Consider the following 57671-nt stretch of genomic DNA (forward strand, 5'->3'; position numbering starts at 1 on the left):
TCTCTATTGGCAGTTTCCCTGCCTTGATTGCTTTCATAAAATCCTCGTAATCTTTTTCGGTTTGATCGGCGTAGGCGACGGCAAATTTGCCGATGGCTTCGTCCATCACATCGGCTTTACCGAGGTAGCCGCTGATCAGGGCGCCCGGACCGGTTTTAGCGTGTGCCCGTGCCAGTACTTTTCCGCACAGGCCGGCGTAAGCGGCCAGTATTTCTTTATCGAAATGTTCTACATCAGGCGCTATTTTACGGTCTCTCAGCTGGCGGATATAGTAATGATGTCCTTCGTCATCGGCGCTCCAGCCGAGGAAAATATCGCTGGCGGCCTGTACAAGGCGCTGGCCCTGCACCACCCGTTCTCCGTTATGTTTGTATTTACATTTATTGGTATAAGCTTCCAGCACACTTGCGCGGGCTTCCTTTATCTGGAGGAATAGCGGATTGTTTTTGTCATTCATGAACAACGCCACCATACAACGGGTACCCACACTGCCCACGCCCACTACTTTCAGGGCAATATCCACCAAATGGTATTGGTGCATGAGAAATTTCCGGTCGTCCTGCAGGGTTTTGATATAGTCGTTCAGGAAGTTCTGCATCAAATCCTTTCGTTTGGTAAGCTCGCTGGTATGATATACCAGCGGCGGCTGATCGGTGATCTCGTAGGTGCCGAGTACCTTTTGAGTGGTTTTATAGAACTCTTTTTGCAGGGTGCTTTTCTCTGCTTTGTCCATGGCGGCTCTGAGCATCTCCCTAACCTTTTCGCTGCGGGCCTTGTTAAGCAGGTCGTGCATCTCGAACTTCATATACCACAGGTCGAGCGTATTCATTTGTGAATATTCCGTGATGGCATTCCGGTAGGAGGTGGCAACATCTATAGCCATTTGCCTGGCATCGGCTTCCTTCATCTTGTTATTCCGGGCAGCCAGCACGAAGCTGGTGGCCAGTCGCTTTACATCCCATTCCCAGGGAGCGGGGAGCGTTTCATCGAAGTCGTTTGCATCGAATATCAGGTTGCGTTCCGGGGTAGCAAAGCCACCGAAATTCATGAGGTGGCAGTCGCCCATCGCCTGCACCTTTGTCTCTGTATGAGGCATAAGCGCCAGGTCGCGTGCCATGATATCTGCCGTGCCCCGATAAAAAGTAAAGGGAGAAACGCTCATTCTTGCAACACGGATGGGGATCAGTTCTTTCACCCGGCCGCTATTGGAAGCTTTGATCGCCTCGAGTATGGAGGGGCGATTGTCTGACAGCTTAAAATTGCCCTGTGATGTACGGGGTACGGAATCGCGGATCTTTTTGCCCGGATTCTCGGGAATAGAAACAGTGGTCATATGTTGGATATTGATTAGTGTAACGCCGGAAGGGGCTAATTGTTTTCCGGCTGTTAAAAAACTAATCGTTTTCCAATGTCGGAAACGGCAGGGCCACCTCATTATTGAGGCGGCCTTCTTCTTGTAGTGTGATAGGAGCTTGGGGTTAATGATACTTAATGTGATGAAGGTTGTTGTAACTTATCCAGCTTGTCGCGGGTTTCCTTGTTATACTGTATCGATAATGCTTTTTTCCAGTAAGATGCCGCCTGCGCGGGATCTTTCGTCGCCATGTAATAATCCCCCATACTATCGTAAGGGTTGAAGCGTTCCGGGTAGAAGTAAATGTTCAGCTGAAATATCATCCGGGCTTTTTCGAAGTTTTTGTCGTTTAGCAGGCGGTATCCAAGAAAGTTATATTGGCTCTCCCTGGGGCGGACGGTATAGCCTAGTTCCCGGGTGAGCATTTTATAGTAGCTGGTCACCACCTTTGCAACTGAATCGGCGGGGCTGTTATCCTGATACAGGAAGCCAGGAAACCTGTTGTGATGAAAGATAAACCTGAGGCCATCATACAGGGCGATGACGGGAACAGACTGGTGATCGTCATCTTCATAATATTTATATCCCCATCTTAATCCATTGCCCGGATGTGCCCTCAGATCATTGGCCAGACTGAAAATTGCGTTGGTATGAACAGCGCCCAAACTACTATCTGTTCTGATTGCGATGGTATCCAGTCCGGGTTGCATGGTATGGGCGATAGCTATATAGCATGCTTTATGCTGCAGATCGGCCTCTTTCAATCGCTGGCCGGTTTGTTTCAGCAGGTAGCTGTGATTCCAGAAAATACTGGGGTCACCGGCGATAACGGCATTGAACAACGAAGGGTGATTAATCAGGGTATTGACTGCCATGAGGCCACCGAGGGAATGGCCGGCGAGGATGCGGAATGGAGCAGTAGCATATTTTTTTTCGATATAGGGGATCAGTTCTTTTTCCAGGAAGGAAGTGAAAGCCTCGCCTCCGCCGGAGCCGGGCACGGCGGAATCGGCCGAAGGGGTCAGGTCGCGGAGGCGGTGGTTCCGGGTATTCGGGATCCCAACTATGATCATTTGCGGCAGCGCGGTATTATCATTCACGGTGCTTAGCTGAAATATCATCGACTGAAGGGTGGCGAAGTAGCCATCGCCATCCAGCATGTATATTACAGGAAACACCTGTTTGGAAAAATACGGGGTATCCTGTGGCGGAGTGTAGATCCAGAGAGGCCGGTTTTCTTTGAGGATGGCGGAATAAACGCTGTCGGGCTGGCCGAACTGGACCAGATGTTGAGCATTAACCATCAGGACAGCGAACAAAAGTATAGCCGTTATGGTTAGTTTCATGTGCGGAATATTTTATAGAAAGGTAAATTAAAGTACGGAGTGGCTATCTAATATGGGATGTTGGGGCTGAAATATGTGACCAGACGGCAATTTTACGGGGTGAAAAGCTTTTGCTTCCGTTTTTATATGTTATTTTTGAGGCGTGCTGGTGCTAAATGAATGAACAGTGATGTCTAATAAAGATCTTGTATATAGCGGGCTGCCAGTGAAAAGAGCGATGCCGTTTAGCCGTTACCGTGGATGGGTAGCAATGGCCGGAAGGCATCATTAACTGAAATATAAAGCAGATCTGAAAACTATTCTGTGGCCTTGCCCGTAAATAACACAGATTACTACAAACAACCATATACCCTAACCTTAACCTGACCTTATGGATCAGCAGGACTACATGGAACAGTACTGGAATAAGTTACGCAGCATGGGATTGAGCGAAGAAGAGATAGCCATGTACAAAGAAACCCTGAAACCGGAAGAAGAAGCCGGGAGTGCCTGGTTTGCCAGTAGCAGGCAGTTGAGCGCTAACAGTAAACAGCTCAGGCACTTATTTTCGGGAGATGATGCAGATGTGAATGATTGGGAAGATGGAACACCCGCGTTGTTGCTGCACCAGGGGGAACCACTGGATACCCTTTTACAGTGGGGAATTGCCTGCGGGGCAGATACGGCTTTGGTGAACAGGCATTACCTGAATCAGCTGGCAACCGGGAAGGATGCGGCTGAAAGCAGGCAGCTGCTGGCGGAATGGTGGGAAATACACCACCGCGAGGAGTTGCTGGATATGCTGCATTGGCTGAAGGAATGCGGTCATCGTATAGAGTTCGACGTTATATGGCAGGCGATCAACCTGGTATCGGTGAGGGAGAGCAAAGCTTTTTTGAAAGAGTATATAGTGAACAACGAGTTGGAGGAGGTGGTGGTTATGGAGCGCTGGCGTAATACCCGGGAGGCGCTGGAGTTATTCAGAGAGAAGCAGCTGACGGGTGAGCACCTGCAGCCGGAGATGCTGATCTGGGATTTTGCCCGTATCATTAACCTGAGCCGCCTGGGGTATGATGCCGGCTATATTACAGCAGAGGAGGCAGCTGCCTACATTACAGGCTGCGTACCATCAATAAAGAGAACCTATACTTCATGGAAGCACCTTTCGGTGTCATATCAATTTGCGCGTTGTATCTGGAATGGGGCGGAAGCGGGCAGTTTTGAATCATTGGCAGCCAATATGGAGTTGCTCCTTACGGCAGCTGATAGTCCCTGGGTACAACAGTCATTCAGTTGATGCCGGGTAAGCTGTTATATTCCCATCTCTTTCCAACCCCCGCCATTTAACTGCCAAAAGCAGGATGGACGGATGGTTAACCGGGTATTTGTTGCTGTAAAACCGGGGATGTTTTGTTTAATGTGATTTTAAAGAAAAAGAGACAGACAGACGTCTATCTCTTTAGCACTGTAAGGGGAATTCATAGTGTTTCCATAGAATAGAATAGTTTAAGCAGGCAGATATACCAACCCTCTAACTATTTTCTTTTAGTAGTGTTTTTGGAGCAAACGACGGACAAAATATCCTACGCTAGGTTTTCTGACCAGATTGGTGTAATATTATTGACTTTGATGGGTTTTCAAATGCTTTAAAGTGACAATGGTAACAACAATGGATGAAAGTTCAATAACCTGTAGTTGCATTGCAACTTCATCCTTGTTTATAATATTTTTCTGCAAAGAGCTCTGACTTATTTGCTTGTTTAAAGCGATAGCTCAAAAGTCTTAATAATGTAGCAGCCTATTAAACTTATTAGATGAATTGACCAATAAACGCGATGAAAATATCGTTGTGACCAACATCAAACAACCCGGTTTTTGCTTAAAGCAATTCATAATGTGTAAGTTATAGACAAAAAATACTATTTACATAGGTGTTATTTATTATATGATATGAAAAATTTCAGAATGGTAAAGTATTTTTGTATTATTTGTTTTTTAGCTTAGTGTAAATTCATATAGGGGGTACAGATGCTAGCTTTATTCAGCAATAAAACCGATGGAGAGCCACCTGATATCAGCAGGAAGCTTACGGAATGGTTTTCAACCTTTTTGTCGGACAGGTATTACGGGACCAGCATGAGGATATGGGCTCATGTAATTATGTGGGGATGTTTCGCATTATTGTATGCTTTTATGATGAGCTCAAGTTTTATAGTATCCGTTAGTGTGAGCATCATATTTGTTGTGCGGAACATCCTGGGAGCTATGTTCTTTTTCTATTCCGTTTTTTATTTTATCATTCCGAAAATTTTATTAAAGGGAAATTTTTTACTCGCGTTATTGTGTTTTTGCGTACCTTTTTTGTTCTGGTCGGTTATTAACTACCTATGCTCTTTGTATGCTGTTAATTTTCTGGAGATTCATGACGGGGAGCTGAAAAGTATCCTCAGCAGGGTGATTGATGCAGGTTGGTGGGATACCTTTTCACCTCAGCATTTGTTGCGGATCTTTATTCCTGTGGCGATGACAGTGGCCCCTCCGATGTTGCTGAAGCTGATACTGGATATTATCCGGGCTACTACCCGGACGCTGAGGCTGGAAAGGGATAATCTCAACCTGGAAGTAAGTTTTCTCCGTTCGCAGCTGAACCCTCATTTCCTGTTCAACACGTTGAATAATATTTATTCCCTGTCGATCCGGAATGATGCCCTGGCTGCCGATCTGATTATGCACCTGTCTGAAATGATGCGCTATACCTTATACGATTCCAATACGGATAAGGTGTCGCTGGTCATGGAGGCTGATTTTCTGAAGAATTACGTGGAACTGGAAAGTGTGAGGTATGGGCAGAATGCGAGTATTCATTTCGACTGCGACACAGAAAAGATCGGGGATCAGGTGATTGCGCCGTTGCTGATGTTTCCTTTTGTGGAAAATGCTTTTAAATATTCGCATAGTACTACTGCCAGCAAATGCTGGATACAGGGATCTTTGGAAGTAACAGGAAACCAGTTGCGGTTTGAAATGTCAAACAGTAAAGGTGAAATCCCGGAGGGAAGAAAACCGGCAGGAGGAATCGGGCTTAGCAACACCCGGAAACGATTAATTCTGCTTTATCCGGATCAGCACATGTTATTTATTGAAAATAATCCCGAATATTACAAAGTTGTCTTGACACTAACGTTGAACTAAACAAAATATGGATCAAGTAATTACCTGTCTCGTGGTAGATGACGAGCCATTTGCCCGGGATCTGATGGAAAATTACATTAAGAGGGTACCCTATCTGCAGCCTGTAGCTTTCTGCGAAAATGCTTTTGATGCCATCAATGAACTGCAACGGCAAACGGTAGATCTGCTTTTTTCTGATATACAGATGCCCAATATCAATGGTATTGAAATGATCCGGTCCCTGAATAATCCACCTTTTGTCATATTTACAACAGCATCGAGGGAACACGCTATTGCGGGGTTTGAGCTGGATGCCGTAGATTATCTGGTAAAACCTATTTCCTTCGAACGTTTTCTGAAAGCAGTTAACAAAGCCCGCACCCATATTGGTCAGCGTAAGCCGCCGGCTGAGCCCGTGAAGGCCAAAACCCAGCCTAATAATTATCTTTTTGTTAAGGAGAATAATAAACTGACAAAAATCCTCTTCGATGATATCTATTATGTAGAGGGAATGAAGGATTATATTAAAATTGTATGCAGAGATAAGAATGTTATTACCTACATGCGTATGAAAACGATAGAAGATATGCTTCCGGCCGATCAGTTCATGCGTATTCATAAATCTTACATCGTACGGCTGCAGGCCATTAAATCGATCATGGGCAATACGGTGGAAGTAGTTAATGGCCAGTCTGTTATCATCTCCAAACCCCTCCGCCAGGAGTTGAAGCGTTTGCTTGGCATCGCTAACTATGAGGAGGACGATGAATAGTTTGTTAAATAGCGTAACCCGGTTTTTTGGTCGAAGGAAAAGGTAATTACGTCTAATAAAATATGCGATCTCCCGGTATTGGACGAGTTTAGATGGTGATAAAAGCATCACTCATCCAAAAATATATTTTATGCCAGAAAAGAATATTACACTAAATAGCCGCCCTATATTAAAACTGGAAAAAGAAATTATTTCCAAGGCGGATACTTTGGCAATTGAAAATATGAGAGCTGCAGGAGTTGTGGAAATGGTGCATTCCAGTGTTCCTACCACGCCTACTACTTTTGGATCCGTGTTTATACCCGAGTCTTAACCCGATTAGTTTACTATTCCTCAATGATTAACCCCCTGGTCAGAAATGCAATACAGATGTGCCATAGTAGATGACGAGCCGCTGGCATTAGATATTCTGGAAAGCTATATCCAACGAACTTCCTATCTGCAGCTTGTGAAGAAAGCTTCAGAACTGCATACCGTTGAGAACCTGATTACGGAAAGAAAAGTGGATGTTGTTTTTCTGGATGTTAATTTAAGAGGTAATACAAGAGATATTATAGCGCAGTTCCTTAAAAAGGACTGCGTTTTTATTCTTGTGACCGCCTACTCCAGCCGCGAAGTACAAAGCCTTTGCCGTAAAGAACAGCAGGGCTACCTGGGAAAACCTGCCAGCTACAAAAAGTTTGTAGATGAAATGGAACGGGTATTTCCAAGCGTTAAATTAGCTGTGACCTGAGATCATAAAAAAAACCTTTTATCTTTATTCAGGCGTACCGGACGGGAATATCGCTCCGCTTAAAGCAGGTATGCCCTGATATTTATGTCTTCACTGATTGTCGGTGATTTTTTCCTGCTGAGAATGCCTCTTCTACCCTTTGGAGAGATAGTGCAACTACATGAGTCTGCCGGCAACGATCAGTATGCTTTTATTCAAACCCTCAGGAAGTTATTTTCCAATCCTTTATTGCAGGAAGCTGTTTTCCTTGCCAGTCCTGCTTTATACCAGGAAATGCTCAAATGGCTGGAGCAGCCTGACGACCGGCTCAAACTGCCGTTGTCGCTGTACCGTTACCTGCTGCGGATGAGCGCCAGGAGCACGCCCTATGGCCTGTTCGCAGGCTGTACCATTGGTGCAACCGGGCAATCCCATACTTCCCTGATGCCGCCGGCAAACGACAGCCTGCGGAAAACAGCCCGGCTTGATATGGAATATCTTACCGGTCTTATCGACGGATTGTTGCAGCACAAAGATATTTATAATACCACCTTATTCTATCCCAACAACAGTTTATACAGCGCTGGCGGATCCTGGCGATATTTTGAATACCAACTGCAAGATGGAAAACGGCGTTATTACCTCAGTGCCGTAGCCGGGAATGAATACCTTTCAGCGGTGCTGGCCGCTGCCCGGAACGGAGCAGATATTATCCTGCTGAGCACAACACTGGTGGAAATGGGCATTCCGGCAGATGAGGCTACAGCATATATTCACTCCCTTGTGGAAAACCAGGTGCTGGTGGCAGGACTGACGCCGGAAATCACCGGGCGCGATAACCTGCAGGAGCTTATTGCACAACTGGCCAGGCAGGCGCCGGAAACCCCCGTGCTTCCAGCTTTGCAACAGATAGGCCGGTTGCTGGAGCAGCAGACTAACGGTGTAGACAGGTACCTGGAGATCCTGCAATTGCTGTCGGATCACTTTCCGGGAATCTCTGCCAAAGACCCGGTACAGGTAGACCTGTTCTTTCCGCCGGAGGTATCCGCACTTTCTGCGCAGGTAACGAACACGCTGGCGGAGCAGCTGGAGCGGTTGTCGGTATTGGCGGTGAATGCCACCCATCGGGATCTGCAGGCATTCCGGGATAAATTCACCGAACAGTATGACCAACGGGAAATACCATTGATGCAGGCACTCGACAGTGAATCGGGTATTGGTTACGGCGTTGCCAGCGGCGACAATGCCAGCTACACGCCACTGATAGATGACCTGCTGATGCCTGCACGCAAACAAAACGGAACAACTAACTGGAACGGGTACATGAAATTTGTATTCCGTCATTTTCTTGCAGCGCAGAAAACAGGCGCCCGGGAAATTGTATTGACGGATGAAGCATTGGCAGAACTGGCAACTGTAGCAGCGCCGCCGGCTTTACCCGCCTCGCTTTCCCTGATGGGCACCCTGATAGCCACTGATGCACCCGCGGCGGACAATGGTACATTCACTTTCCTGTTGCGGGCCTGCAATGGGCCTAATGCAATGGCTTTGCCTGCCCGTTTTGCCGTGGGGGATGAGCAGCTGGAAAGTGCGTTGAAGGCCTTTGCCCGGGAGGACCAACAGTTGGAGGAAGACAGGATCATTGCGGAGATTGTGCATTTGCCGGAAGGGCGTACCGGGAATATATTGCTCCGGCCCACCTTATACGACTATGAAATACCTTTTCTTGGCAGCAGCAGCGTGGCGCCGGAATTCAGACTGCCGGTAAGCGATCTGTATGTTGCGGTGAGAAATAACCGCGTGGTACTGCGCTCTGCCCGGCTGAACAAAGAAATACTCCCCAGGCTTTCGAGTGCGCATAATTACGCTCACGGCCTGGCAGTGTATAAATTTCTGTGCGATCTGCAACAGCAGGATGCCTGTTCTGTTTTATGGAATTGGGGGTTTCTGCGGGAGCAGCCGTTTCTGCCACGTGTTACCTATCGGAATATTGTACTTGAAAGAGCCCGCTGGCAGCTCAATAGCCATGCCTTTAACCAGTTGCTGCCCGGCCGTACGCCGGACGAGGCACTGCTGCTTTTACAGCAGCAGTATGATATTCCTGCACAGGTGTTGTTGTCGGAAGGAGATAACGACCTGTTCATTGACATGAACAATGTGTTTGCCCGCGGCATAGTAGCAGATAAATTAAAGAAGTATGACGTATTGCTGCACGAGCAGCTGTATGATGTAAACAGCCGGCTGGCAGCCAACAATGCCGGCAGCTGGTGTAATGAAGTGATCATTCCATTCCGTAACCGAAATTGGAAGCCATTGCCAGTGGCGAACCGGCGGGTAGTGACAGAACAGCAGCGGAATTTTCCACCCGGAAGTGAGTGGTTGTATATGAAGATTTATACCGGCATTAAGTGGGTCGATAAACTGCTGATACGGGAGTTGGCGCCATTAGCAAAACGGTTGCGTCATACCGGGCTGGCAGACAAATGGTTTTTTATCCGTTACCAGGATCCTGATCATCACCTGAGGATACGTTTCCATATGCCTGATCATCAAAAGAACAGCGGAACGGTTATGCAGGAATTGAAACAGGCGTTGTTGCCTTATCTGGAAGACGGAGTGGTACAAAAGATACAGTTCGATACGTATATCCGTGAACTGGAGCGGTATGGAAGTGAATTTATGACGCATAGCGAAACTTTCTTTTTCCAGGATAGTGAAGCGGTGGCGGAGCTGCTGTCGGCCATATCCGGCGCAGAAATCAGGGAGCGCTGGCTGTTGGCGCTGAAAGGAGCCGATGATTTGTTGAACGTATTCGGATATACAGCTGCGATGAAACTGCAACTGCTTCGTCATCTGCAACAGCAGTTCTTTGCAGAATATGAGGGCGATGCCTCGTTGCAGCTGCAGCTAAATAATAAATACCGGGCACAATCGCGACTGATAGACGCGGTACTTGGGAATAACGATAACGCATATACGTTTTCAGAGAAAGTACAGGAGGTACTGGCCAACCGCCTGGCTGCCGGCCGGCATATAGCATCGGAGCTGCCCCAGGCGGTGGCAGGAGAGCTGGCGCCGCATTATCTTCATATGTTCCTGAACCGGATGTTCAGTGCCAATGCACGCCTCCAGGAGCTGGTGATTTATCATTACCTGATGAAATATTATACATCGGCTGAGGCGAGGAGCAGGACTTAAATTACCATTCATCTTAATATTTACGGAATCCATAAAAAACCTGTTATTTTTACAGGGTAAGTATGAAATCCCTCTCATAAATCGTTGTAAATAAATTCGCATGAAAACAAAAACTGTTTTGCTGAGCTGTTTGTCTGTAATGATGCTGTTGCCGGCATTTTCTTTTGCAAACAATGGCGATAGCAGTGCGCTACGCCGGAATACCTCTACTGATGCGGCCAATGCCGGTCTTAAACTGCCTGCCGGTTTCAAAGCTATTGCCGTGGCAGAAAACCTGGGCGCTGCCCGCCATATTGCGGTAGCACCGACAGGTGTCATCTATGTAAAAGTTGCTACACCAAAACCCGGTAAGGCTATTGCAGAGCTACACGACACCAATGGCGACGGAATTGCCGATGAGGTGAAAAGCTTCGGTACCTACCGTGGTACGGGCATGGTGATAAAAGGCAAATACCTTTATGCTTCTTCAGATGAAGAAGTTTACCGGTACCAGCTGAATGATAAATATGAAGTTGTTAATCCGGAGCATCCGGAAAAAATAGTAACCGGGCTGATTAACCGCCATCAGCATGAATCGAAGTCGCTCGCCCTCGACAATGAGGGTAACATTTACGTGAATATCGGCGCCTATTCCAACTCCTGCCAGGTGCAGGACCGCGCAAAAGGTTCCAAGGGTATTCCTGGATGCCCGATCAGGGATTCAGCGGGTGGTATCTGGCAATTCAGGGCCGACAAGGAGAACCAGACATATGGTAACGGCGTGCATTATGCTTACGGCTTGCGCAACGTAGTGGGGCTCGACTGGAACAATCAGGCGAATCAGCTGTTCGTGATGCAACATGGAAGGGACGGTTTGTTTGATATGTTCCCTGAATATTATACACTGCAGCAGGGAAATGAATTACCGGCTGAGTGTATGTATGCGTTGAAGAAAGGGGATGATGCCGGCTGGCCCTTCATCTACTATGATGGTTTGCAGCATAAGAAGATGGTATCGCCTGAATATGGCGGCGACGGAAAGAAAACCGGTGGCGAAAAGGCAATAGATCCTATAGCCGCTTTCCCGGCTCATATGGCGCCTAACGGGTTGTTGTTTTATACAGGTAATCAGTTCCCGGCCAGGTATAAAAATGGTGCATTTATTGCATTCCACGGTTCCTGGAATCGCCAGAAAGGGCAGAAGGGTTACCTCGTGGCATTTGTTCCGTTTAAAGATGGTAAACCTTCCGGTAAATGGGAAATATTTGCAGATAACTTCGCCGGCGTAGAGAATATACAATCACCTGGTCAGGCAAAACATCGCCCCTGTGGCCTTGCACAAGGGCCCGACGGCTCTCTTTATGTAACGGATGACGTAAAAGGAACAGTGTATAAAATTACCTACGGTAAATAAAAAGATAGTATGAAGAAATTGCTTTTAACCGGTGTTGCACTCTGTGCAACACTTTCTTTTTTATCAGCACAGACAAAGAAGCCTGCCGGCCAGAGTCCGGCGCAGCGGGGCAAGAAGGTTTATCAGCAGTATTGTCTCACTTGTCATCAGGTGGATGGAGGAGGAGTGCCTCACATGAATCCGCCACTTATTAAAACCTCTTATGTGTTGGGTGATAAACATGCGTTGATACAAGTGATTCTGAATGGTATGCAGGCGTCGGTGCCTATCGACGATGAGTATTATTCCAACAATATGCCGCCGCATAATTTTCTGAAAGACCAGGAGATTGCAGATGTATTGACATTTGTGCGTAGCAGCTTTGGCAATAAAGCGTCTGCCGTTACCGTAGCGGATGTGAAAAAATCAAGGGAAGTCAAAAAATAAATCTAAGGTGCTGTTTGTTGTGAAGGAACAATAGTTTCCTGTCTCTGGCATATTTATTGGTATTTGGGGGATCATAAATTTTAACTAACTGTTCACAACATGAGAAAAGCATTACAGTTTTTATCTTTATTCCTGACAGCTACACTTTTATTTTCCTGCGGTAAGAAAGACGATGGCGCATCGCCTAATAACCAGGGAGATGCCACCTGGTCGATGGGAACTTATGTTTATGCACGCGGTGCATCTTCTCAATCGTCTCAGGCCAATACCAATGGAGGCATTATTACCGCCATCGCCACTACTACCGTAGGGTCCGGAGGTAACTACGGCGCGTTTTCCGGAAGTGCGCTTACGATGACCTTTTACAGTAATCTTGGTGAAGGTAAGTATACGCTGGCGCCTACTGAGGTAGTAGTAGCCAACCCGGGTGCGCGTTTTATCAATATCGACTGTACCATTGGTACGGCTGTTAATACAGGTGCCGTGTTATATTCCCTTGCTGCCAGCAGTGGTGTTACTGCGGATGTAACAAAAGACAGCAATGGCAAGTTTCACGTAACGGTATCAACACCTGTTACGTTGACGAAGAAAATAGTTGTTGGTGGCGGTATTGCAGATGCGAAAGGAACGTATGACCTGACAATAAAAAATGCTTACTAACCACTTGCTATAATAAGTGACCGCCCTCAGATTCGCGATCTGAGGGCGGTTTTGTTTTCCAGATAATCTTCGATGCATTTTGCCAGGGGCTGGCAGTTATTTCCAACTTACCACCACATCATTTATCAACAGCTTCCTGCCGTCGCGTTGCAATTTTCCATTAGCGGGCGCAAACACAAGTACGGCGGGAGTCTGGCCATTCAGGCGAAGAGAGAAATTGCCGGTGGCATTTTTAGTAACGAAACTACGGCTTACGGTGTCATAGATATCTATTGGTTGTTCACCAACAGGTACGGTCACTGTTTTTGTTTCGTTGTAAGGATTATAATAAAGATAGGTTGGCCAGGCTTTGTCGCTGAAGAAGTCGGTCGCCAGCAGATTCAGCTGAAGTATTCCCGGTACATCAGTGCTGCGGATGATGCTGCCGAAGATGCCTGCATGGCCGCTGCCGTATATGCTGAATTGGGAAACATCCGGGTTTCCTTTCGCCCATTGGGGGCCATCGCCCTGCGCTACCGGTGCTTTGAGATGCGCGTATTCCGGATAGGAAGAAGTGTGAATAATCCCTTCGTAGCCGATGACGCCTTTGGCGATGCCGGCTTTTTCAGGAATAGTTTCATGATCATCGGGCATATATTGCGTATAGAAAAAGCGGGCAGCGTTGGAGGCATTCAGCATCCACTTGCCAATGGCTGCCGCATAAGATGGATCATAACGTACGAGCGGAATGAGGGGCCAGGCTGCATCGAAGGTATTCATCAGGAAGCCATAACCACCGCGGTCGGTAGTACTGCCTACTATGCCGGAAATATCCATACCGCCCCAGTTGCCTTTCAGCACGCCCCAGCCCAGGCGGCATTGCGGATCTCCGTTGAATGTCCATTCCAGGAAGCGTTGTACATCGAGGTGTTGCCCCTGTTCTGCATTCATCCTGGCTGCCAGGTAGGCACCAAACGGCATGAATATTTCGTAGAACGTGTTATGCGGCTGCTTTTCCAGGATTTGCATGGCATGTATGGCGGCCTGCAGGTAGCGTGGATCGCCGAACTTTTTCCATGCAGCATACAGTACCCAGGCATGGCCTGCGGCGGCGTCCTGCTGATGACAGATCTGATTACTTTCAGGTTGAAGTTTTGCGTAATCAAAAAATGTGTGATCGTAGTTACCGTTTAATACGGAGTCGGCTAAACGAAATTTTTCAGCTATGCTAAGGGCCAGTGTATCGAAACCTGCCATCGCCGGATACTTGTCGTAAATGGCGTAGAATAGCAGGTTGGGGTATACATCGTACCACCAGTCGCGCCCATAACCACCTCCCAGTTGCGCTACTTCGGGGCATGTATTATTCATCATGATATTCCAGCCGGTTTCACGGTTGAAGTAATTTTTGAGCATCGATACGTAGTTAAGTCCATCCTGGTTGCTCTTATCGATGCCTACGAGTGTAGCGCCCAACGTAGCTCCCATTGTAGCGAGCGATTCATGGAACATGCCCTTGTTGTGGGAAGGCCCCTGACGCTGGTCGTCCATAGCCGTGTACAATCCTACTACCGCCTGCGGAAAATTATGCTTGCTGCTGTCCCACCACACTACCGGCCAGTGTGGACCGGTGGCCCGAAAGTTATACACTGTGCTGTCGAACTGCCGGGCCATTGCATACCAGTCGATCACCTGCAGCGGTTGTGGTACGTCGGCCATGGAATCTATCCGGGCCAGTCGTTGCTGAGGCACGGGATCTGCAGCCTGTTGCTTACACGCCAGGCAGATGAGTACACACAAAAGAACGGTTGTTATTAGTTTTACCATGCTTTATAATTTAAACAATAGCTGTTGAAGTTTCGTTTGTTTTTTGCGAGAGTTCCCGACCTTCTTTGATGATCACCTTCGCCACTGCTATGGATAACAGTTGCAGCAGTGCTATGATAACAATGGCATAACGCAGGGCTACTTCATTAGAGAAATACCAGGCCAGGAAAATAAAGGTGCCGGCGCCCAGAAAACGACCTGCATACAGGCCTATTTCGTGATTGAGTATGTATGCAAATTCGTTGCGATGCTCTTTTTTAGAGAGGATATCGATTACGCTGAATTGTATGGGGAAGTATGCTATATCCAGCAGGGGCTTGGCTACCAGCAGGAAGAGCATGAATAACAATACCCCGGTGGCATTGAACAGTATCCCGTTGGAAATAGCCGCCAGCGCAAAGCCAATCAGTCCGGCCGCGAAGATATACAGGCGGTGTTCAGGCTTTGCAGCGCGACCAATAGCATACATCAAAAACGCAGCAATGATGGCACCCACTGATTGGGCCGTTCCCAATGCACCTTCTTTCCCCAGCAACAGCATAATCAGCATAGCAGGCGCAGTTACCAGGTAGCCCTGGGCAAGCCCTTTGAGAGATGCCAGCAACAAGAGTTTGCGCCAGTAGGGATGGAATTTAAAATACAGGAATTTCTTTTGTTCGGGATTCCGGAAATGGCCCCTGAAACAAACTACGGAAGCCAGGATAGTGACCAGGAATACGATCCCGGTGATGATACGATAAGCATTATTCACATCTCCCGTACGACCACCATACTCTATAAACCATCCTATGCAAATAGGTACTACTACTGCAATGATGGTATAAAAAAAAGTTTCCAGTCCGTAGTAATAATTACGGTTACTATCGTTGGTGATGGCCAGTGCAAGGTAATCGCGGTTGGCCCAGTAGAATCCGAACGACATGCCCATGATCATACCGGCAATGCCTATCCCGGTGAGGTCGAGTGTTTTGAGCGACATCATCACCATCATGGAAACGCCACTCAGCATCATGCCGGCAGAGTAGAGTGTTTTAATACTGAAACGGTTCAGCAGAAATCCGTTTAGCAGAAACGTGAGCGGAATACCTGTATAGATGGTCAATTGATATATCACCACTTTTACGGGATCGTTGGAGTTGCGCATGACATAGGCCGCTACAAAGATATCGATCACCGGTAGTACCAATGCGTATATCATATTGGTAAGCACGAGGATGCGGAAGTCGTGCGGCTGTTCGTTGAAATGTTTTATTTCTGATGACAGATTACGAAGCATAATGGGTTAGCGGTTTAGTGATGAAAGTATTTCCCTGATGGAAAAAGACGCAGCACATACTACTTCGTCGGCCGCACCGTAGTAGAGGGTGAGTTGATCATCCTTCACGGTGTGCCCGTTGGTAAATACCACATGCCCGAAGAAGCCGGTAAGTTCGTAGGGTGCTTCGGGGATCATGATGGGCTCTTCGCTACGAGCCAATACCACAGCGGGATTATGAAGGTCCAACAGCAGTGCACCAAGGCCGTACCTGTGATTTTCATCGGCGCCGTGATATATCTCCAGCCAGCCAGCAGCTGTTTTAACAGGCGCTGCGCCGGCGCCAATGCGCACACTGTCCCAGCGGCCCGGTCTTGTTCGCGCGAGGCACTGATGATTCCCCCAATGCTGCGTATCAGGAGACTGCGCCAGCCATATGTAATTGCCGCCCAGATCTACACTGCTGGGGCGGTGCAGCGCATAATAATATCCATTCACCGGTTCGGTAAACAGGGCGCAGTCTTTATTATGTGGTGGCAATATCAGGCCATGATGAGTGAAGTGTTTCCAGTTGCGGGTGGTGCGCATACCAACGGCAACGCCATTGGGCGATACTGAAGTAAAAGTAAGATAGTAAGTGTCGTTGATCTGTGTTACCCGGCAATCCTCCACGCCAAAGGTTTCCAGTGGCCCTTCTCCATGCAGCTGCGGATAATCGGCTGCTTCCTGAAAATCGATTCCGTTGCTGCTGTGAAAAAGTCGTAGGTGCGATAGCGTAGTCAGGTAATCCACGCCTTTGTAGCGGATTACGCGGGGATCGGTTGCGTCCAGCTGCGGATCGCTTTTGGCTATCTCAATGATCTCGATACCGCCGTCTTTCAGCACGGGAAAAGAAATAGTATCTTCTTTTTGCTGCGGGCGTTCAGCTACCCTGATGATGAGCCAGGTTTTATTGTCGAATTCAAACACTCCGGGATTCAGCAGGCAGGCCACTTCCAGCCCGGGTCTGCTGGGCTTTACATTCGATGGGCGAAGCAACGGGTTCTGCAGAAATCTGTTAACCTTTATCGTCATGGTCGTTTTTTTTGCATGGTTTCCGGCAGGAGCGTGACTATACGAAAATCAGGCCCCTGCCAGGATGATTTAATAACCTGTGTTCTGGTGCAGTCCTAACAGATCTGCTTCGCGCTGCGGAATGGGCAGCAGCTTGTTGAACGGCTGCCAGCCATTGCCATAGTCGTGTATACCTTTCAGCGGATCGGCGTCAGGGAATTTGGCAAGCACCGACTGGGCAAGATTCCAGCGTACCAGATCGTAGTAGCGATGTCCTTCCATTGCCAGCTCCACTCTTCTTTCATGCTGAATGGCGGCAAGGAGAGCATTCTTATCGTTGGTGGTAACTGGTGGAAGATCTGTGGCCGGATGTGCTGCATATTTACGTGCTCTGGCGCGTACCCGTTCCAGATCGGCGCGTGCTTCTGCGAGTTGACCGAGGTTGGCATGGCATTCTGCTTTCCATAGCAATACATCGCCTAAGCGGATATATACAAAGTCAACGCCGCCATCGTCGATAGGGCTTACATTACTCATGAATTTGCGCACATTATAGCCGGTAACGGGCGACCATGCGGGATCGTAATTGCTGCCATCGAGGTATTTATCGCCTGCCTGGAACAGCGTGGCAGCGCGGCGCGGATCGCCGGGCTCGAAGGCATTCACCAGATCCTGCGTAGGAATTTCGAATCCCCATCCTTTACCCTGAGGGGCAAATACTGCATTGAGTACAGAGCCTTGTGAAGGTGTTTTACCTGCATCGTGCCGGGCAGCGAAAATGATTTCGCCGGCTTTCTCCCCGTTGCCGTTGAAGTTATCTTCGAAATGATCCAGTAGTATATAATTATTCTTTTCCACCTCGGCGATCTGTGTGAGGCAGTCCTGCCAGCGCTGGCGATACAGCAGGGTTTTGGCCAGCAATGCGTGGGCTGCACCGCTGGTGGCTCGCTGATAATTATCGGCATCATACGACGCGGGTAACACGCTGATGGCCTGATTCAGATCGCTTTCAATCTGTTCGTATACCTGCGTTGCCGGAGTACGTATAGTGTTATCCGTTAGTTTCTTTTCCGGAATCAGCAATGGAATATCACCAAAGTTAACGACTAAACGAAAATAGTAGAATGCACGCAGGAACAGTGCCTCTCCCTGCAGGCGTTTCCATACGGCGGGGTCCAGGCCACTGACTTTACTGCCATCCTGTGAGAGCAGGGTATTGGCGGCATCGATGCCTTTATAATTGAAGCGCCAGATCCCCAGCACATTGTTGTTTTCGGGGAAGATACTGAAGGTTTGCAGGCGGCGCATGTCTTCCTGATCTCCCAGGCTGCCGCCGCCTTTTACAGCGTCGTCGCTCATGACATCGCCCACCACCCAATCGCGGGGAATACTACTGCCGTTATCCCAGTCCCAGTCGCCACGGAAGCGATTGGTGAGCGGAAGATACGCGGCATCAGTAGCCATGAGGAAATCATTTGGTTGTGTGAACACGTTATCACCGGTTAGTTTTCCCTGCGGATATTTTTCAAGCTGTTTGCTGCAGCCTGTGAAAACAGCGGAGAGTGTTAATATAGTGAGTAGTTTTTTCATGATGATCAGTTTTAAATGCAGCAATCTTTTAGAATCCCAGCTGGAGGCCGAACGTAAAGGTTTTTGACGGAGGATAAGTACCCATGTCGATGCCCACGGCCATATCTGCATAGTTGGCCAGGTTTTCATTCGTATATAATTCCGGGTCCATGCCGCCGTATTTGGTGATGGTGAACAGGTTTTGCGCACTCGCATAAATGCGGGCGTTGGTAAAGCCGATGCGTTTCAGCGTTGCCGCCGGCAGGGTATACCCGAGCATAATGTTTTTCAATCTGAGATAGCTGCCATTCTGTATATACCTGTCGGACGTGCGGCGATTATTATTAGGATCGAGGAAAGTAGCCCGTGGCGTGGTATTGCTGGTGCCTTCCCCGTGCCAGCGGTTTTTATAAAAATCTTCCTTGTTATTGAATCCGCGTCCGTCGAAGCTGTTAATGATATTATCTACTTCATTATAGATCTGATTACCCTGTACGCCATTGAAGAACAACGTGAGGTCGAATTGTTTGTAGTTAACGCCGGCGCTCAGGCTGTACAACAGTTTAGGGTTGGGATTACCGATGATGGTGCGATCGGCATCATCTATTTTACCATCGTTGTTGACATCTACGAAACGGATGTCGCCGGGCTTGGCGTTGGGTTGATAGAGTTCGTTTTTGCTGTTCTTATAGTTCTGTATTTCCTGGTCGTTCTGGAAGATGCCATTGGTTTTATATCCGTAGAAAGAGCTGATGGGCTGGCCTTCCCGGAGAATGACGCGGCCTGATCCGGCACTGAATATCTGTTCTTTCCCTTTGTAGAGGGATACAACTTTATTGCGGAGCGTAGTAACGTTAGCGCCTATATTAAAATTCAGATCTTTGCCAATGGCCTGTTTATAGCCTGCCGTAATTTCCACACCCTTATTGCTCATCTTAGCGCCGTTAACGTAGGCGGGGGCTGCGTCTCCGTTAGTATAGGAAGAAGGCAGCTGGATGAGAATATCGCTGGAAAGTTTGCTGAAATAATCTACGCTGAGTGTGAGCGCCCCTTTGAGGAATCCTGCATCCACACCGATATTAGATTGTGTGGTGGTTTCCCATTTTACATCGGGGTTGCCTCTGCTGACTACCTGCAACAGATTATTGGTGGTGGAATAGATAGTAGCAAAAGGATATAGTCCTATGTCCTGGTTGCCGAGCTGGCCCCAGCCACCGCGGATTTTCAGGTCACTCAGCCACGTCAGATCTTTCATGAAGTTTTCTCTCGCAATGTTCCAACCTGCTGAGAAGGAGGGGAAATAGCCCCAGCGGTTGGCGGCACTGAAGCGTGATGAAGCATCGGCGCGCATGTTCACATTGAGGAGGTATTTATTGTCGTAGGCGTAGGTGACTCTGCCGAAGTACGACATCAACGCCCATTCTTCCAGGATACCATCGTTGAATTGCTGTCCGGAGCCATAGGTCAGGTATTGCAGGCTGGGAGTGAGGTCCGCCCGATTGTCGTAGCCGTTGCGGGAGGCAGAGAGGTAATCCACTTTGGCGGTGATGTATTCTGATCCCAATGTTACGCCTACGTCGTGATGACCATTGAAGTTGTGGTTATAGTTGAGCACATTGGTCCAGTTGATGGTGGTGTAGCGGTTCCGGTATTTATCCAGACTTTTATCCTTATCCTGCAGGATAGTACGATCGCCGGGTATCTGACCGCTGTATTGTTGTTGTTCTGCGAAGTAGACATCCGTGCCGAGGTCGGTACGAAGTTTAAAATCCTTCGCAAACCGGGCTTCGGCAAACACATTGCCCAGCAGGCGGTATCGGTTTTCGGTGCGGGTGCGGTAATCGGCAATGGCCAGCGGGTTCTTGCCGTCTCCGTACAGCAGGGCGCTGTTATACAGATATGCTGGCGGAAGATCGGTCAGCAGACCGGTTTTTGAGTCGTATACCGGGATGGCGTTGGGCCTGATGAGTGCATAGCGTACTACACCCGGAAGGCTGCCGGGGCGTGCGCCATCGCCGGAAGCGCCGATCTCCTGCGTTTTATCGAAGCTAAGGTTGAGGTTTTCGCCTACGCGCAGCCAGCTTTTTACGTCGCTGCTGACATTGGAACGCAGACCGTATCTTTTAAAGTTGGAATTGATAATGGTACCATCCTGGTTCACTACGTTTCCGGAAAGGTAGTAGCGGGTTTTGTCGTTTCCGCCGGAGAAATTCAGGTTATAACGCTGGGTGACTGCCTGGCGGAAAACGGCATCCAGCCAGTTGGTATTCGGCAATTTGGAAGGATCGTCGAGGTTGCGGGTGGTGGAGCCATCGTTTTTAAAAGCTTCGTTCTGTAGCTCGATAAACTGGCTGGTGTTGAGCATTTTGGGCAACCCGCTGGCGTGAGCGATGCCATAGGCTACATCCAGTCCTATTTCACTTTTCCCGGCCTGGCCTGTTTTGGTGGTAACGAGGATCACCCCATTGGCGGCCCTGGAACCATAGATAGCTGCTGCGGCAGCATCTTTCAATACTTCAATAGATGCAATGTCGTTGGGAGAAATAGAATTGAGACCGCTATTCATGGGTACGCCGTCTATTACATAGAGCGGGTTGCTGCTCTGGCTGAGCGAACCAATACCGCGGATACGTACCACTGCTTCGGTACCTGGCGCGCCGGTAGGAGAGGTAACAGTTACACCCGGCGCCTGACCCTGCAGGGCTGTGGTAATATCTACCGCCTGAGTTTTGGTAAGTGCTTTTCCGTCGATGGAAGAAATGGCCCCCGTTACCTGCGTACGTTTCTGGGTGCCATACCCGATTACCACAAAATCTTTCAGCGCCACTTCATCTTTCTTCATCGTTACATCCAGGGGCCCGCTGCCGCTATAGGTAATAGTCCGCGGAATATAGCCTATAAAAGAGAACTGCAGGATGGAGCTGCCACTACCAGCGAGTGTAATAGCATAGGTGCCATCGGGGCCGGAAACGACGCCATTTTTTGAATTGGCTTGTACAACAGTCACGCCTGGAAGAGGGGTGCCTTGTTCATCGCTGATCCTGCCGGTTACCTTTACCTGCGCCATGGCAGTTTGTCCGAGCAGTAACAGCAACATAACTGTCATCAGATGTGTCCAGTTTTTCATTCGTAGAAATTTAATGGTTCCATTTTCCCGGTTGCACAGATCAGGATGGAACCGGTTTTTAAAAAAATTGAATAATGAATAGATCTGAATCGGTGGAATTACAATGCTTGTTTTTTCACACGTTGGATTTTGATTGCTTCGTGGGTTAAAATTAGCGGTAAGCAGATGGAAAGAGCTGTACTATAGTTACAAATAAGTGTACAATACGTTCAATGGTGTCTATCTAACTAATTGATTATTAATAAATAATAATTTTATTTATCAAGATGTGATAAAAACTGCGGGATGATCATGCCTGGTTTTTTAAACAGTTGTCTGTTTTTCGCGATATTCATTTGGGGAGCAGTTAAAGAGCTTTTTAAACTCGCGGAAGAAATAAGATTGGTTATTGAATCCGGTTTTATAAAAGATTTCGGCAACTGTCAGCTGGGTTTTTTCGAGGAGGCGGGCGGCATTTTTCAGGCGGATGTACCGGATAAATTCTCCGGGTGTCATATTGGAAATAGTTTTCAACTTACGATATAGTTGCATCTTACTAAGGTGCATTTGTTTTTCCAGTACTTCGGCATTGAGGGTTTCATCGTCAATTTTTTCCTCTATGATACGCACGAGCTCCTGCAGGAATTTTTTGTCTTCATCTTCCATCTCCGTTTCTTCCAGTTGTGCAATAGGATTATTTCTGCTGAAAATTTCGTGCAGCCTTTGGCGGTATTCCAGCAGTTTGCGGACCCTTACCAGCAGATGTGCGGCATGAAAGGGTTTGGGCAGGTAGGCATCGGCGCCGGCTTCATAGCCTTCTGTTTGCTGATCGATAGTACCTCTGGCAGAGAGGATAATGAAAGGAATATGACAGGTACTGGCGGCATTTTTAACTTTATTACACAATTCCAGTCCGTTCATATCGGGCATCATAATATCGCTGATGATCAGATCAGGGGTCAGCTGGCGGATAAGTTCCAGCGCATCTGTACCGTCGGAGGCCTCGTATATAATATATTGGTCTGTCAACAGATCCTTCAGCAGCTGCCGGATGGCGTATTCATCTTCCACTACCAATATACTTTTCTTGTACTCCTCCTGCAGACTTTGTATGCGGGTAAGTTTATTAGGATCCACGGAGGGCTCTTCCCGGGAGATGTCGGCCGTAACAGAGCGGAGCAGGTAAGACGGATCAGCATCAGCCTGCGCCAGTGTAGTGCCGGTGGCTTCCTGCAGCGGGATAGTTACCCGGAAAGCAACGCCGTTGTTTTCATTGGCGGCGGTAATATTTCCTTTCAACAGCTGTACAAGTTGTTGTGTGAAAGCCAATCCTATACCGGTGCCAAAGCGGCCCTGGGTGTGGTTTCCCGTGGTGAAAAAGCGCGTGAAAATATTTTCCAGCTGTTCGTCCGGGATATGGCTGCCGGAATTATACATATATATTTCCAGTGCGTTGCGTTGCCGGGAAGCCCGGAAGATGACCTGCTGGTTTCGGCCGGTATGCTTAAAAGCATTGCTCAGCAGGTTAAACAGGATCTTCTCCAGCTTGTCTTTGTCCATCGGGGCCACCATACCAGCTGCGATATTCACTTCATAATGCAGGGATTTCTGCCGGCAGAGATGCGCGAACAATCCGGCTACGTTTTCCAATAGCGCGGATATATTGAGCAATGAATAATGATTTTCGGGGAAGCCGGCTTCTACGCGCCGGAACTCGAGCAGTTGCTGTACCAGGTAGGTCAGGCGGGAAGCCTGCTGATGCACGAGCGACTGGTTGTAGCTATCAGCGGGTTGTTCCCTGCCGCGTTCCGCGGCTCCCACAATCAGGGTCAGCGGTGTTTGTAATTCATGGGCAATGTTGGTGAAAAACTGCAACTGTTCTTTATGGACTTCTTCCTCTTTTTTGCGGAGCAGGTGTTCCATTTCCAGCTGATGCTTCATTTCCAGTTTGTTTCTCCTGTACAGCCAGAAGGAAGTGCCTGCGCCGCCGATCAGCAGGAGGTAGAGCAGATAAGCGGGCCAGGTGAGCCAGAAGTAGGGTTTCACGGTGAGTGTGAGCAGGGTGCCGGGAGGCGTCCATACGCCTTCGCCGTTGCTCCATTTCACTTTCAGCTGATAAGTGCCTGGCAATATGTTGCTGTAAACAATGCGGGCATTACCGCCGGTGTATTGCCAGTCTTTATCGTATCCTTCCAGCATCCAGGCATATTCGCATTTCTCTGAGTGAAGAAAGCTCACGGCTTTGGCCTGCAGCTCGAAAAAATTATCGCGGCGTGCCAACGTATAGGCGAGGGGGTTATACCCTCCCGGTTGCAGTACCAACAGGCCATTTTCCTTTGAAACGCCTGCCAGTTGTAATCCGGAGATCAGGAGGTTGGGGCAGGCTGTTTTTTCGCGGATATCTGCCGGCAGAAAATAATTGAAGCCATAGATACCTCCGAAATACAGGCGGCCGCCCGTATCTTTCCACACAGCGCCATCGCTGAATTCGTTGCTTTGCAGACCGTCGGCTTCCTGGAAGTGCGAGATTTCATTGTTAACGGGATTAATACGTGCCAGGCCTTTGTTGGTGCTGACCCATATCATGCCGTTATTATCCTGTGTAATAGCGTGTATGGTATTGTTGGGCAGCCCGTTGCTGGTATTGAACCGGGTAAAGGCAGGCCGTGCATCGAGTACAGCCGATTCGGGAGTGCTGTTTAAACCGTAGCTGGTGCCTATCCACAGCCGTTGTTGCCGGTCGCGGTACAGGGCCAGCACATCGTTGTGCGACAAGCTGCTGTCGTAGCTGAATGCTTTAAAGCTCCTGAACTGGCGGGTTGTTTTATCGAACAGATTGAGGCCTCCGTAGCGGCAACCTATCCAGATACTATTACCGGGGCCGGGTGCGAGGGAGTAGATGATATCGTTAGCCGGACCGGTATCAGTACCGTTGAAGGTAAATTGTTCGAAGCTGGCAATGGCTAATCCGGTTGTTTGTTTTTTTATATGAAGATGTATCAGTCCGTATCCGCTGGTGCCCAGCCATACACTGCCATCTGCATCAGGAAGAACGGCGTATACGGATCCGAAAGGAGCTACGCGGTTATAGCCATCCATCATGGTCCATTTGATGAACTGTTTATGCAGCTGATCGTAGATATTAATACCTTTCCCATCGGTGCCGATATATATAAGGCTGTCGCGGCCGGGGCTGAGTGCAAATACCGCGTTATTCTCCAGCTGGCCGGCAAATAACTGTTGCTGTCTGATACCGGCAGCAGGAGCGTTAAATCCGGGCAGGCAGATGATGCCGTTGCCTTTAGTGCCGACCCAGAGATCGTTTCCGTTGGCGCAGAAGGCCCGGATGGGTTTATTCCATGCGGGGCCGCCGTTGGCGCGGGTGATGGCGTTGAAGAACATCGACTGCGGCGCCACCCTGATAATGCCGTTGCCGTCGGTGCCGCACCAGAGCACATCTTCACTGCCGGTAGCCCAGCTGATGATTTTCATATCCTGGATTTGCCTGATGGCAGTGCTGTTGAGGGAATCGGGCTGGAATCGGGTGTTGTAGGCCCCGAACCCTTGCGTATTCCAGGCGAGCAGGTAATGATCGCGATAGCGGATCATAGCATTTACCGCATGTGGCAATGTAGTTTGCAGCTGAGGCTGCAGGGATGGTGTATTCACTGCCATCAGCTCGTGGCTGGCGTTCGTGAAGAAAATTTTTCTTTCAGGTGCATACAAATCCTGCACGTCTTCATATTTCCGCATCAGTTGCCATTGCTCCTGCCAGTGCGTATATACTTCCAGGTGGCCGTTGGAACGCAGTATCCAGAGGCGGTTGTCGGTATCGAATAATGCCCGGTTAATGCGGCTTCCGGAAGCGGGCAGGGAACAGTTTACAAATGAATCAGCAGCAGGATCGTAGCGGGTCAGCATTTCCTGGCGGATCAGGCAATAGAGCTGCCCGGCGGTATCGGTTACAAGATTGTATTCCTGTTCGCTGATCCGGCGACGTTGCTGCCGTCCGTAGAAATAATTATAGAACCGGCCGGTTTGTTTATCGTAGCGGGAAACTCCCTCTATAGTACTTATCCAGATCCTGCGCTGACCGTCTTCCGTCACCTGGAGCACCACGTTATTTCCGATACTGCGAATGGAATTGTCTTTGCTATAGTTGAATACATGAAAGGCAGTGCCGTCGTACAGATTCAGGCCATCCCAGGTACCTGCCCAAAGGAGTTTATCGGAGTCGAGGAAAAGCGAGTTGACAGCGCTGTTGGAAAGGCCGTTGCGGTTATCGAGTTGCTGCAATACATAGGGCGTGCCATGGTCCGCTTTAACGGTTGGCATACAGGTAAAAAAGCATTGCAGCAGGCAAACGACCATCAGAGACACTCGCTTCATAACGTTGTTTTGTACAGGCAGTGCGGCCTAAGGATAGTAAGTTACTAAATTTAGGCGGGAGGAGGTTAACATCTTTTACCTGCGGTGAAGCGGAGTTAAAGCAACCTGGCTGGACAACCAGGTTCTTTCTTTTTCAACCAAACCTGGTTTATGGTACCAGGTTAACTTCTGCTCCAAAGGCGTGATCAATAAGGATCTTCCAGGTACCATCATCCTGTTGTTTCATTACTTCAATGCCTTTGGCATTTATTTTTACATCGTGGCCATCGGTGATGTTCCATTCAGATCTGCCTACAGCAATATTGCCTGTTTGCAGGCAGTAAACAGTTCTGATTTCCATCTTTCCTTTAACAGCTAAAATGGCTTTGATGGCTTCTTCAAATTTCTCTTTGCCGGAAACCGCTACACCAGGCTCCGGAACAATGATGCCGGAGGTATCGTACATATTCATGACGGTGGCTACATCGCCGGAGTTAAATGCAGCGGCAAGGGTGGCGTGTGCTTCACGCGGAGTTTTAGGTAATTTCATTGCTAAATGATTTATGATGATTAAAGAAGTGGTGCGAGACTTTGTTGTGTGATGATCGCCTGGGAAATAGTATCTGCGGAAGTGTAAGTTTTAGTGAAGAGCCAGGGGCCCATGCTTACACGTTTTACACCCAATTGATGTAACCTGTCGAGATCCGGCAGGCCGGGAAAGCTCATGACGTTAAGCGGCAGACGGGTATTGTCAACAGCTGCTGCAATATCTTCCGGTAAAGTAATAAAGGGAAGAAATATTCCATCAGCGCCACTGTCTTCATATAGCTTCAGCCTGCGGGCAGTTTCGGTTTGTCTGTCTTCTATATCCGCTATATAAGTATCGCAACGGACGTTGATGAACAGCTCCAGTTTTTCCGATGAAAGACCTTTCCTGATATATTCAATGGTACGTGCAAAAACAGCATCCTTCAGTACACGTTTTGATTGAACGATCGTGGAGTCTTCGATGTTGATACCCGCAACTCCCAGCCGGGCAACGCGGAGCACATTTTCCAGGATTTTTTCATCGGACGAACCATAGCCCATTTCCATATCTACCGATAGCGGAATATTAATAGCAGACAGGATACGATTGATGACGAAGAGATAATCACTGAACGGCATATCTTCTCCGTCGTTATACCCGAGGCTGCCGGCAACCGCCATACTGGAGGTGGCAACCGCCGGAAAGGTATTGGCCTGTAGCACCTGTGCGCTCTTCGCATCCCAGGCATTGGGCAGTATAAACAGGTTCCCGGAGTGATGCAATGTTTTGAATTGTTCAAAATGAGCAGACATAGCATATTATTTTTGTTGTGCAGTAAAGGTAGAATGAGGGGAGTAGGCAGAATTGTATAAAACGGAACAAATTATTTTCCGGCTATTGCCTGGGAAACGGGATAATCAGCAGGGGTATAATCAGACGGGGTAAAACCAGTGAAGGATTTGAAATCGCGGATAAAATGTGACTGATCAAAATAGCCACAATCATAAGTAATGGCAGTCAGCGAAGCATGTTTTTCTGTGACCAGTTGCAGGCTTAGCTGGAAGCGGTTGATCTTATTGTATAATTTCGGAGAGACACCGGTATGCTGCAGGAATAACCTGCGCAGGTAGCGGGAAGAGATGCGATGGCGGGTAGCGATGGTTTCTACCTGATCGGCCAGTGTAGTATTTTCGTTCATTTCTTCAATGACCCTGCCGACTATTGCAATACCGGCTGCCTGCTTTTCTTTGCCGGCAAGCCGGTTCAGCAGGAACGCTTCAATCAGTGTTATTCTTTTGTGTAATTCAGGTGTTTCCAGCAACCTGTTATGCAGGGCTTTTACACCGTTGCCCAACACCGCCTGCAGGTCGGATACCTGGTCGTTGAAGCGCGATATATCATCGTGCAGGAAGAAGGCAGCTGAGTGTGCATGGAAACGGATGCCCAGCATCCTGTTTTTCCCGAAAGATCTTACTGCAAGTGGCTGCGTGATCTTGCCCCATAGCTCAACGGGGGGAGTGGTGCAGAAAACATTGTTGACAGCGGATTGCCAGAAGCCTTCACCAAGATTGAAAATGATTTCCATGTGCCCGCCGGGAAATACAATATCTTCCAGCGGTACGTTATTTTCTGATTCGAAAATGTAGTAACACCTGATATATGGCCTGAGCCTTTCGCCTGGTATAATTTCCTGGTAGTACATGGAGAAAAAGCTGTTAGCTAATTTACTCCTTTTCTTTCAATTGCCCATTTTATTGCAGCATCAAAAAGCGTGAGCCCGTTTTTGTTGAGTGCAGTGAAAGTGGTATTGTCGAGGAATATCATTACTCTTCTGGCAGGCGCGAGGAAATCGTAATCCATGGTGGCGCCTTTTTCATAACCGAAGATGACAGCTTTATCCGGCTGTCCTGGTAAAGTAGCAATGATGGTTGCACCGAGACCTGGTTTGCCCCAGCCCATGGTCTGATCTTTCGGGTAAACAGCTATCATGCCTGCTGCAATGCCTCCTGACAAGGGATGCGGGGCATTAACCATCCAGATGTAATGTTCCTTTTCCACCTCTCCGAAATCCACATTTTTATGTTTTCCGGTATAGCGCATATCGTCGAGTATATCATTCTCCCACATCAGCACAGGAATTTTTACATCGGCATATTTTCCGGCGAGCTGTTGTGAGCTGACAGTAGAGGAGATTATCACAAGATCGTATCCATCTGCTTTGGATGCAGGTTCGCTTTCATCTGCGAAGCTAACCGTGTAGCCCAGTGACTCGATATGCTGTTTTACTTTTTCATCAGTTTCCCTGTCTTTATAATTTGTACGCAGCACATAGATGATCTTTCCTTTGGCAGATTGAGCCTGGGAATTAACAGGCAGGTATAACATAGCTGCCAGCAGGAAGTATATAATCTTTTTCATGTTGTAGTGGTTTAGCGGTTAGAAGATATAAGATACAGATGTCAGCCAGTTTCGCGGTGCTCCGGGATAGAGCCGGGAGCTGTCGTATCCGCCTACCCAATGTGTTTTATTCGTGATATTATTGAAATTGAGTTGTATCAATAGCTTGTTCATACGATAGTACAGGGCGCTATTAACCAGCAGGTATTCAGGGCCTGAAGAGGGAATGATGCCGTTAGTACCGAGGAAACCAAAGGTGCGTTTTCCCACATAGTTTGCGCCGGCGCCTATTCCAAAGCCTTTCAGCGGTCCGTTTAAGCATTCGTATTTCGCCCAGATGCTACCCTGGTCTTTGGGGGCATTGGGTTTTTGCTGATGGTTGTAAAGCGTGTCTGTCATGCCTTTGGCGCCTTCCACCACGGCATCGTTGTGGGCGTAGGTAGCGATGATATAAAGATTGGGAAGTATGCTGCCTACAATATCCAGTTCCACGCCTTTAGATTTTTCTTTACCGATTTGGATCAGCTTATCCGGGTTGTCCGGATCCAGGGCGTTGTACAGGGAATTGCGTTGCTCGATGGAGTAAACAGACATTGTAGCGCTGAGCCGGTTGTTGAACCAGGAGGTTTTTAAGCCGGCTTCGAGGAGTATACTTTTCAATGGGTCGAAAGGCCCGCCGTTCAGCGGGTTCTGGCTGGCGGCCGACTGCGGATTGTATCCGGCCGCGTATGTTGCATAGGCGTTGATGTGCGCATTCACTTCATAGGTAGCGCCGATGCGGGGCAGTACGGAGTGTTGCTTCACTTTATTTACGTTGCCGGTGGCGTAGCCGAGGTGATCGATGTAGTAGTTGTAACGCAGTCCTGCCAGGAGTTTCAGCCGGTTAACAGTAATCTGGTCCTGTACGTATATGCTATGCTGTTGTGCATAGTAGGGTACTACCACATCTGTATTGTTAGGCTGGTAAACATAACCGTTTACATCCAGTAAGGAATGCTGATTAGCAGAGAGGTCGAATGATGGCACATTAGGTTTGGGAATCATCCTGCCCTTGTACTGATAGAACTCATATTTCGCAGAATCCTTCACTGCGTATTTGGTGGCGATGGTGCCATCTTTCAGGCGGTAACCGGTGGCATCGGACTGAGAAGATCCAACAGGAATGCGGCTGTCGTTGAAGTCGTATCCCACCACTACTTTATGTTCCGGCATTCCGGTTTTGAAATCGAAGTTCAGATAGCTGCTAAGGCTGTTGGCGTATTGTTCGTTATGCCGCATGCTGGCTCTTCTGAAGGCCAGTTCCTGAATCTGTTTACCCTGTTTGTCGACGGCGAATGCGGTGCTTCTGTGTTCAAAGAGATCCTGGCGGTAGCCTGTTCTGAGAAAAGACGTGTTGAAGGTGATGTGCTCAGCCACGCGATGGCTGAGTGAAGCAGTAACGAGGTACGTTTCTTCTTTGAGATAGTCGTTGATGTCTGCCACATTCATAGAAATGGGCGTGGAGTACAGATCGCTGGAACCGAAAACAGACTGGCCTCTGTCGAGCCGGCTGTCTGATTTGTTGTACACCACATCCAGGTTGATCCTGGTTTTTTCAGAAGGAAGATAAGAGATGGAAGGGGCAATGACGATGTTCTTATCGAACATCAGGTCGCGGAAGGAGTTGGCGTTTTCGTAGCCGAGATTGAGACGGTATAATACGGTTTTATCTTTATTCAGCGGACCGGTAAAGTCGGTATTGATACGCATGGTATTCCAGCTGCCGAGTTGAAGATTCACGGATTTACGATCTTCCTGCAGCGGTTTTTTAGTCACTTTGTTGATGGTGCCTCCGGGGTTTGCATTGCCGTAAAGGGCTGCGGCAGGGCCTTTTATCACTTCCACACGCTCGAGATAATTGAGCAGGTTCTGCCGCCAGAAGCCATTGAAAGTTCTGAGGCCGTTGAACAACTGCGTAGAGCTGTTGGTGCCTACGCCGCCCTGGTTGCGGAATCCACGGATGGTAACATCATCATAGAAAGTATGCTGGTTCACACCGCTCATGTTTTTGACGATGTCGGACATACGTACGGCGCCCTGATCCTGCATCACTTCTTTGGTAACATACTGGATCGACTGTGGCACATCTTTAATGGGCATAGCGGTTTTGCTGCCGGCGTAGCTTTCTGTATTCGTGTAGCCTTTTTCTTTTCTTCCTGTTACTTCTACCGCCTGTAGTGCTGTAGAGGTATTGAGAAGATGAACATGCAGGAGCTTTTCCTGCGTATTGCTGCGCAGCATGAATTTTTCCTGGAATGTTTCATAGCCTACATGAGAAAAAACAACCTGGTGTTGACCGGGCTTAATGCCGGTAAAAGTGTAACGCCCTGAAGAGTCGCTCAGTGTCACCTGTTCGCCGAGCCGTATGCTGACGCCGGGTATCGGCTGATTAAGCTCATCCGTTATAATACCCTTTAAAATGGTTTGTGCCTTGCCAAGAACAGTCAATAGTAGTAATGCCAGACATATGCCTGCCTGCCGGTGAAATTGCCTCATCAGGAAAAAATTATAATGCTCAGTTGTACAGGGGAGGATGAAAATAAATCTCCGCGAAGGTATTGCCGGAGGTATAAACAAGCTGATCGGATCGGGAAAAAAACTGTTCATAAGCGGAAAAACAGGGAGTATATAAAGATTCGACAGGCATAAGAACTTGATAATTATCTTGTTGAATACCGAATGGAGGGATGAACCGGAATCGCCGTCTTATAAATGACTGTACTGGTGTACTATACTTTGAAATTTGATGTTGATGCGGGTGACCTACAACTGGATTTTGGAACGATCAGTCCTGCTTTTTTGTCTGCTAGTGTTTATGCAGATGACATATGCGCAAGGTACTGCATCAATAACAGGGAAGGTGGTGAACAAATTCACGGAGGAGCCTTTACCTTTTGCGACCGTTTACTGGAAGGCGGCTGATTTTGGTGTGATGACTGATAGTGCCGGTTCATTTACGATTAAAAAAAGTTTCCGGCCGGCGGATACGCTGGTAGTGCGGTATGTTGGGTATGTGCCCAAACATATTCCACTACAACATGCTATGGCGGCGGATCTGGTGATACCGTTGGAGGCTACCGTGAACATTGGGGTGGAAGTAAAGGCAAAACTGGACCGTGGCCTGGTGTGGTGGCGACAAATAGTGGCACATAAGCAGGCGAATGAACCCGGGCATTATGAAAGTTATTACGCTGATCTGTACAACAAACTGGAAATAGATATTGCCAATATCAACAGAAAACGATTTGAACATTCCAGGATACTGAAGCCTTACTCCTTTATCACCCGGCAGATGGATACCACCTCTGAGCAAACACCCTTCCTGCCTGTATTTCTCAGCGAATCCGTGTCGGATTATTATATAGCCGGAGCGCCTCCGAAGGTGCGGGAAGAAATACGTGCACTGAACACCAGCGGCATTAAAAATGAGTCGGTGATGGAGTACCTCGGTGGCATCAACCAGAAAGTAAATACTTACAATAATTACATGTACATATTCGGCCGTGAGTTTGTGAGCCCTGTCAGCAGTACGGGCGACAGGTATTACAACTACAAAGGCCTGGATACTATTACAAGAAACGGTCAGGAATACTATCATCTTGCCTTTACGCCAAAGCGGGAGGGCGAGAATCTTTTTGCCGGCGATTGCTGGATACAAAGCAATACCTGGGCTTTGCAGAAGATCAGTCTTTCTATTTCCAAAGTAGTCAGCATCAACTTTGTAAAACGGCTGGATATTATTCAGGAGTTCAATCAGCTGAATGAGCGGGAATGGGTGGTTACGAAAGATAAATGTATTGTGGAGCTGTCGCCGTTGGGCAAAGAGAAAACTTCTTTCATCGGAAGAAAAACCACTTTATACCGCAACATAGCGGTTAATCAGCAGCATATCAACGGTAGGCTGGGCGCTAACCGGCGGAAGGAGGAAGTGGTGATAGCAGATAGTGCAGTAGTTAACGGCAAGCGTTACATGGAACAGCACCGGCCTGAATCCCTCACTGCTAATGAGCTGCGTGCCATCACGCTGATAGATACGCTGAAATCCATGCCTGAGTTCAGGCGGCTTAGTAACACCGTCACGTTCCTGGTAGATGGGCATATCAAGCTGGGCAAAGTAGAGATCGGGCCCTGGTACAAATGGATAAGCCGTAACCGGGTGGAGGGGATGCGCTTCCGGTTTGATCTGGGAACTACTCCGCAGTTCAATCGTAATCTGCGCCTGTTCGGGTACCTGGCGTATGGTATGAAAGATAAATCGCTGAAGGGTAAGATGGCAGTGTCTTACAGCCTGCCAGGAGATAATGGCTGGAGCATATTCTCCTCTTACAAAAATGATCTCGATAATAATCAACGTGGGTTTAATGGCGAAGAAGTGTCGTTGGATAATATTTTCGGACAGGTGGTACGAAGGCATGGTATTCCGCAAAAGTTTATCCGGGAGGATGAAGTGAAATTGTCGGTGCTGAAACAGTTTCCGCAGCAGTATTCCCTGCAGGGAACAGTATCGAGGAATGTATACAACACATTTGATCCACTTCCGTCGCACAAAATGTTTTTTCCGGAAGGAGCACATAACAGCCATATTGTGAACACGGAGTTTCAGTTGAAATTCCGGTATGCGCCAGGGGAGCGGGAAATCAAAACTTTCCGGAAAGTAAGGCGCCTGCGCAGCGATCTGCCGGTAACGGAACTGAGCTGGTCGTTTGCGCCCTCCGGTGTACTCGATAGTAAATACAATTACCAGAAGCTGAGCCTGAATGTGAATCAGCAGTTCCAGATTCCCCGCTGGGGCCGTGTGAATTACATGGTGTATGCAGGGAAGATTTTTGCAGACAAACTTCCTTTTATGTTATTGCAGGTACATCCGGGTAACGAAACCTATTACTACAACAAAGAAGCGTTCAGTCTGATGAATAAATATGAATTCTTCAGTGATGAATATGTAGGCGTGAATATTGAGCACAACTTCAACGGGAAGTTATTGAACCTGCTTCCGTTTATGAGGAAGACGGGGGTAAGACAGTTCTGGAATGTTAAGACCGTAACCGGTAACCTGTCGTATAAAAACAGGGTGTTTAACAACATGGAATTCGGCAGTTACGGCATGCGGTCGTTGCGGGGGAATGTTTATACAGAAGTAGGAACCGGTTTTGATAATATTTTTAAATACTTCCGAATAGATGCGGTATGGCGTATTTACCCCAAGAAAACGCCTATGGGACATACTGGTAATTTTGGTCTGTTTGGCAGTTTCAGGTTACAGTTCTAGTTTTTGGGATTTATTACGATATTAAAAAGGCGCCTCATGAGGCGCCTTTTTCCAGTGTGATAGTTATAGTGATAGTTATTGTTTTACAAAGGTACGTACACTGTTACCGAAGCCCTGGGGCGCTTCGATGGCCCATTTCAATGTAACAGTGCCGCCGGAACGGTCTATAGACGTCTTATCAAGGAATATCCCTCCCAATGGCGTAGGCTGATTGGGGCCTACCAGTGTGTTGAGATCAGTTAATCCGATCACATAAGGGAAAAAGAACACCGGGTTGTTGCCAGCAGCCACACCACCCAGATTGTCGACTGAGTATAAACCAGTGGCCAGTTTAGTAATGTGAACAACGGCGCTGTTGGAAGTCCTTTTATACGTTCCGCTGATATCATCGCTGGCTGGTGTACTCGTAACCAGCACCAGCCTTGTTGCCTGCGTTCTGTAGCCCCATTTATTGATCGCCTGGAAGTTTACAAAGTACACTCCGGGAGTTTTGGGATCTACGGGATTAACGAGCGGCGTCAGGGTAGTAGTGCTGTTAGCCAGGCTGTCGAAGGCCGTTGCACCAGGATCAGTATACGTACTCCCGATAGAAATGGCCAGCGCGGGATCACCTTTCAGGGTGATGACCGGGTAAACGGGCGTAACAGTTTGCTTAATTACACCTTCTGAGTTTTTTGTACAGGAGGAGAATATGATGCAGCCCGCCAGTAAGAAATATAATGCTTTCATGTAGAGTAATTGTTTGTTAAAGAATAGTTCATTACAAGAGCAGTGCTTCTTAATTAGCCCACCATACTTTCTCATATACCAGGTGATTGGTTTTGGGTGCGTTGGGATTCCTGGTCAGCTCGGAAGAAGGATACAGGAATATTCCCGGCCATCTTCCGGCGCCGATAACAGATGCCTGTGAAATGGTGAAGAAAGATGGATAGCCTGTTCTTCTCCATTCTGTCCATGCTTCAATGGTTTCGTTACCGCACATAGCCGCCCATTTCTGGGTAATGATAGCCTGCACCTGAGTTTCCACGGCAGTACCTGTAGGATAAGCCACATCCGGCTGCGTATAGTAAGCAGGAGCAGTAGTGGTATCTATACCATATGCCTGGAAGTTATTGGTGATACCCTGGTTGTACAACGCCTGGGCGCTTCCGGGAAGCCATCCTCTGGCAATTGCTTCTGCCTGCAGGAAATTGGCTTCATAGTCGGTCATTAATTTTACAGGGGCCAGTGCAGAGTTAACGTCTACTGCATTTGCTCCGGTAGCGGCTGAAGGATTGGATACAATAGTGGTTGGAGGATTCGCGAAGCTTCCCTGCGGAATACCAACAATAGCGCCACTGGCAACAGGAGCATAGAAAGCCTGCAACCGCGGATCGCTCAGCGCTCTCATGAAACTAACGGTAGTTGAGCTGGCCACCAGGTTGGTAGTTTTGCTCAGCACAGAACCTGCAATAGCTCCGTATAAGGGGTTGGTTTGCCCGCCAGTGGAGTTGAAGTTCTGTAAGGCTGACTCACCAGGCTGGATAAAGGTTGCTCCCTGGAGCGTGCTGATGATAGCCTGTGCACGGGTTGGATCTTTTTTAGCGAGACGCATGCCTATCTTCAGTTTCAGGGTATTGGCAAAGCGTAACCACTTGTTCATGTCACCAGCATAGATCAGGTCGTCGGTACCGGGAGCGGTAGCATCGTTGGGATCTATCAGGGCGGTGGCATCGTTGACCATTTTCACCAATCCATCGTAGATGCTGGTTTGTGTGTCGAATTTAGGATAGAGTACCTGAGCGGTCATGACATCGCCCTGCATAGTCTGACTGAAAGGTACATCACCCCAGAGATCTGTAAGCAGCTGGAAAGTGTATGCTTTAAGGAGCATACCGATAGCCACATATTGTTTAAGTTTGGCGGCGTTGCCTTTGTCGATGACCTTCTGCATATTTTCCAATGCGTCAACGTTCATGCTGAACCAGACATTACCGAAGTCGCCTTCGGTAGGGGCATACTGGTCGAGCGTTTTATACTGTGATGAAGAAGGGTTCTGTGTCCAATACTGGGCCCAGATACCACCATCTATAGTCAGGGTATTGCCTAATGCGAAGGTCAGGCCCGATTCTGCTGAAGGGAGCAGCACATTTACCGTTACGTCAGCTGCGTTGTTTGGGTCTTTGTTCACATCGAGAAACTTTTTGCAACCAGCTGAAGTAAGCAGGAAGGTCGACAAAAGTAGCAGTGATTTTATATTCGTTTTCATCAATTTTAGTTTTTAGGCCCGATTAAAATTAGAATGATACGTCCACTTTGAGACCATAGTTCCTGAGTGAAGGGTTAGACTGGAATTCGTATCCCTGCACGTTGCTGGCACCCTGGGAGTTAATTTCCGGATCAGCAAACTGGTTGGATTTAGGCACCCAAAGGAAAAGGTTATTACCATACAGCAACACGGTGAGTCTGGTAAATGGCGTATGTTTTAACATCGACTGGCTGAAGGAATATCCGATGGAAGCTTCCCGCAGTTTCACATAGGACCCATCTACGACGTTTTCGCCTGCAGGAACAACATTGGTCCAGTAGTTATACGGATGCGTTTTAATGGTCGTGTTGTTCACGAATTTGCCGGTGTTAGGATCTGTATAGCCTGAATTCGGGAAAATAAAATCTGCCCGGTGATTAATATCAGTTTCTGCTGCGGTACCGGCGAAGTCGAGCAGCCCTTTGGTATTGGAGTAGAATACGCCGCCCTGTTTGGTATCGAACAGCACTTTAAGCATGAATCCCTTGTAAGAGATATTTGTTCCCAGAGAGGCGATGTAATCAGGCAAATATGATCCGAAATAGCGGGTAGCGTTGGCACGGGGCAGGCCGGTGCTTGGATCTATGATCACTTTTCCGGTAGCAGAATCGAGTGCCAGACCTGTACCGTAGAATGTTCCATATTTTTTTCCGATGGCAGCTACCTGTGCCATTGCTGTGGTACCGCTAACCCCGGGTGCGATGGCAATTTGCTTTATACCATTGGCGCCTCCAAAGATATCCACCACCTTATTGTCGAGCCAGCTAAAGGTTCCAAAAACATCAATCTTCAGTCCATATTTGGTATTGACCGGAGTGGTTTTGAGACCGATTTCTATACCCTGGTTAGTCATTTCACCCACGTTCATGGTGATAGCTGAAAACCCGGAACTGTTAGGAACCGGAACGTCTACGATCTGGTTGGTAGACTTGGTTTTGTAGTAGGTAACATCCAGGTTGATGATATTCTTTAAGAAGGAGAGCTCGGTTCCTACTTCAAAAGAAGAGGTGAACTCTGGTTTCAGATCCGGGTTACCGATAAGGTTACGACGGTTGAAACCTGGTACGGTAGCATTATTAGCAGAGATGGGGAACAGGATTTCTCCGAAATCACCGCTGATATCTGTTTTCTTATAAGTAGTGGCTAACCGGTAGGCCGGAGCATCGGCCCCTACTTTAGCGTAGCTGATCCTTAATTTTCCGAAGTTTAATATATCGTTGAATTTGTTGTCTTTAAATAATTCGGAGAATACAAAAGCAGCATTTACACTGGGATATACGTAAGAGTTATGATTCGTGGGCAGTGTAGAGGATATATCGTTACGGATGGTACCACCCAGGAACAGCATATTTTTATAGTCAAAATCTGCTTCCCCGTAAAAGCCATATAACCTTCTTTCGCTGATGGTGTTGGTAGAGTTAATAGGTCCATTTGAGTTGTCGAGATTATAGAAACCCGGTACTACAAGACCTCCGTTGGTATTTGTTGCGGAAAAAAGTTCATTACTGGTCGTCATTCTCACGTTGTTACCGCCCAGTAATTTCATGTTGAAATCTTTCGCCAGCGCCCTTGTATAAGTAATGATGAGGTCATGGTTAATCTGGCTGTAGTTAATAAGATCCTGGGAGTATTTACCGTTGTCGGACCAGTTGTTACCTGCATAGAACGGATCCATTGGTTGGAAGAAGTATTTAGCACCTTTTTCATACCTGCGGTCGCTGTAAACATCCGCACCTATACGTTCCGTGATGTCGAGGCCGGCTACTGGTTTGTACGACAGGGAGAAAGTTCCGTTCACACGGTCTACACTATTTGTATTATGGTAGTTCTGCAGCAGGAAATACGGGTTTTTCGTATAGGCGCCATAGTAGCCATAATATTGTACTCCGTCAGAGCCCGTAAAAGTACCATTAAACGGATTGCTGAGATCTTTCAGATCAACAATGGGAATATCCCTGGGTTGCTGGTAGATAGAAGAATAGGACGAGTTGCTTTGTCCGCCGAGAGGTAAGATACCGGATATATTGGTATACCCGATAGATACAGAACTGGAGAATTTCTCAGAGAAATCAGAAGATCCGCTGAACCTCACGCTGTATTTGTTGTACTTGGTACCGGGAATAACTCCTTTATTATTTAAAGCACCGAGCGACAGGAAGTAAGTAGATTTCTCGCTACCACCGGAAACGGTTACGTTATTATTGAATGTTTGTCCGGGATCGAAGAAATCTTTTACGTTATTGGGAATGGCTTTATATTCCTTCAATCGTTGTTGTCCGTTTACTATCTGACCAAAGGGGCGCAACTTGCCGTCGAAAGGTTCGCCCCAGCTAAAGTTTTCCCTTCTGTCGTTCGGAATTGCATCCATATTACCTTCTCCGAATTCGTTCTGGAAAGTAGGATACTTCAGGATATTGGACAATTGATAACTGGTGCTGAAATTGATCTGTGCGGCACTACCTTTCTTACCTTTTTTAGTAGTGATAAGGATTGCTCCGTTGGAAGCGATACTACCATACAATGCAGCAGCGGCGGGTCCTTTCAGTACCGTGATGCTTTCGATATCATTAGGGTTGATATCATTACCCCTGTTACCGTAATCGACCTGATCGTTCAGGAAGTCGGTGTTCTTTATGTTATCATTACTTACCGGTATTCCATCGATAACGAAAACCGGCTGGTTGTTACCACTGAAAGACGTGGGGCCTCTCAGGGTGATCCTGGAAGAAGTACCCGGACCGTTACCGGAGGTGATATTCAGACCTGCTACTTTACCAGTCAGTGCGTTAATCGGGCTGGTATTGTCACCGATATCTCCTTTGTCGATCGTAGCCACTGCATAGCCCAGGCTTCGTTTCTCTCTTTTTACACCCTGGCCGGTTACTACTATTTCAGTGAGCGCTGTACGGGTTGCCTGCAGTACAACATTGTACGTGATGCTGCCGGTAACGGGCACTTCCCTGTCGTTGTACCCGATAAAGGAGAAAACGAGGATGTCGCCGGAAGAAGCGTTGAGGGAGTAGTTTCCTTTTGCATCGGTGGCGGTACCGTTATTAGTGTTTTTGATCCTGACACTTACGCCGGGCAGGACAGAGCCATCTTCCTGTGCTGTTACTCTACCAGATACTTTATGCTGGGCAAAAGTGAACAGCGGCATAACCAGCATAAGCAGCATGAAGCAGGCTTTGGGCAAAGCATTGCTTAGGCCGGGGATAAAGGGAATAAGTTGAGTTGTTTTTTTCCTCATAAATAAGGTTTTGGTTGTTGTATACTTTTTTTCTTGTTTGTTGCGTATTCAGCCAATAGGCGGGGGGCCATTAGAGGGTGAAATAGTGCCATCATTTGATATCATCGAGTTACGATTTTTGCTGTATCCAGTAATTCCATTTCAGTATTTCAGCGATCCATTAGTCCCGGGCTTATTCAACAGCACCTACCGGGCGGCAGCCGCATTGATTACCCTGACAGATATTTAACATAAGCAAAAGACTCTTACATAAGCAAAACACCATTGCTGGTTTGAGTGTTTAAACACAATGGTCATATTATTCAGTTCGCAACTGCCCGGGGCCATCCTAACCGGTATTTAGCTATTGTTTCAGCGGAGGTTTTCTCCAATTTGAAGCAATACAAAGCCTCCCGGCAACTTGCGATTGCCAGGATATACCTTTCAGAAGGATCAGCTCCGTTTCTGATAGGTTAGGAGTCCATACTTTTGATTAATAATAACACCTTCGCCGGATTTTGGTTGAAGTGCAAGCCATTGGAGGTATTATTTTTTTCTTTAGGTAATTGTGTGCGTAATAAAAGCAGGTACTTTCATAAGCCAAAACTGTTTATAGCGTTTAGATTTTGCTTTATGGCAACTTCTCATAAGCCCGGGTATATTCAGGAGTTGTAACTTATTTATTTGTTGTATCAATATACGGGGGCCCAATCAAGCAGACCATAACAAGGGTTAGACGGATCATTTGGCTCAGGGTTTATTTTAAGTTAAATAAAAGTTAACAGAAATTTTCTGCGCGGGGTTAAATGCAGGGGTTGCTTTTATAAAAGGTTTATTTTCTGAGACTTACATTTAACAGGAGTAGGGAGATATAAAAGAAGAAATTTACTTATATATTGGCAGAGGTCGCTGGAAGACTGTCTGTTATCACATTTATTCTGCCGCCGGGATTCACCGGCCACACCACTAGCTTATTGAGAATAAAATGGCTGCCGGTTTCAGCTGCGGCACCCAGGTAGATGCTGCCACCTGAAAAAAGGTTACCCATGTTATTGAGGGCGCCGGCCCAAACCTGGTTTACGTAATATTCTAATTTATGTCCGTTGCGCCTGATGGAGAACTGAACTGTTTTCAGGTCACCGATATCCACCGGTTTTTTTTCGAGGGAAATATCGCCGTCGTGTACAATTAATTGCAGCATTTCATCTTTAATACCTATGGCGATAGATTTTTCGAATGATTTGCCAGGAGGATGACCATAGAAATAAACAAGGGCACTCTTCGTTGACTTTACTGTAATGGTAGCAGACAATACAAAATCGCCGATGACATTCAGGTACGGGTCTTTCGGATTATATGCCGGACTTGCTTCACCATCACTGGCGGCATTGCGGGGTGATCCGCTTATCAGGATACCACCATTTCTCAGAGTTGTACCGGCAAAATGCCGCCACTTATGATTTTTGATCAGGTCAATTACAGGAAGTTTATCGGCAGCGGTATTGCTGGTATTGTAACAACCTGTTTTCCTGTGACCGAAAGGGGTAACACACAGGATGAATAGTATGATCTTGAAGTTCACATTGGCGGACCACATAAGCATGAGTACAGAATAGTTGATAGCTATAGCAGAAGGTTCCTGGTGTAATGACGCGGGCGGGGGGAGCAGCCCTTTATGAAGAAAAGTACTTTAACAGAATATTAACCCCAGGGAGGTCCGTAAGAAACGACTGCCGGCTATCCACCGGCCGACGGTCGTTTTCGGTAAGCCTGATATACAATCAGGGCAATATGGGCTTCAATGCTGCGGCAGAGTAGTTGACTGATTTGAGGGTTTTGTTATCGGATTGTCTGTACACCAGGTAGAGGTCATCCACTTTGGTATAATAGCAGGGCGTGTTTTCGGCGTTGCTGTAATGTGCAACGGTTTTTTCCGCTTCTTCCAGCGATTTACAGGCCTTGCTCATATTAGATCTGTGTACTTCGTTGAAGAGGGTATTGAATTTTTCTCCCAGTCCAAACTCAAGGATAGCACCGGCCAGCACGTATTGCAGATCGCATAAGGCATCGGCAATCTCCACTATATCATTATCCGCAATGGCCTGTTTCAATTCATTCAATTCTTCCTGTATAAGAGATACTCTCAGGTCGCATCGTTGTGGGCTGGGTACTACAGGATGTTGTTCAATCGGGTGTTTGAAGGTGCTATGAAACTCGGCGACTTTATTGAGCGCTTTAACGTCTTCCATGAGTGAATATAGTTTTAGTATTATTAAGTTCCGAAAGTAAGCATTATTTTGAATAGAGGCAGTACGGGGCAGGGCTGTTAATACTGGTAAAACCGTTATCTTTATCAGTATATTTATAACTTATTGTCAGTACCTGTTTGTTATGCCTGACTTTATATGACCAGAAAACAGAGCAGTTTATGAAATCCATATCGCTGAAAGAGGCCATCCAGAGCGGACTTGTGAATGAACTGGAAACGAACCTTACGTTTATTGACAGCAATGTACCGGATCTGCAGGTGCTGGTGTTTGAAGAAGATGTTGTCCGGAGCGCCCTGCTGGATCTTTATGATATATATGCAGAACAGCATATAGCCGGCTGGATCGTGAACGGAAATCTGATCGTTAATAATGCTATTGTTGACTATGAGTCGGACACCTATTCTGCGTTCCTGCTGGTCAATGGTAACCTGGTCTGTGATAACCTGGTAGCAGGTTGTACAGAGATAGTGGTGAAAGGAGATGTGCATGTACGGCAGACCTTTATCGGTTACTACAATCATGGCCGGGTGCTCGTCAATGGAAATCTGCATGCAGGTTTATGGATAGAAGACGATCATCAGACAACCGTAAAGGGAGAAGTAGAAGCGGTTACCTTCTGCAAAAGCTGGCATATACCTTCCCCTGATTATTCGGTTTGGCGGGATATACTGATGCCGTCAGCAGCCGAAGAATTGCTGGAAGGAGATCACCTGTTTGCCGGTGATAAGAAGCTGATCGAAAAGGTGAAGAATGGATGGCCGATATTCAGGGACGATCTGGCAAGAACGGGGATCACCGTCGAAGATCTTTCGAAGTATCTGAATACGCCTCTTCTGGGACCTGAACTGGAAAAGATTGTGATACGGCATAACGGGTGGACGATTTCTATATCCAGGGGCAGCGGGGAAACGCCACATAAGATACTGTTGATAAACACAGCAGAGCGGCATTCTTTTTATATGTCGGTGAATACAGACGGAGGAGTGATATTGCTCTATGAAACACCGGATGAAGAATGGGAAGAGATTGTGAGCAAAGACTCGCCGGAGTGGAAACTGTTGCTCCGTTACGTTACGAAAACCCTGGCGGTATTAAGAGAAAAGGAACAATGGAACGAGCAATACAGAAAAGAGGTTAGCCAGGAACAGCTGTGGCACCTGATATGGCAGCTCAATCCATCAGGCGATCAGGCAGCATTTCATCCGATAGCTTCCGATATTCTGAACAGGGTGGTCTATGCCGCTTCATTCCCCTTTGCGTATGTACATGCCCGTTATAAGGCAGATAGTATGAAACGGGGACTTGAAGAACATCCGGGCCGGTTGCCGGCCGTAGCATTGCTGGATGGATTGTTGCATCATGGCCTGATCGCTGAACTGTCGGGTTCCGCATCCTTATCGGGCGGAATAGACCAGCTTAACAGTATCGCGACCAAATACTGGAATACCAGTTTCAATATTCCGGAAGCCTATGTTGATGCTCCGGTAGACGAGGCTTACCTGATCTGGATCAATGGACAGCTGGCATCTTACGGTGTTGGTATTGCATCCCTTGAAGTGGGAATCAACAACTACCTGCTGGCATGTGTGCAGCTGGATGCACTGAATGTATTAAAAACAAGTATGAACGAGCTCGGCGTAAAAATGTTATTGTTATCAGGTAATTAGGGAGTTTTTTTAATGCTTATTGCTCCGGCCCCAGGCAATAAAAGCTGCCATAAAAATAGCTACTATATTGGCTCCTATTACGTTGGCTTCATTCCTTGATATATGAAAAATGATGGCGCACAGCATGAGTACGATAGCACAGCCGGCTGTCCATGTAGTGAGTATGGGTTTGATGCGTAACAAAGTTGGTAATATCAATCCAAGAGAACCCGCCAGATCTATCACAGCAAGCAGCCGCACCTGCCATAGAGGTACCTGTCCTATCCAGGGAGCGAATCCGGCAGCAGTGGCTGCTGGCATGAATTTGAGAATAGCACCGGTTAAGAAAAAGAGTGCGAGCAAAATTTGTGCGACCCATAGGGAAATATGCCAGGACTTTGATGGCTGCTGAGTTTTCATTTGATCTGTATTGTTTTAATGAGGTCACAAAGCTATTTACATTAACTTTATAATTGAAAGCACTATCCATTCGGATAGCGCTTTCCCAATGGATAGTATCGCAAACATTTTTTACCGGAGAAAACAGGATCAATGTTAACAAAAGATGGATGCCCATCGAATGCCCGTTCTATCAAAGACGCCCTTGAAGCGCTTGAAGGAAAATGGAAGCTGCTTATTTTATTTGCACTGGCATCGGGTAACAAGCGCTTTAAACAGATTGCAAAGGAAGTAAATGGGATAACAGATAAGACATTGTCGAAAGAGCTGAAGAGTCTGGAAGCCAACAAACTGATAAGCCGGGAAGAGTACGATACTTTTCCTCCAACAGTGGAGTATTCGATCACTTCCCACGGAAAATCGCTGGAAGGTTTGATGGAAGAGCTGCATAGGTGGGGCCTGCTGCACCGGAAGAAGATTATTGGCAAATGAGTGGGTCAGTGCTGCAGTTGCACTATGCAGAGACAGATACCAGTATACGTAACGATAAATGGTAAACTACAATGCCCCAAAGCATCTGGCTTTGGGGCATTGTAGTTTACCAGGCATGAATCCAATTATTATTTATCTATAGTAACGTGTTGATGTTTGAGCGCTGCAATGCGCACCACTAAATCTGCCAGCCGGTTAGAGTAGCCAAATTCATTATCATACCAGCCTACAACTTTTACCAGATCGCCTACAATAGAGGTTAGTAAAGCATCGAAGGTGCAGGAATAAGGATTGTCAATGATGTCGATGGATACGATTGGCGCTTCTGTATATTTCAGTACGCCTTTCATTGAAGTAGCAGCGGCTTCTTTGAACCGGGCATTGATTTCAGCAACACTTTCCGGTTGCTTTTTCAGGATGCAGGTAAAATCAGTCAGTGATCCGTTTAAAACCGGCACACGTATACCTGCGCCACCCATCCGGCCTTCCAGATGCGGGAATATGGAGGTTATAGCTTTGGCAGCACCTGTGGATGTAGGAATGATAGATGCTGATGCGGCCCGTGCTCTGCGAAGATCCCGGTGCGGGGCATCATGCAGGTTCTGATCTCCGGTCATGGAATGGACTGTAGTAATATAGCCGTCTATGATTCCCCAGTTATCGTCTAACACTTTTACCATAGGGGCAACATTATTAGTGGTACATGAGGCATTGGATAATATGGGAGAGCTAAGATCTATCAAATGATCGTTCACTCCCAGTACTACCGTGGGAATATCTTTATCCGGTGAAGGGGCTGAAACAATCACCTGCCTGGCGCCGGCCTGCAAATGCAGAGCGGCATGAGCCCTGGTGGTAAATTTGCCGGTGGATTCAATCACTAAGTCAATATCCAGATCCGCCCAGGGGAGCTTCAGCGGATCGCGTTCCGCTAAAACGCGGATTGATTTTCCGTCGATAATCAGTGAATCGGTGGCCACTTCAACTTCTCCTTTATACGGACCATGCACAGAATCGTAACAGTATAGGTGCGCCAATGTAGCCGTATCTGCCAGATCATTTATTGCAATTACTTCTACGCCGGCCTTTTGCAGTAACATACGTAAGGATACCCTGCCAATACGCCCGAAACCATTAATAGCTATTCTCATGTTAATTTCATTGTAGTATGTAAAATTATCTGATAATACCGAAATTGCAAAAAGGCAATCTGTTTGCTATGATAGGTATTGATAATAATTTAAATACATATAATGATCAGGAGAGGTTTGACCGGGGTGAAATTGGTGGTATTTTGAGGCGCCTCCGTTGTAGCCGGTGTATCCATGTAGCGACTATTCCAATTGGTTTCTTTTTAACAGCCGCCTGATTGCCGCTACATGAGCATACAGCACCAATGGTACCAGACAGGATGGAAGCAGCAGGAAAGGGAAATAGACGAACGCTATCTTAGGCTGTTCGGGGGCAAGTGGCACCAATTTCGTTACTACCGACAGCATAACAATCATTACTATATTCATTAACAAACCCAGACAGATCAGGTTCCAGATCAGGAGGAGTGGCTTATTCAGCCGGCCTTTCACAAATCCAACATACCATACAAGCGGTGCCGATAAACCGGATAATATATCGAAATTCCTGCCTTCAAAAGTCATCTCTCCCGGAATAGCTTTGTTTAGGAACAACCAGTACAGGACTATCTCTACTGGTATTCTTACTGTGTGTAAAACGGTTAAGGTCCTGATGTTCAGGTTGTCTATAAACCTTCTGCCTACCGGTATGATTAAACTAATCAGTAAAAACAGTAACGGTGGTAATGTAAGTAATAAAAACCTGGGTGGTGCGGTATTGATCTTATAAAAATCATTTAATCCCAAAATGGATTGAAAGATAATCCAAAGGGAAATAATCATCAGAAACGGTTTTGAATAATTAGCGGCTTTATAAAACAACCCGATGGCTGCAATAACGGTGAGGTCAAAAATTGCATAAACGTAGAACGGCAAAGTTTGCATGGATCTGAGGTTTATTCTTCCCTGCAAAGAACGGCTATAGCGGCAACAATCCGCTTGTCAAATGACAACTAATGGTTGCCCGGCTGTTTTTTAGAGAACTCTTTGCGGATACGGCTTAGGGAAGAATCGGTGATGCCCAAATAGGAGGCAATGTGTTTGAGCTGTGCGTACTGAAATATTTCTTTATTGGTATTGATCAGATGACTATATCTTTCTTCAGCAGTTTGATTAATAAGCGACAGGGTTCGCTTCTTATATGCGGTAAATTCTTTGACCAGCATCGCCCGCCCAAATTCGCGAAACTCGGGCACCGAATGGAATAATATATTTAGTTTTTCGATTGAAAGAAGAAAGCCATCACATGCAGTAATAGCCTGGATATTTTCCATTGACCTGGTTCCGGTAAAAAGTGAGGTTATCTCGGAAACATGGTTGTTTTTGGTGAAAAAATAAGTGGTTACTTCTTCTCCTTCAGTATTGTGTGTATAGGCCCGCATAAATCCTTCCGTCATAAAAAAGTTTCCTGTACTTACCTGCCCTTCCTTGACAAACAATTCGTATTTGTCGAAATGTTGAGGTTCGAAATAACCAGCTATGTCTTCAAGAACCTGTCTTGAAGCGGAAAGACGAGAAGACAAAAGCGTATCCCGGATAAATATAATGAGGGGCTCCTTATCCATTTTGATACTAATATAACGTATAACATTTGATTATAGAAAGAAGGATTCGGGATCATCCCATACAATAGACAAGCAGGAACTTTCTTTGTTTGATTTTATAGATTCGAATGAATTTTACTTCTATGACCTGGGGTCATCGGAATCCGACTAAATACCCGACATGAAATGAAGAATCCACTAAAATTTCATCTGTAATGGTGATTAAATTTCATTATTGACAGGTTGATGTTGATCACCTTTCGAATTTGCATAACGGTAAACGAAGTACCAGGTAATAAGTATCTGAAATAATATTACCGATGGCAAAAGAAATGGATAACGTATAAAAGGAGTCAGCGTATCGCCATGTGCTAACATGATCGGCAGATCAATTACATTGAACACAATGATGACCCAAAGCAATGCCTTGCTCCCCTTAAAGTACCACCAGCAGAATATTCCATATGCAAATTCAATGATGAAATTCAGGATAGGGTAATCGATAATACCAAATCCCAAAACCGGGTTGGCGGAGAATGGCGACAACTGAATATCTTTTTCATGGAAGATCATATCAATTATAACATGCGACAAAACCCCGATAGCAAAGGCCACCGCGAGCTTCCTATTGTTATAGCCCCAGTTAATCACACAAAATGAAAGCGCTGCTGCTACAATTCCTGAAAAAATTGAATGTGAATAAGGCAGGTAGTCGAGATGAATGCTGCCGCCGGAAGCTGAAAAATGTTCCCAACCCAGGTAGTTGAAAAGCACCCATAGTATTTCCACCAATTGCACGGAGATCAGCAGTGGGAGCAATGGTAGTTTTGATTCTTTTTTTCTTAACAACAAAGCTGTTGCAGCATGATTAATTGCGTACATAAAATAAAGTTTGGATTTATTTTATGCAAAGATCCCGGGGTTACTTTACATAGGCTTGAATGAATTGGCTATTCTTCAATAAAAATGAAGGGGCCAGTCCAAACATTCGTTTGAACGTCCGGTTGAAGTGCGGGGCATCGGAGAAACCAGCTTCGAGGGCAGCATCTGTGATGTCTTTGGCGTCAATTATATACCGCAGCGCAGTTAAAAGCCTGACCCATAGGATATATTTCCTGATGGGAATACCCACCTGTGTCGTAAATAAGTGAATGAGCCGACTCGGAGAAAGATAGACGATAGCTGATAAATTTTTGATCTTTATCGGTACATGTCCCGGCTGTTTAAGGACTTCCAGGACCCTGGTGATCCGGTCATCCATCTCCGCATTTTCACCGGTATTTGAAAGTTCCCTGAGAAATTGGAGTGTAATATTAAAAATACTGTCGACAGTTGTGTTACCCGATAGTAGCGGTTTTATTCCTTCCAATAAGTCTTCCACGATTGCTTCCGGTAATGCTGCCAGTTTTTTGCCGGATAGACAAGTCTTCTTAAGGCCTGTCCCTATTTTACACTCCGGATCGATATTGATCAGTAGAAATGTATTGTTGCGGGTTCTGCATTCATGCGGTTCATCGGAATCAATGATAACAGCCTTATGTTTAATAGTTGAACCCGATGAGATGATCTCTATGTTATCTTCAAAACTTATGGCAATCTGCAGGGCGTGATGTTTGTGAACAACTGTATCGATAGCACGGCCTATATACATAAAGTACCCTGTCGAAAAAAATAATAGCGGCTGTTTCATGCTATGCGGGTTTATGTTTAAGGATACCCAAATAAAGTTACATGAATCAGACAGATCAGGCAAAATAAGTGTTGAATTGCCAGGGACCCGGGCGGGGAATAAAAAGTGCCCTCGCGTTAGCGTTTGCGGGGAGCTGGGTTACGACTTTCGACACTTCTTGCAACAGATTTAGGCAAGATTTTGTAGTTCTTACCAGCGCAGGACAAGTGTCGAACCATAGGAATTATATAGTGTCTGAATTTATCCAATTATAGATATAAGTAGCCACCTCCTTCCAATTCTTGTCTCCGCAGATAAAATGTCCCCGGTTCTCAAAAACTTTAAATTCCTTTACTCCGCTTGCATCTTTATAAGCAGCGAAGTTTTTCTTGTTTAGTTCATGTGGGATGATGTGATCTTTTTCACCTGCAATAAATAGCAAAGGAACATGTGGTTTTGCAAAATCTATTTTCGCAAATTTTTTGGTAGTTCCCCTTGGGATATTTCTGCTTTCAGGTACTGCAAATTCATCAAACGCTTTGTCCGATTCTTCTCTGGTTAGCGTGTTACCAAAAGAATAGTACCACCATTTCTTAGTAGGATGAAAAACTGAATTACCTTTCAAAGGATTCAGTACAGGTAAATTGGCTTCAAGGAAACTCCATTGAGTGGGTATTATTCCCGCAGGCGCTGCGCCGTCTATACAAACACCGGCAGCAGCTTTATCTAACTCTACCAGTTTTTGAACGGAAAGTCCGCCTAAAGAATGGCCGATGAGAATGGGTTTTTCCGGCAATGTATCAATAAAGGCAGAGAGTTTGTTTATCACATCTTCAAAAGTTACATCTCCCAATTCTTCCGGCGTATTCTCCCACATTTCTTTCGGTGTAGCTTCGTGGTATGGATTGGCGGGAGCATGACATGTATAGCCTTTATCTTCAAAAAAAGCTACCCAATTATCCCAGCTTTTAGCTGTCACAAACAGTCCGTGTGCAAATACTATAGTTTTTGATTTCATATTAAAATTTTATGTGAAAGTATAAATCAGTTGCAAAAAAAACTTTAACCCAGGTTAAAATCGTATTACCTGGCTGAAATTCTTTTCCTAATCCGGCTTAATGAAGGCCCCTGAATACCTAAATAAGATGAAATATGATATAGTGGAACGTTATTGAAAATATCTGGATGGTTATTTACTAAGTCAAGATACCTTTCTTCCGGTGTCTTGAATAAAAAACCTTCAATCCGTTCATTTACTACATTAAATGCCTGCTGTGCTAAAAGCCGTCCAAATCTTTCCCACGAATGAGACTTTTTATATAGAGATAATAAATCATCGATACTGATGCATAAAACATTTGCGTCTGCTATCGCCTGTGTATGATAGTCGCAAGGAACCTGGTTGATAAAGCTTTTAAAAGTTACCACAAACTGATTGGCAGAAAACAAAAAAACATTTTTTTCTGTGCACGTTTTTTCATCGATAACATACGCGCGAAAAACACCTTCGATAATAAATCCCAGGTATCTGCAAACTGTTTTTTGCTTGTTGTAAAAGTCATTTTTGTTATAAGCCTGAGGCTGCCACATGTTTTTTGACAGTGAAAGGTCCTCTTCAGTGAGATCAGCGAACTGTCGGACAGCAAAAGATAATTTTTCAAAATCAGTCATTGAACATTTATTTTAGAGCAGGTATCAACAACGGATAAAATTTAAGAAAAAAGAACACAATCTCAAAATCGCTAAGATTCATTCCCTTTAAGTCGTAGTAGTGATAATTAATGTAAAAATGGGAATGATGGAATTCGTGGAGTACCTGACTACCGTTTTCATAGCATTACAACATTATTTGAGGTGCTATAGAAATAGCAGCTTTGAGGCAGCAGACAGACAATTGTATAAAAACGACAAAATCCGCTACTGTAGCGGATTTTGTCGTTTTGCGGACCAGACGGGACTCGAACCCGCGACCTCCGCCGTGACAGGGCGGCATTCTAACCAACTGAACTACTGATCCTCCTATCAGGCCATGGCTGGCCTTTGAAGGGCTGCAAATATATAAATATTCAATTTAATCCTCCAAATGTTTTTTATGCTCCAGTAATGGTGTGCCAGCCCTGACCATCACAGATGAAGAGGTCGGGCTGCAACGGCAGTTGTTGATATGCTTCCGGCAATGGTGGCATTTCCCGGAATGAGAAAGGTCCGGCTACCGCGGCATCTTCCGTCAACATAAATAATTATTTAAAACAATGAAAGACAGGATATTTAGTGTATGATTTACCCGTTATTCCAGGCTAATAAATATTCTGTCCAAAAGCTTTACCTTTTGAAAAAGTAAATTTATATTGCCTGTACAAACGGCTTAGCTGAGAATGCTGGTATCAAACGAACAGATTTTTTCAATCATATTTTTAATTATATTATTTAGTAAAAGATAGAATAAGAGCGCTTTGCCTTTACTCATCCATCGAAGCTAAATCGATTTTCAACCGGAAGACAGAGGGATCAACCAGGAATCGCCAGAGTTAATATCCACGTAATATTAAGCTGTTATTTTTGTGCACACCGTTATATTCCAAATATGTCTGAACTTAAATCAATAACTAATCAGCCTTTGTCCTGTACTTCGCGCCAGGAGGACTTTGAAGCGTCGGTAGCTGCTTATTGGGATAAGTTACTGGGGATAGCTGCGGCTAAAACCAATCCTCATGATGCATTTGACATTGTGCAGGATGTATTGCTTTCTTTATGGGTGAAATGGGAAGAAGTGCCGAAAGATGAGACGCTGGAGTTTTACCTGCTCAATGCTTTGAAATTCCGGATATTAAAATATTATCGTACCAGTGGCCGCTACCAGGCACACCTTAAAAGACTGGAGCTGTTGCTGAACGATACCCTGGAAACGCCGGGAGCACTGGCTCAGGAAGAGTTGCATGGAGTAAAGGAAACCATTGTCAATGAAGCGCTTGGGGTTTTGTCGCCCAGTCAGCGCCAACTGTTTATACTTAGAGTGAACCACCATTATTCTTACCAGAAAATTGCACAGCTGCTGGGTATAGACCCGGGATCTGCACGCGTTTTGTACAGTCGCGCACTGAAACAGGTAAAGGCTCATATAAAAGACAATCCGGCCTTATCTGCGAGTCTTGTTTCCGCATTAATGTTGTTTACAATTTCTTAATCTTGGACCGAGTTAACATTTTTTGTGTTGCGGGTATTCACTTATAGATGGCACCGCAAAAGTATCCAAGGGCACAGGCCCTGATAGAAAAATTTCTCGCAGGGAAATGCACTCCGGAAGAACTGGAGCTGCTGGATAGCTGGTATGGCTCATTGGGAGAAGATGCAACAGAAGAATTGACATCAGCCCAGTCGGCCGGATACCATCAGCAGTTTCTGACCAATTTCCGCGACAGTTTGCCCCGCCCGGTACAGCCCTGGTGGAGGCGACGAGCTCTGAAATGGTCTGCCGCCGCCAGTTTCCTGATACTGGCCGGAACCGGCTGGATGCTGTGGCCCCACTTACATCGTTCATCATCGTCCATTGCCCAGAACAAAATCTATACAGTGACCAATGAAACCAGTAATATAAAACTGGTAACACTGCCGGATAGCTCTAAAGTGTGGCTGAACGCCACCGCCTCCATACGCTGGAAGGAGGATTTTAATCAGAAGTCCCGCATTGTACAGCTGACGGGAGAAGGCTTTTTTGATGTACAAGGAAGTACAGGCAAACCTTTCGTTATCCACACCAGGGATCTGGCCATACAGGTGCTGGGAACCCGGTTCAACGTAGAAGCATACGCCAGTGAAGGTCTCACGCGCGTATCGCTGGTACAGGGTAAGGTAAAGGTACGTGCCGTGAAAGATGCTGACCTCACCACCATTCTTAAACCAGGATATGCTGCAGCATATAATAATGGCGATAAAGAACTAAACATTACTGAAACGGAAGCAGGAAAGGTGGCTGCCTGGAAAAACGGCGCCTTCAGCGCTACTGACCTGCCTTTTAAAGATGCCGTAACACGCCTGTGTAACAGTCATGGCTACACTGTTACCTGGAAAACAGTACAGGGCATCGACAAAAACATTTCCGTCATGTTCAGAAAAGAGAGCTTTGCGAAAATGATCGACAACTTATGCTACATCAATCGTAAGCACTACCGGATCACCAATAAAGAGGTGACCATTTTTTAACAACACAAGAACATTCCCGAAAAAACTCACACATGAAAATTAAATTTACTGTGTCGGACCACTGTGCCCATAAGGGAACAGGCACTATGTCCAGTCTCAAGCGGTTCCTTTTAATGGGATGCGCCCTGCTGCCCGCCACTATCGGTTTTGCAAGGCAAACCTGTTTAAATGAAAAGGTGAAGCTGGATATTTCAAAAGCCTCGCTCACCCAGGTGCTGACAGCGCTGGGTAATCAGAGCAGCTGTACTTTCAACTACGTAAAGCAGGACTTCGACAAGATCATCATCCGCGACTTCAAGCCGGATAATATCACGTTGAATGAAGCCCTGAATATGCTGAAAAATAAATCGGGAATAGAATTCAGTGTAAGCGATAATTCCATCCTGTTGAGAAAAGCAGAGAAAGATCCGGTAGAAGCAGGTGCTCAGGTAGTTACCCGGAAAATTACCGGAAAGATTACCAACGAAAGTAATGAGCCAATTCCCGGTGTTTCTGTTTGGGTAAAAGGAACTAAAACCCGTACTGTTTCTGATGCTGATGGTCGTTATGAAATTACTGTTGAAAATGAGAAAGCAGTATTGAGCTTTAGTTTTGTGGGATATGAAACCGTGGAGAAAGCAGCCGGGAACGGGGAAACGCTGAACATCAATATGAAGCCGAGCAACAACGCGCTGAATGAAGTAGTGGTGTTGGGTTATGGTACCGCTAAAAAAGGTGATTTGTCTGCCGCGGTATCCGTTGTACCGGATATGAAGCAGATCAAGGAACGCCCGGTGATGGATGTGAATAACATGATCCAGGGTAAAGCGGCTGGTGTAACGGTGGTGAGTAATGGAGGGCATATGAGCGATGCCAATAAAGTAGTGATTCGCGGAGCAGGTTCACGGCAGAATGAAAGCGTATTATATGTAGTAGACGGTGTACCGGGCGCCCCCTTTAATCCGGCGGATGTGGAATCGATCACAGTGTTGAAAGATGCGGCATCTGCTGCTATTTACGGTGCCTTCACGGGTGCTGCAGGTGTTATCCTGATCACTACACGGCAGGCAACCAAAGGTCAGCCCAGTGTTCAGTATACTGGATTCGTTGGTGCTAAAAAAGCCTGGCGAACATTGGAATCGCTTTCAGCGGAAGATGAAGCGAAAGTATCCAATCTCGCACAAACCAATGCCGGTCAGCCTCCACTGGATGGTTGGGACCCTGCCAAGAACCCGTATGGATTAGTTACACGCACCGACTGGATGAAGGAAATTTTCCGTACTGGTATGATGCATAGACATAACATCAGCATCAATGCGGGGACTGAGAAGTTTTCTACGCTTATCCAGGGCCGCTATGAAGATGAGGAAGGAACACTGTTGAATACTTATAATAAGAATATCTCGCTGAGATTTAATTCGACCTACGAGTTCACCAAAAAACTGAAATTCCACCAGGATCTCTTCTGGAACAATAACGATAACAGGGATGCTGAAACAGCCAGTGGTTATAGCGGTGTTATACTTTCCGCTATATACATGCCACGTTCAGCTACTCCTTATTATGCAGACGGAACTTTTGGTGGTGTGGGCCCGAGAGATGGTGCTTACAACGGTATTTACGGAGATGCGATCAACCCGGTGGCAACTTTGCTGAGAAATCAGCCGTATAATAAAACCAATGATCTGCAATCTATCAGTGAGTTTTCTGCATCAGATATTATTCATGGTCTGAATTTTACTTCACGTTTTTCCTACCGTTCAACCAACGGTTTATGGAAAAATTTTGAGCCGAGAAGAACAGAACCGGGTAAACCGAATGACCAGAATACGCTGACCTATGCCAGCACAAAAAACTATAACTGGATCTGGGAAAATACGCTCAATTATAACCGCGTATTTAACAGACATAGCATAGGAGCTATGGCTTCTATCACCGCACAGGAAGCATCACACCGCAAATTCACAGCTGCAGCTAAAGGATTTGAGAATGAAGCAGATTGGGCACAGTTCTTCGTAAATGCCAGCGTTTTTGATCAGACGCAGCCATCAGATGAACAATGGCTCGACCGTGCAGTTTCTTATGTTGGAAGGGTTTCCTATAGCTGGGCCGATCGTTACTTCCTGACTGGTAGCTACCGTTATGATATCGCCGGCCGCCTGGCTAATGGATATCGCAGCAAAGGCCTGCCGGGTGTAACTGCCGCCTGGAAGATCAGCTCAGAGCCATTTATGCATGATGTAAAATGGATAGACCTCCTGAAGGTAAGAGGTAGCTGGGGCCGGATTGGGAATATCAATTCCATCTGGGTAAACTATGGATATCCTACATTGAGAGCTGACTATACTTATCAGATCGGAAATGGCGCCCCCCGCAGCAATTCACTGGCTGTTGGAGCTGCTTTCAATCCAACACTTTCATGGGAAAGCTCCAGGCAAACAGATGTTGGTATCGACATCGCATTGCTGAAACAGCGGTTGAATATTACTGCTGATTACTTTGATAAACTGACCTATGACCTTATTAAGCAACAAGACTCCAAATGGACCAGTACTTACGGATATGACGCTCCTTATATCAACCAGGGTAAGATCAGCAACAAAGGTTTTGAGCTAGCGGCTTCCTGGAATGATCATATCGGATCTGTTGGTTACTCCATTGGTGGTAACATTGCGACACTGAAGAATAGGGTGGCATACATAGATGAGAATAAAGACAGCTACTGGCAGACTTCAGATAATTTCAGAGGTGTATTAACTCCTTTCCGTTCTAAAGTAGGAGAGCCTTTTAATTCTTACTGGCTGATCAAAACTGCGGGCATCTTCCAGTCGGACGACGAGGTGAAAGCCTATCAACACAATGGTCAGATGATCCAGCCTAACGCTAAAGCAGGTGATCTGAAATTTGTAGACGTCAATGGCGACGGTAAGATTGATGATCAGGACCGTGTTTATATGGGGAACGCTTTCCCTAGCCTGACTTACGGTTTCAATGCAGGCATTACCTGGAAGAATTTCGACCTGAGCCTGTTTTTCCAGGGAGTAGGAGGCGTGAAACTTTTCAATGCGTTCAAATTAACTACCCTGAGTGGATCTGAACAGGGATATAACCGCTGGGATAAAATCCTGGATGCGTGGTCTCCAACCAATAAGGGTTCCAATATTCCGCGTATTTCCGCAAACGATCCGAATAAAAACTTCCAGACTAACTCCGACTGGTATCTGGAAAACGGTAATTACCTGAGATTAAAGAACATCCTTATTGGGTACACATTTAATAAAATGAGATGGAACCAGGGGCTGCGTGTTTACTTCAGCGGCGATAACCTGCTTACTTTCACCAAATATACCGGTATGGATCCGGAAGTAGGTGGTATTGGTCTCGATGGCGGCCAGTTCCCTATTTCGCGTGTTTTCTCAATAGGTGCTAATGTTAAATTCTGATCTAAGCTAACAGTATTATGAAAAAGACTAGCTATAAAATAATTATGTTGGCTTCCCTGATAACAGGCGCCAGCAGTTGTTCCAAATGGGTAGATACCAAACCTTATGGTGCGCCTTCTACGGCTATATTCTGGCAGAGTGACAACGATCTGAAGAAGGCTACCGCGGATATGTATACTGCCATGAAACTGGAGGAAACCTGGGGAAGAGACCTGTTTTACATGCAGGACGCTAGCGATGATTTGATCGTTGGCCGTGCGAAAGCTTCTGCAGAAAACATCAAGAATTTTGTTCCGAGTGGCCGGGAAGGTTATTTGTCGAGCGGCTGGGATAAATTATACGCGGCACTCAACCGTGCCAACCAGGTGATACAGGGTGTACCCACCTCAAAAAACACCAGCGAAGCCGCACGCAACCAGGCGCTCGGCGAAGCTTATTTCATGAGAGGCTTTGTACATTTCTGGATTGCTTATCTCTGGGGGCATAAAGACCAGGGCGTTCCTTTCGACGGTCCGGAGAATCCGGAATTCGGGAAACGTATTCCACCTCAATTGCCTTCTGTTACGGATAACTACGCTCAGATCGTAGCAGATCTGCAAAAAGCAGCTGACCTGCTGCCATTATTTGAAACATATTCTTCCGACAACCAGGGACGTGCCCATAAAGTGGCTGCCTGGGGATATATGGTAAAGGCTTATGCTTACTGGGCACAGTATGATGCCTCCAAATGGGCTTTGATACTGCCTATCTGTGATAAAATCAAAAATGATGGTCATCGTGCGCTTATCACCGGAAAAGAAAATGCCAAGGCGAATTACAAGGCTGTTTTCACCATCGCTAATAACTGGAGCTCAGAATACATCTGGTCTGTTACCTCAGGGGTACAAGGTGGATCTGAATTTCCGGGTGTAATATTGGAAAACGGCGGTTGGAGCCTTTACAACGGTTGGGGATATTTCCAGCCTACAGAAGAGTTATTTGAAG

General features: G+C 46.6%; 43 protein-coding genes and 1 tRNA gene (2 of these 44 only partly in view). 16 read left to right on the top strand and 28 right to left on the bottom strand.

Going from position 1 to position 57671, the window contains the following annotated elements:
• Nucleotides 1-1333: the 5' portion of a DUF2252 domain-containing protein gene (locus UNH61_RS01870; RefSeq protein ID WP_326990409.1), read on the bottom strand. The gene continues 20 nt to the left of window position 1, outside the view; only the first 1333 of its 1353 coding nucleotides appear in the window; the start codon lies at nt 1331-1333; its stop codon lies off the left edge, out of view.
• Nucleotides 1334-1488: 155 nt separating this feature from the next.
• Entirely contained in the window at nt 1489-2700 is a 1212-nt protein-coding gene (locus UNH61_RS01875) for an alpha/beta hydrolase-fold protein (RefSeq protein ID WP_326990410.1), read from the bottom strand.
• 370 nt (nt 2701-3070) lie between these two features.
• Here UNH61_RS01875 and UNH61_RS01880 point away from each other — a divergent pair, with 370 nt between their 5' ends.
• The 9 genes from UNH61_RS01880 (at nt 3071) to UNH61_RS01920 (ending at nt 13011) form a co-directional block, all read left to right on the top strand.
• Entirely contained in the window at nt 3071-3976 is a 906-nt protein-coding gene (locus UNH61_RS01880) for a DUF1266 domain-containing protein (protein WP_326990411.1), read from the top strand.
• Between the two features lie 1097 nt (nt 3977-5073).
• The gene (locus UNH61_RS01885; RefSeq protein ID WP_326990412.1) at nt 5074-5871 is read left to right on the top strand and encodes a histidine kinase; all 798 of its coding nucleotides are present in this window, start codon (nt 5074-5076) and stop codon (nt 5869-5871) included.
• Between the two features lie 7 nt (nt 5872-5878).
• Nucleotides 5879-6622 (top strand): LytTR family DNA-binding domain-containing protein, encoded by a 744-nt coding sequence (locus UNH61_RS01890; protein WP_326990413.1) that lies wholly within the window; start codon nt 5879-5881, stop codon nt 6620-6622.
• 130 nt (nt 6623-6752) lie between these two features.
• Complete coding sequence (locus UNH61_RS01895; RefSeq protein WP_326990414.1) at nt 6753-6935, top strand: hypothetical protein; 183 nt, start codon at nt 6753-6755, stop codon at nt 6933-6935.
• A 45-nt stretch (nt 6936-6980) separates the two neighbouring features.
• Complete coding sequence (locus UNH61_RS01900; RefSeq protein WP_326990415.1) at nt 6981-7355, top strand: response regulator; 375 nt, start codon at nt 6981-6983, stop codon at nt 7353-7355.
• A gap of 84 nt (nt 7356-7439) precedes the next feature.
• Entirely contained in the window at nt 7440-10532 is a 3093-nt protein-coding gene (locus UNH61_RS01905; RefSeq protein WP_326990416.1) for a lantibiotic dehydratase, read from the top strand.
• Between the two features lie 100 nt (nt 10533-10632).
• Nucleotides 10633-11925 (top strand): PQQ-dependent sugar dehydrogenase, encoded by a 1293-nt coding sequence (locus UNH61_RS01910; protein ID WP_326990417.1) that lies wholly within the window; start codon nt 10633-10635, stop codon nt 11923-11925.
• Between the two features lie 9 nt (nt 11926-11934).
• Nucleotides 11935-12351: a cytochrome c gene (locus UNH61_RS01915; protein ID WP_326990418.1), complete on the top strand. Its 417-nt coding sequence runs from the start codon at nt 11935-11937 to the stop codon at nt 12349-12351.
• Nucleotides 12352-12450: 99 nt separating this feature from the next.
• Nucleotides 12451-13011, top strand: coding sequence for a hypothetical protein (locus UNH61_RS01920; RefSeq protein WP_326990419.1), 561 nt, complete (start codon nt 12451-12453; stop codon nt 13009-13011).
• Between the two features lie 96 nt (nt 13012-13107).
• Here the strand turns inward: UNH61_RS01920 and UNH61_RS01925 are convergent, their stop codons facing one another.
• From UNH61_RS01925 to UNH61_RS01975, 11 genes are all read right to left on the bottom strand, one after another.
• On the bottom strand, nt 13108-14817 hold the full coding sequence (locus tag UNH61_RS01925; RefSeq protein ID WP_326990420.1) for a hypothetical protein: 1710 nt from the start codon (nt 14815-14817) through the stop codon (nt 13108-13110).
• Between the two features lie 10 nt (nt 14818-14827).
• A complete protein-coding gene (locus tag UNH61_RS01930; protein WP_326990421.1) occupies nt 14828-16093 on the bottom strand; it encodes an MFS transporter in 1266 nt (421 codons plus the stop codon).
• A gap of 6 nt (nt 16094-16099) precedes the next feature.
• Nucleotides 16100-17146, bottom strand: coding sequence for a glycoside hydrolase family 130 protein (locus UNH61_RS01935; RefSeq protein WP_326990422.1), 1047 nt, complete (start codon nt 17144-17146; stop codon nt 16100-16102).
• A gap of 69 nt (nt 17147-17215) precedes the next feature.
• Nucleotides 17216-18715, bottom strand: a complete 1500-nt coding sequence (locus UNH61_RS01940) for a RagB/SusD family nutrient uptake outer membrane protein (RefSeq protein ID WP_326990423.1) — start codon at nt 18713-18715, stop codon at nt 17216-17218.
• Nucleotides 18716-18743: 28 nt separating this feature from the next.
• Entirely contained in the window at nt 18744-21821 is a 3078-nt protein-coding gene (locus tag UNH61_RS01945) for a TonB-dependent receptor (RefSeq protein WP_326990424.1), read from the bottom strand.
• 303 nt (nt 21822-22124) lie between these two features.
• Nucleotides 22125-26189 (bottom strand): two-component regulator propeller domain-containing protein, encoded by a 4065-nt coding sequence (locus UNH61_RS01950; protein WP_326990425.1) that lies wholly within the window; start codon nt 26187-26189, stop codon nt 22125-22127.
• A 148-nt stretch (nt 26190-26337) separates the two neighbouring features.
• Nucleotides 26338-26718: a DUF4440 domain-containing protein gene (locus UNH61_RS01955; RefSeq protein WP_326990426.1), complete on the bottom strand. Its 381-nt coding sequence runs from the start codon at nt 26716-26718 to the stop codon at nt 26338-26340.
• A gap of 20 nt (nt 26719-26738) precedes the next feature.
• On the bottom strand, nt 26739-27509 hold the full coding sequence (locus UNH61_RS01960; RefSeq protein WP_326990427.1) for an isocitrate lyase/phosphoenolpyruvate mutase family protein: 771 nt from the start codon (nt 27507-27509) through the stop codon (nt 26739-26741).
• Between the two features lie 71 nt (nt 27510-27580).
• Nucleotides 27581-28399 (bottom strand): AraC family transcriptional regulator, encoded by an 819-nt coding sequence (locus tag UNH61_RS01965; RefSeq protein WP_326990428.1) that lies wholly within the window; start codon nt 28397-28399, stop codon nt 27581-27583.
• Nucleotides 28400-28416: 17 nt separating this feature from the next.
• Entirely contained in the window at nt 28417-29115 is a 699-nt protein-coding gene (locus tag UNH61_RS01970) for a hypothetical protein (protein ID WP_326990429.1), read from the bottom strand.
• Nucleotides 29116-29133: 18 nt separating this feature from the next.
• Complete coding sequence (locus UNH61_RS01975) at nt 29134-31629, bottom strand: TonB-dependent siderophore receptor (RefSeq protein WP_326990430.1); 2496 nt, start codon at nt 31627-31629, stop codon at nt 29134-29136.
• A 325-nt stretch (nt 31630-31954) separates the two neighbouring features.
• Between UNH61_RS01975 and UNH61_RS01980 the strand changes: the two genes are divergently transcribed.
• Complete coding sequence (locus UNH61_RS01980) at nt 31955-34402, top strand: DUF5686 family protein (RefSeq protein WP_326990431.1); 2448 nt, start codon at nt 31955-31957, stop codon at nt 34400-34402.
• 75 nt (nt 34403-34477) lie between these two features.
• Here UNH61_RS01980 and UNH61_RS01985 read toward each other — a convergent pair whose 3' ends face one another.
• The 5 genes from UNH61_RS01985 to UNH61_RS02005 all read right to left on the bottom strand — a co-directional run bounded on the left by UNH61_RS01985 (nt 34478) and on the right by UNH61_RS02005 (nt 42164).
• Nucleotides 34478-35131, bottom strand: coding sequence for an immunoglobulin-like domain-containing protein (locus tag UNH61_RS01985; RefSeq protein WP_326990432.1), 654 nt, complete (start codon nt 35129-35131; stop codon nt 34478-34480).
• 49 nt (nt 35132-35180) lie between these two features.
• The gene (locus UNH61_RS01990; RefSeq protein ID WP_326990433.1) at nt 35181-36650 is read right to left on the bottom strand and encodes a SusD/RagB family nutrient-binding outer membrane lipoprotein; all 1470 of its coding nucleotides are present in this window, start codon (nt 36648-36650) and stop codon (nt 35181-35183) included.
• A gap of 28 nt (nt 36651-36678) precedes the next feature.
• Complete coding sequence (locus UNH61_RS01995; RefSeq protein WP_326990434.1) at nt 36679-39936, bottom strand: SusC/RagA family TonB-linked outer membrane protein; 3258 nt, start codon at nt 39934-39936, stop codon at nt 36679-36681.
• A gap of 868 nt (nt 39937-40804) precedes the next feature.
• Nucleotides 40805-41518, bottom strand: coding sequence for a hypothetical protein (locus UNH61_RS02000; RefSeq protein ID WP_326990435.1), 714 nt, complete (start codon nt 41516-41518; stop codon nt 40805-40807).
• A 178-nt stretch (nt 41519-41696) separates the two neighbouring features.
• Nucleotides 41697-42164 (bottom strand): nucleoside triphosphate pyrophosphohydrolase family protein, encoded by a 468-nt coding sequence (locus UNH61_RS02005; RefSeq protein ID WP_326990436.1) that lies wholly within the window; start codon nt 42162-42164, stop codon nt 41697-41699.
• Nucleotides 42165-42343: 179 nt separating this feature from the next.
• On the opposite strand from UNH61_RS02005, the gene UNH61_RS02010 reads away from it, so the two are divergent.
• Nucleotides 42344-43852, top strand: coding sequence for a hypothetical protein (locus UNH61_RS02010; protein ID WP_326990437.1), 1509 nt, complete (start codon nt 42344-42346; stop codon nt 43850-43852).
• A gap of 9 nt (nt 43853-43861) precedes the next feature.
• On the opposite strand, the gene UNH61_RS02015 is transcribed toward UNH61_RS02010, so the two are convergent.
• Complete coding sequence (locus tag UNH61_RS02015; protein ID WP_326990438.1) at nt 43862-44251, bottom strand: DoxX family protein; 390 nt, start codon at nt 44249-44251, stop codon at nt 43862-43864.
• Nucleotides 44252-44383: 132 nt separating this feature from the next.
• On the opposite strand from UNH61_RS02015, the gene UNH61_RS02020 reads away from it, so the two are divergent.
• Entirely contained in the window at nt 44384-44722 is a 339-nt protein-coding gene (locus tag UNH61_RS02020) for a helix-turn-helix domain-containing protein (protein WP_326990439.1), read from the top strand.
• Between the two features lie 128 nt (nt 44723-44850).
• On the opposite strand, the gene gap is transcribed toward UNH61_RS02020, so the two are convergent.
• The 9 genes from gap to UNH61_RS02065 form a co-directional block, all read right to left on the bottom strand.
• On the bottom strand, nt 44851-45873 hold the full coding sequence (gap, locus tag UNH61_RS02025) for a type I glyceraldehyde-3-phosphate dehydrogenase (protein WP_326990440.1): 1023 nt from the start codon (nt 45871-45873) through the stop codon (nt 44851-44853).
• Nucleotides 45874-46056: 183 nt separating this feature from the next.
• Nucleotides 46057-46737 carry a hypothetical protein gene (locus UNH61_RS02030; RefSeq protein ID WP_326990441.1) on the bottom strand — a complete coding sequence of 227 codons (681 nt, stop codon included), beginning with the start codon at nt 46735-46737 and terminating at the stop codon, nt 46057-46059.
• A gap of 68 nt (nt 46738-46805) precedes the next feature.
• A complete protein-coding gene (locus tag UNH61_RS02035; protein ID WP_326990442.1) occupies nt 46806-47417 on the bottom strand; it encodes a Crp/Fnr family transcriptional regulator in 612 nt (203 codons plus the stop codon).
• A 201-nt stretch (nt 47418-47618) separates the two neighbouring features.
• Nucleotides 47619-48278 (bottom strand): hypothetical protein, encoded by a 660-nt coding sequence (locus tag UNH61_RS02040; RefSeq protein ID WP_326990443.1) that lies wholly within the window; start codon nt 48276-48278, stop codon nt 47619-47621.
• A gap of 40 nt (nt 48279-48318) precedes the next feature.
• Complete coding sequence (locus UNH61_RS02045) at nt 48319-49086, bottom strand: helix-turn-helix domain-containing protein (protein ID WP_326990444.1); 768 nt, start codon at nt 49084-49086, stop codon at nt 48319-48321.
• A 223-nt stretch (nt 49087-49309) separates the two neighbouring features.
• Nucleotides 49310-50083: an alpha/beta hydrolase gene (locus UNH61_RS02050; RefSeq protein WP_326990445.1), complete on the bottom strand. Its 774-nt coding sequence runs from the start codon at nt 50081-50083 to the stop codon at nt 49310-49312.
• A gap of 65 nt (nt 50084-50148) precedes the next feature.
• Nucleotides 50149-50736, bottom strand: coding sequence for a Crp/Fnr family transcriptional regulator (locus tag UNH61_RS02055; RefSeq protein WP_326990446.1), 588 nt, complete (start codon nt 50734-50736; stop codon nt 50149-50151).
• 272 nt (nt 50737-51008) lie between these two features.
• Nucleotides 51009-51082 (bottom strand) — tRNA-Asp (locus tag UNH61_RS02060).
• Between the two features lie 73 nt (nt 51083-51155).
• A complete protein-coding gene (locus UNH61_RS02065; RefSeq protein WP_326990447.1) occupies nt 51156-51299 on the bottom strand; it encodes an endonuclease V in 144 nt (47 codons plus the stop codon).
• A 350-nt stretch (nt 51300-51649) separates the two neighbouring features.
• Between UNH61_RS02065 and UNH61_RS02070 the strand changes: the two genes are divergently transcribed.
• The 4 genes in view from UNH61_RS02070 to UNH61_RS02085 are tightly spaced (at most 47 nt apart) and all read left to right on the top strand, a layout consistent with a single transcriptional unit that may run on beyond the window.
• A complete protein-coding gene (locus tag UNH61_RS02070) occupies nt 51650-52249 on the top strand; it encodes a sigma-70 family RNA polymerase sigma factor (RefSeq protein WP_326990448.1) in 600 nt (199 codons plus the stop codon).
• A 47-nt stretch (nt 52250-52296) separates the two neighbouring features.
• Entirely contained in the window at nt 52297-53265 is a 969-nt protein-coding gene (locus UNH61_RS02075; RefSeq protein WP_326990449.1) for a FecR domain-containing protein, read from the top strand.
• Nucleotides 53266-53297: 32 nt separating this feature from the next.
• A complete protein-coding gene (locus UNH61_RS02080; protein ID WP_326990450.1) occupies nt 53298-56687 on the top strand; it encodes a TonB-dependent receptor in 3390 nt (1129 codons plus the stop codon).
• Between the two features lie 17 nt (nt 56688-56704).
• On the top strand, nt 56705-57671 hold the 5' portion of the coding sequence (locus UNH61_RS02085) for a RagB/SusD family nutrient uptake outer membrane protein (RefSeq protein ID WP_326990451.1). The gene runs 632 nt beyond the window's last position; the window shows 967 of its 1599 coding nt (coding positions 1-967); the start codon lies at nt 56705-56707; its stop codon lies off the right edge, out of view.

The sequence above is a fragment of the Chitinophaga sp. 180180018-3 genome, from assembly GCF_037893185.1.
Classification (GTDB): domain Bacteria; phylum Bacteroidota; class Bacteroidia; order Chitinophagales; family Chitinophagaceae; genus Chitinophaga.

Bases quoted from the DNA above. Each gene is read 5' to 3' on its own strand.
- UNH61_RS01890 (WP_326990413.1), top strand. From the start codon at position 5,879: ATGGATCAAGTAATTACCTGTCTCGTGGTAGATGACGAGCCATTTGCC.
- UNH61_RS02010 (WP_326990437.1), top strand. From the start codon at position 42,344: ATGAAATCCATATCGCTGAAAGAGGCCATCCAGAGCGGACTTGTGAAT.
- UNH61_RS01915 (WP_326990418.1), top strand. From the start codon at position 11,935: ATGAAGAAATTGCTTTTAACCGGTGTTGCACTCTGTGCAACACTTTCT.
- UNH61_RS01920 (WP_326990419.1), top strand. From the start codon at position 12,451: ATGAGAAAAGCATTACAGTTTTTATCTTTATTCCTGACAGCTACACTT.
- UNH61_RS01875 (WP_326990410.1), bottom strand. From the start codon at position 2,700: ATGAAACTAACCATAACGGCTATACTTTTGTTCGCTGTCCTGATGGTT.
- UNH61_RS01975 (WP_326990430.1), bottom strand. From the start codon at position 31,629: ATGAGGCAATTTCACCGGCAGGCAGGCATATGTCTGGCATTACTACTA.
- UNH61_RS02030 (WP_326990441.1), bottom strand. From the start codon at position 46,737: ATGCAAACTTTGCCGTTCTACGTTTATGCAATTTTTGACCTCACCGTT.
- UNH61_RS01985 (WP_326990432.1), bottom strand. From the start codon at position 35,131: ATGAAAGCATTATATTTCTTACTGGCGGGCTGCATCATATTCTCCTCC.
- UNH61_RS02015 (WP_326990438.1), bottom strand. From the start codon at position 44,251: ATGAAAACTCAGCAGCCATCAAAGTCCTGGCATATTTCCCTATGGGTC.
- UNH61_RS01970 (WP_326990429.1), bottom strand. From the start codon at position 29,115: ATGAAAAAGATTATATACTTCCTGCTGGCAGCTATGTTATACCTGCCT.
- UNH61_RS01955 (WP_326990426.1), bottom strand. From the start codon at position 26,718: ATGAAATTACCTAAAACTCCGCGTGAAGCACACGCCACCCTTGCCGCT.
- UNH61_RS01960 (WP_326990427.1), bottom strand. From the start codon at position 27,509: ATGTCTGCTCATTTTGAACAATTCAAAACATTGCATCACTCCGGGAAC.
- UNH61_RS01945 (WP_326990424.1), bottom strand. From the start codon at position 21,821: ATGAAAAACTGGACACATCTGATGACAGTTATGTTGCTGTTACTGCTC.
- UNH61_RS01935 (WP_326990422.1), bottom strand. From the start codon at position 17,146: ATGACGATAAAGGTTAACAGATTTCTGCAGAACCCGTTGCTTCGCCCA.
- UNH61_RS02055 (WP_326990446.1), bottom strand. From the start codon at position 50,736: ATGACTGATTTTGAAAAATTATCTTTTGCTGTCCGACAGTTCGCTGAT.
- UNH61_RS01940 (WP_326990423.1), bottom strand. From the start codon at position 18,715: ATGAAAAAACTACTCACTATATTAACACTCTCCGCTGTTTTCACAGGC.
- UNH61_RS01905 (WP_326990416.1), top strand. From the start codon at position 7,440: ATGTCTTCACTGATTGTCGGTGATTTTTTCCTGCTGAGAATGCCTCTT.
- UNH61_RS02080 (WP_326990450.1), top strand. From the start codon at position 53,298: ATGAAAATTAAATTTACTGTGTCGGACCACTGTGCCCATAAGGGAACA.
- UNH61_RS01900 (WP_326990415.1), top strand. From the start codon at position 6,981: ATGCAATACAGATGTGCCATAGTAGATGACGAGCCGCTGGCATTAGAT.
- UNH61_RS01880 (WP_326990411.1), top strand. From the start codon at position 3,071: ATGGATCAGCAGGACTACATGGAACAGTACTGGAATAAGTTACGCAGC.
- UNH61_RS01995 (WP_326990434.1), bottom strand. From the start codon at position 39,936: ATGAGGAAAAAAACAACTCAACTTATTCCCTTTATCCCCGGCCTAAGC.
- UNH61_RS01980 (WP_326990431.1), top strand. From the start codon at position 31,955: ATGACATATGCGCAAGGTACTGCATCAATAACAGGGAAGGTGGTGAAC.
- UNH61_RS01930 (WP_326990421.1), bottom strand. From the start codon at position 16,093: ATGCTTCGTAATCTGTCATCAGAAATAAAACATTTCAACGAACAGCCG.
- UNH61_RS02000 (WP_326990435.1), bottom strand. From the start codon at position 41,518: ATGCTTATGTGGTCCGCCAATGTGAACTTCAAGATCATACTATTCATC.
- UNH61_RS02040 (WP_326990443.1), bottom strand. From the start codon at position 48,278: ATGTACGCAATTAATCATGCTGCAACAGCTTTGTTGTTAAGAAAAAAA.
- UNH61_RS02005 (WP_326990436.1), bottom strand. From the start codon at position 42,164: ATGGAAGACGTTAAAGCGCTCAATAAAGTCGCCGAGTTTCATAGCACC.
- UNH61_RS01910 (WP_326990417.1), top strand. From the start codon at position 10,633: ATGAAAACAAAAACTGTTTTGCTGAGCTGTTTGTCTGTAATGATGCTG.
- UNH61_RS01895 (WP_326990414.1), top strand. From the start codon at position 6,753: ATGCCAGAAAAGAATATTACACTAAATAGCCGCCCTATATTAAAACTG.
- UNH61_RS01925 (WP_326990420.1), bottom strand. From the start codon at position 14,817: ATGGTAAAACTAATAACAACCGTTCTTTTGTGTGTACTCATCTGCCTG.
- UNH61_RS02070 (WP_326990448.1), top strand. From the start codon at position 51,650: ATGTCTGAACTTAAATCAATAACTAATCAGCCTTTGTCCTGTACTTCG.
- gap (WP_326990440.1), bottom strand. From the start codon at position 45,873: ATGAGAATAGCTATTAATGGTTTCGGGCGTATTGGCAGGGTATCCTTA.
- UNH61_RS02075 (WP_326990449.1), top strand. From the start codon at position 52,297: ATGGCACCGCAAAAGTATCCAAGGGCACAGGCCCTGATAGAAAAATTT.
- UNH61_RS02045 (WP_326990444.1), bottom strand. From the start codon at position 49,086: ATGAAACAGCCGCTATTATTTTTTTCGACAGGGTACTTTATGTATATA.
- UNH61_RS02065 (WP_326990447.1), bottom strand. From the start codon at position 51,299: ATGTTGACGGAAGATGCCGCGGTAGCCGGACCTTTCTCATTCCGGGAA.
- UNH61_RS02020 (WP_326990439.1), top strand. From the start codon at position 44,384: ATGTTAACAAAAGATGGATGCCCATCGAATGCCCGTTCTATCAAAGAC.
- UNH61_RS01965 (WP_326990428.1), bottom strand. From the start codon at position 28,399: ATGTACTACCAGGAAATTATACCAGGCGAAAGGCTCAGGCCATATATC.
- UNH61_RS02035 (WP_326990442.1), bottom strand. From the start codon at position 47,417: ATGGATAAGGAGCCCCTCATTATATTTATCCGGGATACGCTTTTGTCT.
- UNH61_RS01950 (WP_326990425.1), bottom strand. From the start codon at position 26,189: ATGAAGCGAGTGTCTCTGATGGTCGTTTGCCTGCTGCAATGCTTTTTT.
- UNH61_RS01990 (WP_326990433.1), bottom strand. From the start codon at position 36,650: ATGAAAACGAATATAAAATCACTGCTACTTTTGTCGACCTTCCTGCTT.
- UNH61_RS02050 (WP_326990445.1), bottom strand. From the start codon at position 50,083: ATGAAATCAAAAACTATAGTATTTGCACACGGACTGTTTGTGACAGCT.